This is a genomic window from Micromonospora sp. NPDC002717 (assembly GCF_040295705.1).
In the GTDB taxonomy this organism is placed as follows: Bacteria; Actinomycetota; Actinomycetes; order Mycobacteriales; family Micromonosporaceae; genus Micromonospora.
Window position 1 is genome coordinate 1 of the sequence record NZ_JBEOVW010000011.1, and the last position, 56,590, is coordinate 56,590.

48 protein-coding genes, 2 pseudogenes and 1 riboswitch (1 of these 51 cut by a window edge) are annotated in these 56,590 nt (G+C 74.9%); of the genes and pseudogenes, 18 read left to right on the top strand and 32 right to left on the bottom strand.

Annotated elements, in window-relative coordinates:
- Positions 1–565 precede the first annotated feature (565 nt).
- On the bottom strand, positions 566–1,735 hold the full coding sequence (locus ABT006_RS17955; protein ID WP_350707678.1) for an acyl-CoA dehydrogenase family protein: 1,170 nt from the start codon (positions 1,733–1,735) through the stop codon (positions 566–568).
- A gap of 220 nt (positions 1,736–1,955) precedes the next feature.
- Between ABT006_RS17955 and ABT006_RS17960 the strand changes: the two genes are divergently transcribed.
- From ABT006_RS17960 to ABT006_RS17975, 4 genes are all read left to right on the top strand, one after another.
- The gene (locus tag ABT006_RS17960; RefSeq protein WP_350707680.1) at positions 1,956–4,256 is read left to right on the top strand and encodes a sensor histidine kinase; all 2,301 of its coding nucleotides are present in this window, start codon (positions 1,956–1,958) and stop codon (positions 4,254–4,256) included.
- Positions 4,257–4,312: 56 nt separating this feature from the next.
- The gene (locus tag ABT006_RS17965; RefSeq protein ID WP_350707682.1) at positions 4,313–5,005 is read left to right on the top strand and encodes a response regulator; all 693 of its coding nucleotides are present in this window, start codon (positions 4,313–4,315) and stop codon (positions 5,003–5,005) included.
- 73 nt (positions 5,006–5,078) lie between these two features.
- Positions 5,079–6,008, top strand: a complete 930-nt coding sequence (locus ABT006_RS17970; protein ID WP_350707684.1) for an LLM class F420-dependent oxidoreductase — start codon at positions 5,079–5,081, stop codon at positions 6,006–6,008.
- Positions 6,009–6,517: 509 nt separating this feature from the next.
- A complete protein-coding gene (locus ABT006_RS17975) occupies positions 6,518–7,759 on the top strand; it encodes an FAD-binding protein (protein ID WP_350708012.1) in 1,242 nt (413 codons plus the stop codon).
- A gap of 20 nt (positions 7,760–7,779) precedes the next feature.
- Here the strand turns inward: ABT006_RS17975 and ABT006_RS17980 are convergent, their stop codons facing one another.
- Positions 7,780–8,901: a site-2 protease family protein gene (locus ABT006_RS17980; RefSeq protein WP_350707686.1), complete on the bottom strand. Its 1,122-nt coding sequence runs from the start codon at positions 8,899–8,901 to the stop codon at positions 7,780–7,782.
- 311 nt (positions 8,902–9,212) lie between these two features.
- On the opposite strand from ABT006_RS17980, the gene ABT006_RS17985 reads away from it, so the two are divergent.
- The 3 genes from ABT006_RS17985 to ABT006_RS17995 all read left to right on the top strand — a co-directional run bounded on the left by ABT006_RS17985 (position 9,213) and on the right by ABT006_RS17995 (position 12,471).
- Positions 9,213–10,358 carry a DUF3103 family protein gene (locus ABT006_RS17985; RefSeq protein WP_350707688.1) on the top strand — a complete coding sequence of 382 codons (1,146 nt, stop codon included), beginning with the start codon at positions 9,213–9,215 and terminating at the stop codon, positions 10,356–10,358.
- A gap of 173 nt (positions 10,359–10,531) precedes the next feature.
- Entirely contained in the window at positions 10,532–10,753 is a 222-nt protein-coding gene (locus ABT006_RS17990) for a hypothetical protein (RefSeq protein WP_350707690.1), read from the top strand.
- 65 nt (positions 10,754–10,818) lie between these two features.
- Positions 10,819–12,471: a condensation domain-containing protein gene (locus ABT006_RS17995; protein WP_350707692.1), complete on the top strand. Its 1,653-nt coding sequence runs from the start codon at positions 10,819–10,821 to the stop codon at positions 12,469–12,471.
- 59 nt (positions 12,472–12,530) lie between these two features.
- On the opposite strand, the gene ABT006_RS18000 is transcribed toward ABT006_RS17995, so the two are convergent.
- The 6 genes from ABT006_RS18000 to ABT006_RS18025 all read right to left on the bottom strand — a co-directional run bounded on the left by ABT006_RS18000 (position 12,531) and on the right by ABT006_RS18025 (position 19,452).
- The gene (locus ABT006_RS18000) at positions 12,531–13,442 is read right to left on the bottom strand and encodes a L,D-transpeptidase (protein ID WP_350707693.1); all 912 of its coding nucleotides are present in this window, start codon (positions 13,440–13,442) and stop codon (positions 12,531–12,533) included.
- Positions 13,443–13,530: 88 nt separating this feature from the next.
- Positions 13,531–14,979 carry an alpha-amylase gene (locus ABT006_RS18005; protein WP_350707695.1) on the bottom strand — a complete coding sequence of 483 codons (1,449 nt, stop codon included), beginning with the start codon at positions 14,977–14,979 and terminating at the stop codon, positions 13,531–13,533.
- A gap of 256 nt (positions 14,980–15,235) precedes the next feature.
- Complete coding sequence (gene serS, locus ABT006_RS18010; RefSeq protein ID WP_350707696.1) at positions 15,236–16,522, bottom strand: serine--tRNA ligase; 1,287 nt, start codon at positions 16,520–16,522, stop codon at positions 15,236–15,238.
- A 114-nt stretch (positions 16,523–16,636) separates the two neighbouring features.
- Positions 16,637–17,713: a DNA polymerase III subunit beta family protein gene (locus ABT006_RS18015; RefSeq protein WP_350708014.1), complete on the bottom strand. Its 1,077-nt coding sequence runs from the start codon at positions 17,711–17,713 to the stop codon at positions 16,637–16,639.
- Positions 17,714–17,828: 115 nt separating this feature from the next.
- Complete coding sequence (locus ABT006_RS18020) at positions 17,829–19,010, bottom strand: saccharopine dehydrogenase family protein (protein WP_350707698.1); 1,182 nt, start codon at positions 19,008–19,010, stop codon at positions 17,829–17,831.
- Positions 19,003–19,452, bottom strand: a complete 450-nt coding sequence (locus ABT006_RS18025) for a hypothetical protein (protein ID WP_350708016.1) — start codon at positions 19,450–19,452, stop codon at positions 19,003–19,005. The genes ABT006_RS18020 and ABT006_RS18025 overlap by 8 nt, the downstream gene beginning before the upstream one ends.
- A gap of 153 nt (positions 19,453–19,605) precedes the next feature.
- Here ABT006_RS18025 and ABT006_RS18030 point away from each other — a divergent pair.
- Positions 19,606–22,559, top strand: a pseudogene (locus ABT006_RS18030) (winged helix-turn-helix domain-containing protein).
- Positions 22,560–22,573: 14 nt separating this feature from the next.
- Here ABT006_RS18030 and ABT006_RS18035 read toward each other — a convergent pair.
- The 4 genes from ABT006_RS18035 to ABT006_RS18050 all read right to left on the bottom strand — a co-directional run bounded on the left by ABT006_RS18035 (position 22,574) and on the right by ABT006_RS18050 (position 24,988).
- Complete coding sequence (locus ABT006_RS18035; protein WP_350707699.1) at positions 22,574–23,122, bottom strand: DsbA family protein; 549 nt, start codon at positions 23,120–23,122, stop codon at positions 22,574–22,576.
- 284 nt (positions 23,123–23,406) lie between these two features.
- Positions 23,407–24,093 carry a BON domain-containing protein gene (locus ABT006_RS18040; protein WP_350707701.1) on the bottom strand — a complete coding sequence of 229 codons (687 nt, stop codon included), beginning with the start codon at positions 24,091–24,093 and terminating at the stop codon, positions 23,407–23,409.
- A gap of 182 nt (positions 24,094–24,275) precedes the next feature.
- On the bottom strand, positions 24,276–24,683 hold the full coding sequence (locus ABT006_RS18045) for a hypothetical protein (RefSeq protein WP_350707703.1): 408 nt from the start codon (positions 24,681–24,683) through the stop codon (positions 24,276–24,278).
- A 161-nt stretch (positions 24,684–24,844) separates the two neighbouring features.
- Positions 24,845–24,988: a hypothetical protein gene (locus ABT006_RS18050; RefSeq protein WP_350707704.1), complete on the bottom strand. Its 144-nt coding sequence runs from the start codon at positions 24,986–24,988 to the stop codon at positions 24,845–24,847.
- Between the two features lie 331 nt (positions 24,989–25,319).
- Between ABT006_RS18050 and ABT006_RS18055 the strand changes: the two genes are divergently transcribed.
- The gene (locus tag ABT006_RS18055) at positions 25,320–25,682 is read left to right on the top strand and encodes an STAS domain-containing protein (RefSeq protein ID WP_350707706.1); all 363 of its coding nucleotides are present in this window, start codon (positions 25,320–25,322) and stop codon (positions 25,680–25,682) included.
- 276 nt (positions 25,683–25,958) lie between these two features.
- Positions 25,959–26,426, top strand: a complete 468-nt coding sequence (locus ABT006_RS18060) for an SRPBCC family protein (RefSeq protein ID WP_350707708.1) — start codon at positions 25,959–25,961, stop codon at positions 26,424–26,426.
- Positions 26,427–26,527: 101 nt separating this feature from the next.
- On the opposite strand, the gene ABT006_RS18065 is transcribed toward ABT006_RS18060, so the two are convergent.
- The 4 genes from ABT006_RS18065 to ABT006_RS18080 form a co-directional block, all read right to left on the bottom strand.
- Positions 26,528–27,589 carry a coiled-coil domain-containing protein gene (locus ABT006_RS18065; RefSeq protein ID WP_350708017.1) on the bottom strand — a complete coding sequence of 354 codons (1,062 nt, stop codon included), beginning with the start codon at positions 27,587–27,589 and terminating at the stop codon, positions 26,528–26,530.
- A 13-nt stretch (positions 27,590–27,602) separates the two neighbouring features.
- Positions 27,603–27,734: riboswitch (cyclic di-AMP (ydaO/yuaA leader) on the bottom strand.
- A 153-nt stretch (positions 27,735–27,887) separates the two neighbouring features.
- A complete protein-coding gene (locus ABT006_RS18070; RefSeq protein ID WP_350707710.1) occupies positions 27,888–28,805 on the bottom strand; it encodes a cation diffusion facilitator family transporter in 918 nt (305 codons plus the stop codon).
- 110 nt (positions 28,806–28,915) lie between these two features.
- Positions 28,916–31,033 carry a HelD family protein gene (locus tag ABT006_RS18075; RefSeq protein WP_350707712.1) on the bottom strand — a complete coding sequence of 706 codons (2,118 nt, stop codon included), beginning with the start codon at positions 31,031–31,033 and terminating at the stop codon, positions 28,916–28,918.
- Positions 31,034–31,201: 168 nt separating this feature from the next.
- Complete coding sequence (locus ABT006_RS18080) at positions 31,202–32,137, bottom strand: alpha/beta fold hydrolase (protein WP_350707714.1); 936 nt, start codon at positions 32,135–32,137, stop codon at positions 31,202–31,204.
- A gap of 147 nt (positions 32,138–32,284) precedes the next feature.
- Here ABT006_RS18080 and ABT006_RS18085 point away from each other — a divergent pair, with 147 nt between their 5' ends.
- Positions 32,285–32,929: a carbonic anhydrase gene (locus ABT006_RS18085; protein ID WP_350707715.1), complete on the top strand. Its 645-nt coding sequence runs from the start codon at positions 32,285–32,287 to the stop codon at positions 32,927–32,929.
- Positions 32,930–33,016: 87 nt separating this feature from the next.
- Here the strand turns inward: ABT006_RS18085 and ABT006_RS18090 are convergent, their stop codons facing one another.
- Positions 33,017–33,346: a hypothetical protein gene (locus tag ABT006_RS18090; RefSeq protein ID WP_350707717.1), complete on the bottom strand. Its 330-nt coding sequence runs from the start codon at positions 33,344–33,346 to the stop codon at positions 33,017–33,019.
- Positions 33,347–33,653: 307 nt separating this feature from the next.
- On the opposite strand from ABT006_RS18090, the gene ABT006_RS18095 reads away from it, so the two are divergent.
- A complete protein-coding gene (locus ABT006_RS18095; RefSeq protein WP_350707719.1) occupies positions 33,654–34,145 on the top strand; it encodes a DUF3145 domain-containing protein in 492 nt (163 codons plus the stop codon).
- 75 nt (positions 34,146–34,220) lie between these two features.
- Positions 34,221–35,951, top strand: coding sequence for a glycoside hydrolase family 3 protein (locus tag ABT006_RS18100; protein ID WP_350707721.1), 1,731 nt, complete (start codon positions 34,221–34,223; stop codon positions 35,949–35,951).
- Positions 35,952–35,956: 5 nt separating this feature from the next.
- Here ABT006_RS18100 and ABT006_RS18105 read toward each other — a convergent pair whose 3' ends face one another.
- Both ABT006_RS18105 and ABT006_RS18110 read right to left on the bottom strand, forming a co-directional pair.
- Positions 35,957–36,604, bottom strand: coding sequence for a lipoprotein (locus ABT006_RS18105; RefSeq protein WP_350707723.1), 648 nt, complete (start codon positions 36,602–36,604; stop codon positions 35,957–35,959).
- Between the two features lie 73 nt (positions 36,605–36,677).
- Positions 36,678–37,580 (bottom strand): helix-turn-helix domain-containing protein, encoded by a 903-nt coding sequence (locus ABT006_RS18110; RefSeq protein ID WP_350707725.1) that lies wholly within the window; start codon positions 37,578–37,580, stop codon positions 36,678–36,680.
- An 88-nt stretch (positions 37,581–37,668) separates the two neighbouring features.
- Here ABT006_RS18110 and ABT006_RS18115 point away from each other — a divergent pair, with 88 nt between their 5' ends.
- Positions 37,669–37,887 (top strand): hypothetical protein, encoded by a 219-nt coding sequence (locus ABT006_RS18115; protein WP_350707726.1) that lies wholly within the window; start codon positions 37,669–37,671, stop codon positions 37,885–37,887.
- A 55-nt stretch (positions 37,888–37,942) separates the two neighbouring features.
- Here the strand turns inward: ABT006_RS18115 and ABT006_RS18120 are convergent, their stop codons facing one another.
- The 8 genes from ABT006_RS18120 to ABT006_RS18155 all read right to left on the bottom strand — a co-directional run bounded on the left by ABT006_RS18120 (position 37,943) and on the right by ABT006_RS18155 (position 46,352).
- Complete coding sequence (locus ABT006_RS18120; RefSeq protein ID WP_502890998.1) at positions 37,943–39,382, bottom strand: acyl-CoA carboxylase subunit beta; 1,440 nt, start codon at positions 39,380–39,382, stop codon at positions 37,943–37,945.
- A gap of 10 nt (positions 39,383–39,392) precedes the next feature.
- Positions 39,393–40,619 (bottom strand): beta-ketoacyl-ACP synthase II, encoded by a 1,227-nt coding sequence (gene fabF / locus ABT006_RS18125; RefSeq protein ID WP_350707728.1) that lies wholly within the window; start codon positions 40,617–40,619, stop codon positions 39,393–39,395.
- Positions 40,620–40,621: 2 nt separating this feature from the next.
- Positions 40,622–40,861 carry an acyl carrier protein gene (locus tag ABT006_RS18130; protein WP_007072348.1) on the bottom strand — a complete coding sequence of 80 codons (240 nt, stop codon included), beginning with the start codon at positions 40,859–40,861 and terminating at the stop codon, positions 40,622–40,624.
- Positions 40,862–40,944: 83 nt separating this feature from the next.
- Positions 40,945–41,889 carry a beta-ketoacyl-ACP synthase III gene (locus ABT006_RS18135; protein ID WP_350707730.1) on the bottom strand — a complete coding sequence of 315 codons (945 nt, stop codon included), beginning with the start codon at positions 41,887–41,889 and terminating at the stop codon, positions 40,945–40,947.
- Positions 41,886–43,055, bottom strand: coding sequence for an acyltransferase domain-containing protein (locus tag ABT006_RS18140; protein ID WP_350707732.1), 1,170 nt, complete (start codon positions 43,053–43,055; stop codon positions 41,886–41,888). Before ABT006_RS18140 ends, ABT006_RS18135 begins: the two co-directional genes overlap by 4 nt.
- Before the next feature lie 78 nt (positions 43,056–43,133).
- A complete protein-coding gene (locus ABT006_RS18145) occupies positions 43,134–44,480 on the bottom strand; it encodes a PucR family transcriptional regulator (protein WP_466022216.1) in 1,347 nt (448 codons plus the stop codon).
- Complete coding sequence (locus ABT006_RS18150) at positions 44,477–45,145, bottom strand: response regulator (protein ID WP_350707734.1); 669 nt, start codon at positions 45,143–45,145, stop codon at positions 44,477–44,479. The genes ABT006_RS18145 and ABT006_RS18150 overlap by 4 nt, the downstream gene beginning before the upstream one ends.
- Positions 45,146–45,161: 16 nt before the next feature.
- A complete protein-coding gene (locus ABT006_RS18155; protein ID WP_350707736.1) occupies positions 45,162–46,352 on the bottom strand; it encodes a sensor histidine kinase in 1,191 nt (396 codons plus the stop codon).
- 236 nt (positions 46,353–46,588) lie between these two features.
- Here ABT006_RS18155 and ABT006_RS18160 point away from each other — a divergent pair, with 236 nt between their 5' ends.
- Both ABT006_RS18160 and ABT006_RS18165 read left to right on the top strand, forming a co-directional pair.
- Positions 46,589–47,128 carry a hypothetical protein gene (locus tag ABT006_RS18160; protein WP_350707738.1) on the top strand — a complete coding sequence of 180 codons (540 nt, stop codon included), beginning with the start codon at positions 46,589–46,591 and terminating at the stop codon, positions 47,126–47,128.
- A 95-nt stretch (positions 47,129–47,223) separates the two neighbouring features.
- Complete coding sequence (locus ABT006_RS18165) at positions 47,224–47,565, top strand: hypothetical protein (RefSeq protein WP_350707739.1); 342 nt, start codon at positions 47,224–47,226, stop codon at positions 47,563–47,565.
- A 59-nt stretch (positions 47,566–47,624) separates the two neighbouring features.
- Here ABT006_RS18165 and ABT006_RS18170 read toward each other — a convergent pair whose 3' ends face one another.
- Positions 47,625–48,275 (bottom strand): hypothetical protein, encoded by a 651-nt coding sequence (locus ABT006_RS18170; protein WP_350707741.1) that lies wholly within the window; start codon positions 48,273–48,275, stop codon positions 47,625–47,627.
- 226 nt (positions 48,276–48,501) lie between these two features.
- Between ABT006_RS18170 and ABT006_RS18175 the strand changes: the two genes are divergently transcribed.
- A complete protein-coding gene (locus ABT006_RS18175) occupies positions 48,502–49,131 on the top strand; it encodes a copper resistance CopC family protein (RefSeq protein ID WP_350707743.1) in 630 nt (209 codons plus the stop codon).
- A gap of 73 nt (positions 49,132–49,204) precedes the next feature.
- On the opposite strand, the gene gltX is transcribed toward ABT006_RS18175, so the two are convergent.
- The 3 genes and pseudogenes from gltX to ABT006_RS18190 all read right to left on the bottom strand — a co-directional run bounded on the left by gltX (position 49,205) and on the right by ABT006_RS18190 (position 53,270).
- Complete coding sequence (gene gltX, locus ABT006_RS18180) at positions 49,205–50,614, bottom strand: glutamate--tRNA ligase (protein WP_350707745.1); 1,410 nt, start codon at positions 50,612–50,614, stop codon at positions 49,205–49,207.
- Positions 50,615–50,663: 49 nt separating this feature from the next.
- Positions 50,664–51,942: pseudogene (locus ABT006_RS18185) on the bottom strand (MFS transporter).
- Complete coding sequence (locus ABT006_RS18190) at positions 51,939–53,270, bottom strand: GH1 family beta-glucosidase (RefSeq protein ID WP_350707747.1); 1,332 nt, start codon at positions 53,268–53,270, stop codon at positions 51,939–51,941. Before ABT006_RS18190 ends, ABT006_RS18185 begins: the two are co-directional and overlap by 4 nt.
- Before the next feature lie 187 nt (positions 53,271–53,457).
- Between ABT006_RS18190 and ABT006_RS18195 the strand changes: the two genes are divergently transcribed.
- The gene (locus ABT006_RS18195) at positions 53,458–53,907 is read left to right on the top strand and encodes an SRPBCC family protein (RefSeq protein ID WP_350707749.1); all 450 of its coding nucleotides are present in this window, start codon (positions 53,458–53,460) and stop codon (positions 53,905–53,907) included.
- Positions 53,908–54,044: 137 nt separating this feature from the next.
- On the opposite strand, the gene aceE is transcribed toward ABT006_RS18195, so the two are convergent.
- Positions 54,045–56,590: the 3' portion of a pyruvate dehydrogenase (acetyl-transferring), homodimeric type gene (aceE, locus tag ABT006_RS18200; protein WP_350707751.1), read on the bottom strand. Its footprint extends 193 nt past the window's final position; only the last 2,546 of its 2,739 coding nucleotides appear in the window; its start codon lies off the right edge, out of view; its stop codon occupies positions 54,045–54,047.

Below are 56,590 nucleotides of genomic sequence, written 5' to 3' on the forward strand. Positions count from 1 at the left end.
ACGCCGATCTTCCGATCCCGCGCCGGCGCGGCCGGAGCCGGGTGGGGGGTACGACCCGCCGACCGCGCTCGGCGCGCCGTCGGGCCGCGCGGCCCGACGGCCGCCGGAGTGGTGACGTCGGTGTCGGTGGGGCGGCACCGGCCCTGGCGCCCGGGACGGTGGCTGCCGGAGCGCGGCCTCGCGGTGCGCGGGCCGGTCGGCGCTGCGTTACGCCGGGGGCCGTCGCGGGGCCGGGCTCGGTGGTGGCGGCGTCGGCGGGGACGGTGCTGTCCCCGCCGGACCCGAGGAATGGGATGTGGCCCGCCATCCTTACGCCTCTCACCTGCTACAACAGTGCGACGCCGAGGTGGCCGGCGTCCTGTCCGCTACCCGACCGCCGATCCGTCAGCCAGCCGACTGCGGTCGGCGTGGAGCTGTGCGGTGCGCGTCGTCGCCGACCGGGACGGCGCCGCCGGTGCGCCGCTCGGCGGGTTCGCCGCTCGGCGTCCCAAGCAGTCACGCGGCGTTCTGGGCAGTCGGGCGGCGTCCCGGGCGCTCGGGCGACACGGCCGGCCCCGCCCCGGCGTCAGTAGGCCAGCTCCACCGGCCGGCCGAGCACCCGGGCGCCGTTGTTGCCGAGCCAGCCCTCGGCCGCCGCCGCGTGCTGGCTGAAGGTGTGGATGTCCCGGAACCGCCGCTGGAGCGGGGACGAGTCCCGGGCCGCCCCACCGCCGGCCGCCCGGTAGCAGATGTCGACCGCGGCGGCGGCCCGCTCGGACACCCACGGCAGGGCGGCGGAGATCCGGGGGTGCAGCCCGGGGATCGCCGCCGGGTCCGTGGCGCACGCCGCCCAGAGGTCGTCGGCCAGGTCCCGCAGCAACGCCCGCGCCGCCCGCACGTCGAGGTCGGCGCGGCCGAGCTGGAGGCGGAAGGCGGGCGAGTCGGCCAGCGACTGCCGGGCGTAGAGGCGCTGCCGGCCGCCGTCGAGCAGCGCGACCATGTCGTCCAGCGCGCCCTGCGCGATGCCGACCGCCACCGCGCCGAGGTGCAGGACGAAGTGGACCAGCGGTGCCACGAAGCCCGGCCCCGGCACGCAGGGCGCGCCGGTGAACAGGTCGAAGCTCTCCTCCGCCGGGCAGAACGCGGAGGCCACCTCGACGTCGTGGCTGCCGGTGCCGCGCAGGCCCAGCGCGTGCCACGTGTCGTGCACCGTGAACCGGGAGGCCGGGAAGAGCATCGAACGCACCTCCGGCGGCGCCCCCGCCGGTCCGGGCAGCGGCTCGCCGTCCCCGGTCAGCACGCAGTTGCCGAAGATCCAGTCGGCGTGCCGCGCCCCGCTCGCGTACGCCCACCGGCCGGTGACCTGGAAGCCGCCGTCGGCCAGCTCGGCCCGCCCCTGCGGAGCGAAGCCGCCCGCGACGACCACGTCCGGCCCGTCGGCGTAGAGCTTGTCGAACCGGTCGCGCGGCAGCATCGCCAGCAGGTGCGGCGTCTCCGCGCCGATCATCACCGTCCACCCCGTCGAGCCGTCCGCCCGCGCCAGCGTCTCCAGCACCCGCAGCCCGGTGCGCAGGTCCGCCTCGTACCCGCCGTGGCTGCGGGGGACGAACATCCGGAAGCAGCCGGCCGCCCGGAGCGCGTCGAGCAGGTCGGCGGGGAGCGCCCGTGCCGCCTCGATCTCCCCGGCCCGCCGGGACACCTCCGGGACCAGCGCGTCCACCGCCCCGACCAGCCGGTCCCGGTGCCGCTCCTCCATGGGTTCCTCCTCGCGTCGTGGCTCACCCACCACGGTGGACCCGTCGGCGACCCGGTGGCCAGGGACACCGGCACCGGATGCCCGGGACATCCCGCGCCGCGCGACGTCCACCCGGCCGGGACGAACCGGCCCGCATCGCAGGCGACTGTCGCCGGACCGACATTCGGAGTGGAACGTCGGGGGATCACCAACCGGCCCCGCGACTGCCAGGATTCTCGGCATGTCGGTCCAGCAGCCCCCGCCCGCGGCGACCCACGGCGACCGCCGGCACCCGGTCGCCGCCTGGCTCGTCCTCGTCGGCTGTGCGCTGCTGCTCGTCGCCACCGCCGGCTGCTGGGTGCTCGCCCGCCGGCCCTGGGGGCTGTCCCAGCTCTACTTCCTGGTCGACTTCACCGACTGCGCCGTCTACGGCGCGGTCGCCTGGCTGATCCTGCTGCGCCGGGGCCACCCGGTCGCCTGGCTGCTCGCCGCCACCGGGCTCGGCGGCGGGGTCGCCGCGCTCAGTGCCCAGTACGTCGACCTGCTCGGGGTGCACCCCGGGCTGCCCGACCCGGTGCTGCTCACCTCGGCTCGGCACTGGGCCTGGGCGCCGGGGATGCTCTCGCTGATCGTGGTGCTGCCCTGGCTGGTCCGGGAGGGGCGGCTGCCGCGGCCGGCCCGGGCGGCGGTACTGGCCGGCGCCGTGGTCGTCGCCGGCTACGTGTTGTTCCAGCTCACCTGGCCCGGGCCGGGCGCGGGCGGGTCGGGCGCGCCGCTGCCGATCGCCAGCGCCGGATGGGCGGAGTTCATCGAACGGGTGCAGCCGGCCCTGCTGGTGGCCGTCCCCGCGCTCGGGCTGCTCACCGCCGCCGGGGTCGCCGCCCGCCGTCGCCGGGGCGCGCCCGCCGAGCGCGTCGGGCTGGGCTGGCTGGCCGTCGGCACGCTGCTGCTCGCCCTGAGCTTCGCGCCGGTGGCCCTCCCGGAAGGCTGGGCCCGGCCGGTGCCCGACGAGGCGGCCCCCGTCGCGATGCTCGCCTCGCAGGCGTTCTTCCCGGCCGCCGTGCTGGCGGTGGTGCTCCGGCAGCGGCTGTGGGGCATCGAGATCGCCGTCCGTCGCACCCTGGTCTGGTTCCTCATGACGTTTCTGCTGGTCGCCGCGTACGTGCTGGGGGTGTCGGTGCTGGACGCGCTGCTGCCGGCCACCCCGGCGGTGCCCGGGGCGCTCGTCACGGCGCTGGTCGCGATCGGCGTGCAGCCGGGCCGGATCCGGGTGCAGCGCCGGGTGGACCAGCTGATCCACGGCGCGGCGGCCGAGCCGCTGCGCGTGGTGCGCCGCGTCGGGCACCGCATCAGCGCGACCGGGGACGCGGCCGACGTGCTCACCGAGGTGGCGCGCAGCCTGACCGACCTGTTGCGCCTCGGCGCCTGCGCCATCGAAGTGGACGGGCCCGAGGGCTGCTCCGCGCGGGCCGAGTCGGCCGGGCCGCCCGGCGCGCCGCTGGTGCTGCCGCTGCGCCGGGGGGAGCGCGAGGTGGGCCGGCTCACCGCGTGGGCCCGGGCGGGGGAGCGGCTGGACGGGCGCACCCGGGCCGCGCTGCTCGACCTGGTGCCGCTGGTCTCCTCCGCGGCGAGCCTCGCCGCGACCAGCGGCGCGCTGGCCGCGTCCCGGGCCCGGCTGGCCGAGGCCCGCGACTCCGAGCGGCGCAAGCTGCGCCGGGACCTGCACGACGGCCTCGGGCCGGCGCTGGCCGGGGTGGCGCTCGGCGTGCAGGCCGCCCGGAACCTGCTCGCCGTCGACCCCGACGCGGCCGGCCGGCTGCTGGACCGGCTGCGCGACGAGATGGACCAGAGCGTCGAGCAGGTCCGCGACCTCGCCCGGAACCTGCTGCCGCCGGTGCTGGGCGAGCGGGGCCTGGTGCCGGCCGTGCACGAGCTGGCCCGGCGGTACGACGGCGCGCCGCTCCTGGTCGAGGTCGACGCGGACCCGCTGCCGCTGCCCGAGCCGGTGGCCACCGCTGTGTACGGCATCGTGGCCGAGGCGCTGCGCAACGCGCACCGGCACGCCGCCGCCCGGACCTGCCGCATCGCGCTGATCATGGACGAGGCGGGCCTCACGCTCACCGTCGCCGACGACGGGGCCGGGATCCCGCCGGGGGCACCGCCCGGCGTCGGCATGCTGTCGATGCGCGAGCGGGCCGAGGGGGTGGGCGGGACGTGCGCGGTCGGTCCGGGGCCGGCCGGGGGCACCCTGGTCAGCGTCCGGGTGCCCGCCGACCGGTGCGCCGTGCCCAGCCGCGCCCGGGCGGAGCGGCCCCCGGACCGCGCGCCGTGGCCGCTGGAGGGCGCGGGCACCGCCGGCACGGGCCCGACGAGCCCGCCGCACGTCGCGGTGTCGTCGCGCGGGGCAGGACCAGCAACGCCGCCGCCGCACCCAGGTCGAGCGTCGGTGGTGTCGACGCCCGACGGCGCGGCGTCGCCGGGCCCCGGCGACCGGACGGCCGTCGACCTGGCTGTGGGCCGGACGGTGGGGGTGGCGTCGTGACCGGGACGGATGGTGAGGGTGGCCCGGCTGCGGGCCGGACGGTGGGGGTTGGCCTGGTGACCGGGACGGACGGTGGCGGTGGCGCGGTGACCGGGACGGACGGCGGGGTGATCCGGGTCGCGGTGGTGGACGACCATCCGGTCTTCCGCCTCGGCATGACCGCGCTGCTCGCGAGCACCGCCGGCCTGCGGGTGGTCGGCGAGGCCGCGGACGCCGACGAGGCCCTGCGGGTGGCCGCCACCCTGCGCCCGGACGTCATGGTCATGGACCTGCACCTCGGGGGCCGGTCCGGGGTGGAGGCGACCCGGGAGATCGTCGGGCGGCACCCCGGGATCGGGGTGCTCGTGGTCACCATGCTGGACGACGACGACTCCGTCTTCGCGGCGCTGCGCGCCGGCGCCCGCGGCTACCTGCTCAAGGGGGCCGCGCCGGGGGAGGTGGAACGGGCGGTCCGGGCGGTGGCCAACGGCGAGGTGCTGCTCGGCCCGGCGGTCGCCGCCCGGGCGGTGGGCTTCCTGGCCGGTGCCCGGGCGGCCGGCCCGGTGCCGTTCCCCGAGCTGACCGACCGGGAGCGCGAGGTGCTCGACCTCGTCGCCCAGGGGCTGAGCAACGTGGTGATCGCGCGGCGGTTGACGCTCAGCCCGAAGACCGTCCGCAACCACCTGTCCAACGTGCTCACGAAGCTCCAGGTCGCCGACCGGGGCCAGGCGATCCAGCGCGCCCGGCAGGCCGGCCTCGGTCAGCTCTGAGATGCGTCGAGGGTCCGGCGTGCGGGCGGGGCGAGATCCGGCGGGGACCGGGCCGGCTCCCTATGCTCGGGCCATGGAACTGCGGATCTTCACCGAACCCCAGCAGGGCGCGACCTACGACGACCTGCTCGCCGTGGCCCGCTGCGCGGAGGACGCCGGCTACGGCGCCTTCTTCCGCTCCGACCACTACCTGAAGATGGGCTCGGTGAGCGGCGACCCCGGCCCGACGGACGCGTGGACCACCCTCGCCGGACTGGCCCGGGACACCCGGCGGATCCGGCTGGGCACGCTGATGACCGCCGCCACCTTCCGGCTGCCCGGCCCGCTGGCCATCACGGTGGCGCAGGTCGACCAGATGAGCGGCGGCCGGGTCGAGCTGGGCATCGGCACCGGCTGGTACGCCGAGGAGCACACCGCTTACGGGATCCCCTTCCCGTCGCTCGGGGAGCGCTTCGACCGGCTGGAGGAGCAGCTCGCCGTCATCACCGGGCTCTGGGCGACGCCGCCGGGCAGGACGTTCGACTTCGCCGGCACGTACTACCCGGTCAGCGACTCGCCGGCCCTGCCGAAGCCGGTGCAGGACCCGCGCCCGCCGATCCTGCTCGGCGGCATGGGCCCGAAGCGGACGCCCCGCCTGGCCGCCCGCTACGCCGACGAGTTCAACCTGCCGTTCGCCTCGGTCGAGGACTCGGCCGCCCAGTTCGGGCGGGTCCGGGACGCCTGCGCGGAGGCGGGCCGGGACCCGGCCGAGCTGTGCTGGTCCAACGCGCTGGTGCTCTGCTGCGGCCGGGACGACGCCGAGGTGGCCCGGCGGGCGGCTGCGATCGGCCGGGAGCCCGACGAGCTGCGCGCCAACGGCCTGGCCGGCACCCCCGCCGAGGTCGTCGACAAGATCGGCCGGTACGCGAAGATCGGCAGCGAGCGGCTCTACCTCCAGGTGCTCGACCTGGCCGACCTGGACCACCTGGAGCTGGTCGCGGCCGAGGTGATGCCGCAGCTCTGAGCCGCGCAGCGGCCCGGGTGGCCGTCAGGCACGCGCGGCCGGCGGTCTCCCGGGCGCCCGATCCGGCCCCGCCGGGGCGGTGCCGCGGGTGAGCTGCCCGGCCCGGGGCGCCGGCCCGGGGTGGGGCACCGGGTGCGGCGCGGGCGGGGGCGCGGGCGTCGGTCGGGGCCCGGGCGTCGTACCCCCCGGGTCCGCCCCGGCCGGCGGCGCCCCCGGCGGGGCCGGCCCGGCACCGGTCGGGTCGATCTCGTCCCGCGAGGCGGACACGTCGCCCCGCGGGGCGGGGTCGCGGTAGCTGCTCATCGGCGTAGGGTTCCCCGACGACGGCGGTGGTAACCGTCGCCGACCGGCGGACACCCGTCCACGGTCGGCCCACCCCGACGGTCACGGGCAGGGGGATCGGCGTGGAAATCGACGGCGCCGCGGCGGCCCGGACGGACGGCCCGCCGCGCCCCCGAGGCGGTGCAGACCCGCCCGACGACGCGACCGGCAGCGCGACCGGCCGGGCGGTGCCGGGCGCCAACTGGGCGGGCAACGTCCGCTACGCCGCCCGCCGGCGCCACCGGCCGTCGTCCCTCGACGAGCTGCGCCGGCTGGTGGCGGGCAGCGACCGCGTCCGGGCGGTCGGCACCGGGCACTCCTTCAACCGGCTCGGGGACACCGCCGGCGACCTGGTCTCGCTGGCCGGGATGCCCGCGACCGTCGCGTTGGACCCGGACCGCCGGACCGTCACCGTGCCGGCCGCCATGCGGTACGGGGACCTCGCCGCCCGGCTGCACGAGCGGGGGTACGCTCTGGCCAACCTCGCCTCCCTGCCGCACATCTCGGTGGGCGGGGCGGTCGCCACCGGCACCCACGGCTCGGGCGAGACGGTCGGCAACCTGGCCACGTCCGTCGTCGGGCTGGAGTTGGTGACGGCCGACGGCGACCTGCTGACCGTGGACCGGGCGGCGGACGGGGACACGTTCGCCGGGATGGTCGTCTCGCTCGGCGCGCTCGGCGTGGTCACCCGGCTCACCCTCGACGTGGTGCCCGCGTACGACCTGCGCCAGTATGTCCGCCTCGGCCTGCCCCCGGAGGCGCTGGACGCGGCGTTCGCCTCGGCGTACAGCGTCAGCGTCTTCACCGACTTCCGCGGGCCGCGGCTGCGGGAGGTGTGGCTGAAGCAGCGCGCGGACGCCGCCCCACCCCCGGCGGACTGGCTGGGCACGACGGTGGCCGACACGCCGCGACATCCGGTGCCCGGCATGCCGGCGGAGCACTGCACCCCGCAGCTCGGCGTGCCCGGGCCGTGGCACGAGCGGCTGCCGCACTTCCGGCTCGGGTTCACCCCGAGCAGTGGCGACGAACTCCAGTCGGAGTACCACGTGCCGCGCGACGCGGGGGCGGCCGTGCTGGCCGCGTTGGCGCCGGTCGCGCACCTGATCGCGCCGGTGCTCCAGGTCTGCGAGCTGCGGGCGGTGGCGGCCGACGCGCTCTGGCTCAGCCCGAACCACGGGCGGGACAGCCTCGCCGTGCACTTCACCTGGATCGCCGACCCGGCGGCGGTGTTGCCGGTGGTGGCGGCCGTGGAGGAGCGGCTCGCGCCGTTCGCGCCGCGCCCGCACTGGGGCAAGGTCTTCGGGCTCGCCCCGGCGGCGGTCGCCGCGGCCTGGCCCCGGTACGCCGACTTCCTCGACCTGGTGCGCCGGCTCGACCCGGCCGGCACGTTCCGCACCGACCTGCTGGACCGCTACCTCCCCCGGGACTAGCGGCCGGGGCGGCCGGCCATCTACTCGCGCAGGCTGCCGCGCTGCACCGCCCGGCTGATGTCGCTCGGCGAGACGATCCCGACCAGCCGGCCGTCGGTCACCACCAACGCCCGCCCGTCGGCGCACTCGCTGAGCCGGGGCAGCAGGTCGTTGAGCGGCTCCTCCGGCCGCGCCAGCACCAGCTCGTCGGCGCGGCAGGCCACCTCGGCCAGCGTGGTGGCATCCCGGCGGTCCGCCGGGATGCCGCGGACCCGGTCGAGGGTGACCAGGCCGACGGGCCGGTCGTCCTCGGTCAGCGGCAGCGCCGTGTGCCGGTACGCGAAGAGGTAGTGGTCGACGAAGTCGGCCACGGTCATCTGCCCCGACGCGGTCTGCGGCTGCGGCGTCATCACGTCGGCCACGTGTACCCCCCGCAGCGCGCTGCCCATCCGGGCCTGCCGCTCCTCCATGCCGGCGGCGCCGATCAGGAACCAGCCGATCAGGGCCAGCCACAGCCCGCCGAAGCCGACCCCGGCCAGGAACTGCCACAGCCCCAGGCCGATCAGCAGCGCGCCGAGCACCCAGCCGGCCCGGGCGGCGACGACCGATGCCTTCGTCCGGTCGCCGGTCGCCTTCCAGACCGCCGCGCGCAGCAGCCGCCCGCCGTCCAACGGGGCGGCGGGGAGCACGTTGAAGACCGCCAGCAGCACGTTGATGCCGGCCAGCCACGCCAGCGCGCCGAGCGGCAGCCCGTCGACCCCGGCCAGGGCGAGCACCACCGCGATCGCGCCGAAGAAGAGCCCGATCAGGAGGCTCACCAGCGGGCCGATGCCGGAGATGCGCAGCTCCGCGCCCGGGTTGGGCGCCTCGCCGCGTAGCTCGGCCACCCCGCCGAAGAGCCACAGCGTGATGCTGCCGACCTCCAGCCCGTTGCGCTTGGCGACGATCGCGTGGGAGACCTCGTGGGCGAGCAGGCCGAGGAAGAAGACGACCGCCGCGGCGAGCCCCGCGAGGACGTACGCGATCACGGGCCGGTCCGGGTAGGCCCGGGGGAACTGGTTGGCCGACAGCGCCCAGGCGATCAGCACGAAGATGACCAGGACGCTCCAGTTGACTCCGACCGGCACGCCCGCGATCCGGCCGAGCCGGAAACTCGCCCTCATGCCTGCGGACTACCCCCGGAAAGTGCTCCCATGCGTTGTAGGCGCAGGTCGAAGCTCTGGTGATGATCTGCGCGGGCAGGTCGCGGAGGCGCTGGGCCCTGCATCGAGCGGCGCTGGGAGTGCGGGGCGGACGAGCGTGGCCGCATACGTGTCGTGCGGACAGGTTGGTCGCGGTACGAGGTGGTCCGTTCGCGCTGCGTTCACCAGCGGATCGTTGACGAATTTTCAATCCACGTATATCTATCTCATAGACGTCACGAATCTCTCGATCACCGTCACAGCCGGTGGCCGGGACACGCAGAGGAGCCCTCGTGAACCCACGTACCTTCCGTCGCGCCGCCCTGTCGCTGGGCATCGCGGCCACCACCCTGGCTGCAGCGGTCGCCACCCCTGCGTACGCCCGGCCCGACCATTCCGCACCTGCGCCGGCGACCGTCGCCGCCAGCCCCGTGTTCACCGTGATGGACGGCGTGGCCCGCCAGGTGGCGGACGCCTTCGCCGACCGGTCCACCATGGGTAGGCTGACCACCTCCGCCGCGAACGGCCCGGTTGACCTGCTCGCTGCCAACGTGAGCGGACGGCTTGCTGGCGACCTGCGCTCGGCCAACCAGCGGCTGTTGGCCGCCAAGGGCCTGCCAGCCGGCACCGGCTCGCTGTTGCGGTTGCGGCTGGCCCACCCGGACATGCGCGCGGCACTGGCACGCGGCGAGGCGCCGCTGGTCGCCGCCACCCCGACCGATGACTCGGCGACGAGCGTGACCGCGTACGACCGCTCCGGCGGCACGGTGGTGCTGGACGCCGCCCAGGTGCCGCAGCGGCCGGTGCTGCTCGTCGACGTGGACACCGAGCGGGCGCTTTCCGCCGGTCTGAGGGTGATGCGCGAGGAACTGGGCGCGCGGGGCATCCGCCAGGCGGCTCCGGTGCCGCCCGCGTCCCGTGCCTCGGGCGATGGGGTGACCGCCGCAGCCGGTTACTGGGCCACCAAGGTCGATGCCGTCCGGCTCGCCGACGACAAGGAGCCCTGGATCAAGGGCGGCGCCGAGATCTACAACATCGTGGCCGGGTTCGGGCTGGACGGCAAGGTCAAGGTCGACCTGGTGCAGATGCCGTACCTGGACAACGACGGCACCACGTACTACCCGAACCAGTTGCTGGTGCACTTCTCGTCGTACAAGTACAACCTGGCCGACGTGGTCATGATGGAGGACGACGGGGACACCAACTACTCCGCACTTGTCAAGGCGATTGCCGGCGCGCTGCTGGTGATCGTGGACGGCGGCGCGTACACCCCGCTGGTCAACGCGATTCTGGACGCCATCCCGACCTCCTGGTACACCGATGACCCGGACTTCGTGGACGCCTGGTACACCCTGTCCACCGCCAGCAGCGGCCGGAAGTACGGAGCGGCCGGCAACGGCTGGATGGACGTCACCGGGTACTGGGTGCAGGAACTCTGACCCGCTCTGGTGGCGCTCGGGCGGGTGACCCGGATTACCAGGGTCGCCCGCCGCCGCCGACGGGCCGGTGCTGACCACACGGGCGGAAGGCTCCCACGTCACACCCCTGGGCTTGAGTCGCCATGCCGACATCTGGGCATGGATGCGGGCCGCTCGTCGGGATAGTTGCGAGGGTGGCGAGGCTGACCCTTGAGGGCGATGATCCGTACCTCTGGCTGGAAGATCTTGGTGGTGCGGACGCTGCCGGGTGGGTGCGGGACCGCAACGCGGAGACCGTCGCCGCGCTGACCGGCGGCGAGGCGTTCGCGTCCGCCGGTCGACGCGTGGGCGGGCGGGCCGGCCGGAGAACATGGCGCCGACAGCCCGCAGACGCGGGGGAGCAGCGTCCCCGCTGATCCGGGGCTCGAAGGATAGGGAAACGACCGATTACGCGGCGCGCGGCAGCGCCTAGCGTCGCGGCATGACGCTTCGACTGTTCCCGGCTGCGCCGCGTCGCGGCGGCACCAGGGCGCGCGTCGCGCTCGCGGTCATCTGCTGCCTGGCGCTCGTCGGCTGCTCGTCCACCCCGGGCGGCACCTCAGCCGAGGAGTCGCCGGAGTTGACGGCCCGCTACGGCCAGTCCCCGGCGAAGGATCCGTCCGGGTTCACGTACCAGCCGGACGTGGTCGTGGTCGACGGCGGCGCGGCGGCCGTCCGGTCGGTGAGCGGCGACGGGTTGGTCTGGACGATCGACGGCGGCGTGCGCGGCCTGGGCGACCTCGACGTGGGCGAGGTCATGTTCCTGACCTCGCGGGCGGTCGGCCGGGTCGCGGCGAAGGAGCGGGTCGGCGGCGACGTCGCGGTCACGCTCGTGCCGGTGCAGCCGCAGGAGGTCATCCGCGACGGCCGGATCAAGGTCGACGCCGCGATCGACGTCGCGGACATCGGCACCGACAGCATCGGCATCCAGGAGATCCCGGACCTGCCCGGGACCGTGACGACCCCGGATCGGGCCGACACGGACCTGCACCCGGCCAGCAGCACGCCCGACCCGGGCGCGCGGCAGCCGACGACCGTGTTCGCCACGAGCGGCGGGGCGGGCGTCGTCCGCGAGGCGGCCCTGGTGAGCCGGTCTTCGGCAACCACGTCCGTGACGCCGATGCGTCCACCGGGTCTCGGCGCGGGAGCCCCGGCGCGCCGGCTCGCCGCCGTGACGGTGCCGCAACAGCCGGTCGGGAAGATCGCCGGGTCGGACCAGAAGCTGCCGTCACCGGCCAAGGAGAAGCTGGACGTCACCCTCAACGACTGGGGTGTGACGACCGCGCTCGATGCCAAGGGGCTGACCGTCTCGGTGTACCGCAAGGAAGGCAGTCACCTGAAGTTCGGCGCCGACATCACCCTCGGCTTCAAGACGCTGCGGCTGACCACGGACGTCGCCCTGACCGCCGGCACCATCGCCGCGAACCCGGGCACCGTCCTGCACGGCCTCGAGTCGCTGGAGGTCAAGCTCCAGGCCGGGCTCGGCGGCGGCACGGACAGTAACTCCAAGGTGAAACTCGAGGTGCCGGCCGAGATCTTCAACAAACCGATCATGGTCAACGGCCTCCCGATGGTGCTGGTCGGGAAGGTGAAGCTGGTCCTCGAGACGGCGCTGACCGGGAAGAACTCGACGCTCACCGCGTCCGGCAAGTGGGGGCTGGTGGGAGCGCTCGGGATGCAGTCGGGTACGCCGCTGGTGCCCACGTTCAGCGTCATCACGAGCATGATGGACTCGATCAGCGGCATCACGCTCGGCCCGAGCGGGCTCGTGATCGCGCCGGAGTTCAAGTTCTCGCTGGGCTTCGGGGTGCCCGGGGCCTCCGCCGGCCCGTACGCGAAGTTCCGGTTCGCGGCGGGGGTGACCAACGGCTCGGCGTTCGGTGCTCCGCTGGCCCGGTGCACCCGGGTCGACCTGGTCATCAAGGGCGGCTTCGGCATGGGGATCAACATCGACGGCGAGCTGGGGAAACTCATCGGCGACCGCCTTCCCGGCCGGCCGAAGTTCAAGGCCGACCTGGAGAGCGAGTTCCTGTGGGACATCGTGAAACGCTCGCAGACCATCCCCGACGTGCCGCTGTGTACGGCCGGCGGCTGACGCCACCTGCTCAACAGCCGACGGGCCCACTTTCGCAGCAGTTGCCGGGCTCGACGCCGTCAGGCGGTCGGGGGTGGCACGGGCAGCTCGTCGACCACCACCACCTCGGTGCCGGGGCGCACCTCGGCCAGCAGTTTCCGCTGCCCGCTCTTCGTCAGCCGGATGCAGCCGTTGGTGGTCTTCATGCCCAGCTCGCCGTCGTGGTACCAGCTGTGTATGCCGATGTGCGCCCCGCGCAGGCTGGCCGGCACCGACTCCGGGTCGTCGGGCACCGCGCCGAGGGCGAAGATGTCCACGCCCCCGTACACGTCCTGCGGCGGCGGGGTGCGGCCGAGGATGAAGGTCCGGCCCAGCGGGGTCTCCTGGCCGCGCTGGCCGAGGCTGATCTCCCAGGACTGGACGGCCTGGCCGGCGCGGTACCAGGTCAGCCGGTGCGGCTTGCGCTCGATCACGAGCTGGTCGCGCAGCGGCACGGTGGTGAAGCCGCCGGGCGGCAGCCAGGCGAGGGTGCGGTTGGCCGAGGGGAGCAGCACGGCCGTCCAGCCGGCGCGCCGCTGGGCGATCGGCATGGTCAGCTCGACGCCGTTGATGGTGGGGGCGAGGAAGGCCAGCGGTCGACCGCCGGGGGCGGTGTAGGCGGCGATCTCGCGGGTCGGGTGCAGGCCCTCGGTCAGCGGCGTCGTGTCCAGGGTGTCCGGGTCGGCCGGGAATCCGGTGGGTGCCGGGCCGTAGTCGACCACCGGCAGGTCGTCGGGCGCGGGCGCGGCGACGGGCACCCGCTCCGGCGTCGGGGCCGCGCTGCTCGGCGCGGCGGCGGTCGGCGTGGGCGGCGCGACGACCGGAGGCGCGGGGGGTGTGCGGTCGAGGGTCAGTGCCCAGCCCGTGGCCCCGACGGCCGCCAGCAGCAGGGGTACGCCCACGGCGACGGCCAGCAGGCCCGCCCGCCGCCGGATCAATCGGTCAAAACGCACAAAGTCACTGTAACGGGTGGAGAGCGACGAAGCCCCCGCCCTGGTCGGAAAGCCGACCGGGGACGGGGGCCGTCGGTGGGGTGGCGGGTCAGCTGAGCCGGGCGCCGACGTGGATGGCGACCGCGTCGTGGGCGGGTATGTTCGCGGCGAACCAGCCGTTGCCGTCCACAGTGATCACCGGCCCGCTGCACGTGCCGTTGGCGAAGGTGCCGTGGATGACGTCGCAGTAGCGGCCGGCCGGCAGCCCGGCGTGGTAGGACCGGCCGGTGATCGCGTGGTCCTCGTCGTTGACCGTCAGATAGCCCTTGCCGGCGCGGCTGAAGGCGATGTGGTTGTTGCCGTTGTCGTACCAGTTGGCGACGCCGGCGCCCTCGGTGGCGTTGCGGAAGCCGACCATGTTGGCGATCACCGGCCAGCGGTGCTCGCACTCCCAGCCGGAGTAGCAGGTGGTGTCCAGGGTCCGGCCCGAGCCGTCCGAGGGCGGGCCCTGGTCGCGCTGGCTGAACGTGTAGCTCGACATGACCGTCGGGGAGCCGTACGGCCAGCCGAGCATGAACGCGTTGGCCAGCGCGTAGATGCCCCGGTCGCGGTAGGTCAGCACGCCGCCCACGTCGCGCTGGGTGTCGTGGTTGTCCACGAACACCGCCGCCGAGCCGCTGGGCAGGTGCCCCCAGCCCTCACCGAAGTTGCGAAGGTAGGCGAGCTTCTCGGAACGGAAGACCCGGGCCAGGTCCTTGCCGTAGCGGAACTCGTGCACGTCGCCGTTGCCGGTGTACTCATCCGGCTGGATCGGCTCGCCGGCCCCGTGGATGACCTCCTGCACCAGGTACGCCGGGCGGGACAGCTTGCCCTTGATGGCGGCGATGTCGGCGGCCGGCATGTGCTTGCTGGCGTCCATCCGGAAGCCGTCGACGCCGAGCGAGAGCAGGTCGTTGAGGTAGCCGGCGATCCGCGTCCGGACGTAGTCCGACTCGGTCTTCAGGTCGGCGAGGTTGACCAGCTCGCAGTTCTGCACCTCCCACCGGTCGTTGTAGTTGGCGATGTCGTCGCCGCCGTTGCGACCGCAGTGGTGGAAGTCCTGCGTCTGGTAGATGCCGGGGTAGTCGTAGTGGCCGTACGACGAGCCGGCCCACCCGGTGCCGCCGTTGTCCTGCCCGGACATGTGGTTGACCACCGCGTCCACGATCACCTTCACCCCGGCGGCGTGGCAGGCGTCGACCATCGACTTGAACTGGGCGCGGGTGCCCTTGCGGGACTCGATCCGGTAGCTGACCGGCTGGTAGGCCAGCCACCACTGCGAGCCTCGGACGTGTTCCTGGGGCGGGGAGACCTGGACCCAGCCGTAGCCCTTGGGGCCGAGGGTGGTCCCGCACTCGGTCGCCACCGAGGCCCAGTTCCACTCGAAGAGGTTGGCGATGACCTTCTTGCTGCCGGCCGGGGCCGCGGCGGCCGGGGGCGCCGTCGCGGCGGCGGGGACGATCAGGCCCGCGATCACGCCGAGGGCGACGATCGCCGACAGACGTCGACGTCTCTGCATCGGAGGACTCCTGACGGGGTGCGGGGGCGGGGCGGCGGCGGGCCGGGGGAGGGCCCGATGCTGCCGGAAAGTTGCAGCCCGGTCTGAAAGTTTCCGAAAGATTACAAGCGTGTTCCAGTGACTGTCAACGCATGGACATGCGTCACTGCGGTGAAGTGAAGGACAGCCGCGTCGTCCGTGCGGGCGGCGCCGCGGCTCGCCACAGCCGAGTCGCCCCCGCCGGCGGCAGACGCGAGGCGGGGGCGAGGGCCGAAGGTCAGCGGGCCGGCGTGAGGCGGTCGGTGCCCAACCGGTCGCGGAGCACCTCGGGCACCAGCACCGAGCCGTCGGGCTGCTGGAACTGCTCCAGGATGGCCGGGAACAGGCGGCTGGTGGCCAGCGCCGACCCGTTGAGGGTGTGCACGAAGCGGGTCTGCTTGCCGCCCGGCTCCCGGTAGCGGATGGCCGCCCGGCGGGCCTGGTAGTCGCCGCCCCAGGAGACCGACGAGACCTCCTTGTACTTGCCCGTGCTCGGCATCCACACCTCGATGTCGAGGGTCTTCTTCATCGCGGCGCTGGCGTCGCCGGCCGACAGCAGGGTGCGCTGGTAGTGCAGGCCCAGCGCCTCGACCAGGCTCTCCGCGTGGCCGACCATCGCCTCCAGCGCGGCGTCGGCCTGTTCGGGCAGGGTGAACTGGAAGATCTCCACCTTGTTGAACTGGTGGCCCCGCACCGTGCCGCGCTCGTCCGAGTGCGAGCCGGCCGCCTCGCGCCGGTAGCACGGGGTGTAGGCGAACACCCTCAGCGGCAGCTTCGCGGTGTCCAGGATCTCGTCCTGGAACGCCCCGAGGATCGCGGTCTCCGCCGTGGGCAGCAGGAACTGCCCGCGCGGCGCGGACTGCCGGTCCAGGTGGTAGACGTCGTCGTAGAACTTGGGGAACTGGCCGGCGGCGAAGCCGGCGGTGTCCAGCAGCAGGTGCGGCGGGAGCAGGAACTCGTAGCCGGCCTCGATGTTCCGCTCGATCAACCAGTTGACCAGCGCCCACTCCAGCCGGGCGCCCAGGCCCGTGTACATCCAGAAGCCGGAGCCGCCGAGCTTCACGCCACGCTCGTGGTCGACCAGACCCAGCGCGCGGCTCAGCTCCACGTGGTCGCGGACCTTCTCGATGGCCGGCGGCGCGCCGAAGGTCTTGACGACCCGGTTCGCCTCCTTGCCGCCGCCGACCACGTCGTCGGCCGGGAGGTTGGGCAGCTCGCTCATCCGGTCGCGCAGCCGCGTCTGCACCTCGTCGAGCTGACTCTCCAGCTCGGCGAGCTGCTTGCGCTCGGCCTCCGGGGCGGTCACCTGCGGCTCGGCGCCGGCCCGCTTCGCCTGCGCGTACGCGCGCGCCTCGGCCTTGCGGCGCTGCCGCTCGGCGTCGATCCCACTGATCAGGGCACGGCGTTCCTGGTCGAGCCGCTGGATCTCGTCCAGGGCGCGGGTGACCTCGGCGGGATCCAGTCGCTTCGCCAGCGCGGTCTCCACCGCCTCGCGATCCTTCCGGATCAACTCCATGTCGAGCATGCTGCTCCGTACGCCTCCGTCCGGACGTCAGGTGGACCCACCGATGCTACCGTCGCGGCCCGGTCGCGCCCCGGGCCGGGCCGGACACCGTCCGCCGCCGTCGGCGAGGAGGGGTCAGAGCCGGATCGGCATCAGGATGGAGAAGGCGTCGGCGTCGTCGGGGCGGCGGACGGCCAGCGGCGCGATCGGGCCGTCCAACTCCAGCAGCAACTGCCCCGGGCCGGCGGCGTCGAGGGCCTGGAGCAGGTAGTCGCCGTTGACGCCGACCCGGAACGCGTCCTCCTCCCCGGCCAGCTCGTCCGCCCCGAGCAGCCGCACCCCGCCCCGGCCGTCCGGCCCGAGCACGGTCACGGCGAGCGGGGTGCCGTCGTGCCGCCGGCTGACGACGGGGGCGTCGGCGCTGGTCAGGGCCGACCGCAGGGCGGCGGCGTCGACCGTCAGCCGGTGCGCCGGCCCGTCGCCGGCGGCGGCGTGCAGCAGGCGGGCGTAGTCCGGGAAGTCGTACGGCAGGACGGCGGCGTCGACCGTACGGCCGGCGACGGAGATCGAGATCGTGCCGCCGGCCACGGTCAGGTGTGCCGCGGGGGTGCTCCCCGCGCCCGTGTCGAGCAGGGCCCGCGCCTCGTCGACGAAGGCGACGGGGGCGAGCACCCGCGCCGGCGGCCCGTCGACCCGGCCGGCCACCCGGGCCAGGGCCATCCGGTGCCGGTCGGTCGCCACCAGCCGTACGCCGTCGCCGTCGGCGTCGAACAGCACGCCGGTCAGCACCGGCAGGTCGGGATCGGTGCCGACCGCGAAGCGGACCGCGTCCACGGCGGCGGCCAGGTCGACCCGGGACAGGACGAGGCGGGTGGTCATCGGGCGCTCCTCGGGATCGATCAGCGTACGGATCCGGGAGAGCTCGCGGCGGGCGTCGGCGAGGCCGTCCTCCAGGCGGCGCAGGTGCGCGTCCAGCAGGCGGTGCACCTCGGCGGGCGCGGACCGCAGCGCGGCGGCGATCTCGGCCACCGGCATGCCGACCCTGCGCAGCCCGGCCACCAGCCGGGCGGGCGCCACCTGGTCGGCGGTGTACCAGCGGTAGCCGGTGACCGGGTCGACCAGGGCCGGGGTCAGCACCCCGGCCGAGTCGTAGAACCGCAGGGCGCTCACGGTCAGCCCGCTGGCCCGGGCCAGCTCGCCGATGCTGTGCAGGTCGCTCTCCACGGCGCTGATCCTGTCGTCTCAACCTGGTCGAGGGTCAAGCCACCGACCGCCCGGGCCGCCGGTCGTGTCCGGTCTCGTCGGTCGGTCGGTCGGGGCCCGCGGGTCAGCGGGGCTCGTCGAGCACCCGGAACGTCATCCCGGCCCGCACCAGCCGGTCCAGCAGCGCGTCGCCCATCGCGGTCACCGGCGTGACCTGGCCCGAGTTCGCCGGCAGGTCGTCGGTGGCCAGGCAGAGCGCGGACTCGGCGAGCATCTTCGCCGTCTCGTCGTACCCGGGATCCCCGCCGGCCACCTCGGTCAGCACGCGCCGGCCGCCGCCGGTGCCGACGAACCGGACCCGGAACCAGGATCTCGCCCGCTGCTGCGGCGTCGGCCCCTGCCCGGCGGCGAGCCGGCCGAGCAGCCAGCGCCGGGCCGGCGGCAGCTGCACCAGGCCGACCAGGCCGCCCAGCCCGACCGCGCCCACCAGCACGGTGGGCAGCCGCTTCACGGCGGCGAAGTGCCGGTAGCGGAAGTCCGGGCCGTACTCGGGGCGGGCGGCGGCGGAACGGCGTACCACCTGCGGGTCGATGGTCGGCAGCGGCACCGTCCACATGCCCAGCTCCCTGTCGCGGGCGACCCGCCCGGGCGCCGCGCGCGCCCGCCGCCCCGTCGGACGCGGCTCGACCCGCCGGCGGTCGCGCGCCGCCCGGGACGTCTCGGCCCGCCGGGAGAAGGCGAGCAGCGCCGAGTGGTACGTGCCGGCGGAGAACCGCCCGCCCGCCCGGACGAAGCCGTCGACGGTGATCGGCACGCCGGCCGGCAGGTGCTTGAGCGTGAACCAGACGCCCAGGTCGTGCGGGACCGAGTCGAAGCCGCAGGCGTGCACCAGCCGCGCCCCGGTGCGCACCGCCTCGTCGTGGTGGCGCACGTACATCAGGTCGACGAACTCCGGTTCGCCGGTGATGTCCAGGTAGTCGGTGCCGGCGCGGGCGCAGGCGGCGACGAGCGGCTCCCCGTGGTGGACGTACGGGCCGACGGTGGTGGCCACCACCCGGGCGCTCTCGGCCACCGCCCGCAGCGAGGTGGCATCGGTGACGTCCGCGGTGAGCAGGGGCAGCCCGGCCAGCGCCGGGTCGATCGCGGCCAGCCGGTCCCGGACGGCGGCGAGCTTGCCGGGGTTGCGCCCGGCGAGGGCCCAGCGCAACCCGGGCGGGACGTGGCGGGCGAGGTACTCGGCGGCCAGCCCGCCCGTGAAGCCGGTGGCCCCGAACAGGACGACGTCGTACGCCCGCTGCTCACGCATCCGCCGAGTCTGCCACCCACGACGCCGGGCGGTCGACGGCGGAGCGGTCCGCGCGGAGCACCTCGCCGGTCTCGGCGAGCTGCTTGACCTCCCGCAGCGCCTGGCGGATCAGCAGCCCCGGATCGTCGCCGACGAGGTGGGCGGCGAGTCCGGTGGGGGTCGCGCCGGCCAGCGGCCGCGCGGCCAGTTCGGTGCCCCGGCAGCCGGGCGCCGGGCGCAGCTCCACCTGCACCGCGCCGCCGAGCCGGCGCAGGGGCTCCGGCCAGCGCCCGCCGGGCAGCACCTCACCGGGCGCGCGGTCGACGGTCACCACCTGCCAGCGCGCGGGCCGCGGGTCGGCCCCGGCCGCCCGGGGCCAGGCCCATCCCCGCCGGCATACGGCCAGCGTCAGCAGCGCCGCCGCCCCGGCCGTCGTGGCGAGGGCGAGCCCGGCCCCGGCCATCCCCGCGATGCGTCCCACCGGCCCCTCCGTCCCCGCGCGCCCACCTCGGTGTCCTTCGCCCCACCGGCCCCGTCGCGCGCCGCCGGCGCGGCCGGTCGCCCGCGTGCCACCAGGGTCGCCGCGGCCCGGGTGACGCAGGCTCCCCCCGAAGGGGTGAACCGGGCCCGGCCGGGTAACCGCCCGCCGCATGGCCTGGGGAGTGGACGCGTCCGTGGGGGTGGGGCCGGATGCCGGAGCACGTACGGGACACGGGGGTCGTCGCGGTCGCGGGCGGGCCGGCGGGGGCGCCGCTGCTGGCGTCCCGGCTGAGCCCCGCCGCGCCGCCGGAGCCGCTGCTGTTGCGGCCCCGGCTGCTGCGGGCGCTGGACGCGGGGACGGCCGGCCCGGTCACCCTGGTCTGCGCCCCGGCGGGGTGGGGCAAGACGACGCTGCTCGCCTCCTGGTTCCGGGCCGCGCGGGAGGCCGGGAGCCACCCGGGCCGGACGGGGGAGGGGCCGGTGACGGCCGCGGCCGAGGGCGCCCGGGACACGGCGGCGGCCGGCGCGAGCCCCGGCGACCTCGGCGCGGCGGCGGACGCCCCGGCAGGGCCCGCCCGGCCGTTGCCGGCGTGGGTGTCGGTGGAGGCCGGCGACGACGGGGACCGGCTCTGGTCCTACCTGGCGGCGGCGCTGCGCTCGGCCGCCGATCCCGCCGACGACGCGCCGGGCCCGCCCGTGCCCGACCGATCGCCCCGCCCCGACCAGTTGGAGCTGCTGGCTGCGGCCCTCGCCGCCCGGGAACGGCCGGTGCTGCTGGTCCTGGACGACCTGCACCGGATCACCGACCCGGCGGCGCTGACCGGGCTGGACTTCCTGCTGCGCCACGCCGAGCAGCGGCTGCGGCTGGTGGTCGGCGCGCGTGGCGGGCTGCCGCTGGCCGTGCACCGGCTGCGGCTGGCCGGGGAGCTGACCGAGATCGGCCCGGAGGAGCTGGCCTTCACCGGCGACGAGGTCGCCGACCTGCTGACCGCGCACGGGGTGACGCTGCCGGTGGCCGGGGTGCGCCGGCTGCGGGAGCGGACCGGCGGCTGGCCGGCGGCGCTGCGGTTCGCGTCGCTGGCGCTGCGCGGGCAGCCCGACCCGGCCCGCTGGGCCGAGCAGTTCGGTGGCGACCAGCCGGATGTCGCCGGCTACCTGCGCGAGGAGGTGCTGGCCGGGCTGGCCCCGGAGGCCCGGGACGTGCTGCGGCGTTCCGCCATGGCCGACGCGGTCTGCGCCGGGCTCGTCGACGCGCTGACCGGGCGGGCCGACGGCGAGCAGGCGCTGGCGAGCCTGGCGGGCGACGGCGGGCTGCTCCGGCGCGACGACGGCCGCCCGCCCTGGTACCGCTGCCACCCGCTGCTGGCCGACGTGCTGCGGGCCGAGCTGGGCCGGCTGCCCGCCGACGTGCTGCGCGACCTGCACCTGCGGGCGGCCGGCTGGTACGCCGACAACGGGCGGCCCGTCGACGGGCTGCGGCACGCGCTGGCCGGCGGGGACTGGGACCAGGCCACCGAGCTGTTCGTCACCCGCTGGCCGGAGCTGGTCCCGTACGACCGGGACGAGCCCGGGGGCGCGGCGCCCGCGCCCCCGCCGCCGGAGGCCGTGCGACGCGACCCGGAGCTGGCGCTCGCCTGCGCCGCCGAGCGCGCCGGTGCCGGGGACGCGACCGCGGCCACCGGGCACCTGCGCGCCGGCGTGGACGCCGCCCGGTCGCTGCCGGCACCGCGCCGGGACCGGTTCCGTCGGCTGGTCGCCGCGCTGGAGGTCACCCTGGCCCGGCTGGCCGGCGACCCCGGTGCGGTACGCGCCGCCGCCGGCCGGCTGCTCGCCGGCCGCCCCGCGCCGGACTCGACGGTTCCGATCTCGCCACCGGCGACCGGACTGCCGGTCGAGCCGCGCGGCGACGCCGCCGAGGACGCCGACGTGCGTGCGGTCGCCGGCACCGCGCTCGGGCTGGCCGACCTCGCCGACGGCGACCTGGCCGCCGCCGGGCCCGCCTTCGCCCGGGCGCTGGCGGCGGCCCGGGACGCGGGGCGACCGCGTACCGAGCTGGTGTGCGCCAGCCGGGCGGCGCTCCTGCACGCCGTGCGGGGCGAGCTGCGGACCGCCGAGTCGCTGGCCCGGGACGCCCTGGCCATGCCGCCGTGCCAGGGCTGGTCGTGCCGGGAGGACTGCGCGCACGGGTACCTGGCGCTGGCTCTGGTCGCGCTGCACCGCGACCAACCCGAGGAGGCGGAGGCGCACCTGGCGCTGGCCACGCCGGCCACGGGCGAGCCGACCGTGGCGGCGACGGCGGCGCTGTGCCGGGCGGGCCTGCTGCGGGACGCCGGCGACCTGCCCGGTGCGCACCGGGCGCTGGCCGAGGCCCGGGAGGGGCTGGCCGACCGGCCGCGGGCCGCCGAACTGGCGTCCTGGCTGCTGGCCGCCGAGGCGGACCTGCGCGGGGCCCGGGGCGACCTGGACGCGGCCCGGCGCCTGCTCGCCGACCGGGTACGGGACGGGGCCGACCCGCCGCTCGCGATCGCGCTGGCCCGGGTGGAGCTGCGCGCCGGCGACCCGCGCGCCGCCGGGTACGCGCTGCCAGACTGGGAGGCGCCCGGATCGGCCGACTGGCCGCTGCCCGTACGCCTGGACGCGGCGCTGCTGGACGCGGTGCTGGCGCGGCGGGCGGGCGACGACCGGCGGGCCGGACGGGTGCTGGAGCGGGCCCTCGACCTGGCCGGCCCGGAGGGGTTCCGGCGGGTGTTCACCCGCGCCGAACCCGGGGTCCGGGACCTGCTCGCCGCCCACCTCGACGCGGGCACCGCCCACTGGCCGACCGTCAGCGACCTGGTCCGGGGCGTCGACACGCCGGCCGACCGGGCTTCGGCGGACCAGCGCGCGGCGGCGCTGGACGAGCCGCTGACCGAGCGGGAGCTGACCATCCTGCGCTATCTGCAGAGCATCCTGTCCAACGTGGAGATCGCCGCCGAGTTGTCCCTGTCGGTCAACACGGTCAAGACCCACGTGCGCAACATCTACCGCAAGCTCGATGCCACCCGCCGCCGCGAAGCCGTCCGCCGTGCCCGCGACCTCCACCTGATCTGACCGCGGTGGGTGGGTCAGGGGGTGGCGGCGGCGTCGACTGCGGCCAGGAGGTCCGCGAGGTCGTAGCCGGCGTCGTGGCGGACCCCGTTGACGAACAGGGTCGGGCTGGCCTCGACGCCGCTGCGGATGCCGCCGACGAAGTCCCGCCGTACCCGGTCGCCGTGCGCCTGCCGCTCCACCTCCGCGTTGACCTCGTCGGCGGGCAGGCCGAGCTGCGCGACGCCGAGCGAGAGGTGTACCGGGTCGAGCTGGTCCTGGTGCTCGTAGAGCCAGTCGTGCATCGCCCAGAACCGTCCCCGCCGCCCGGCCGCCTCGCTGGCCTCGGCGGCGTGCTCGGCGTACGGGTGCATGTTGGTGATCGGGAAGTGCCGGTACGCCAGCCGTACCGTCTCGGCCCGCTGCCGCAGCACCTCCCGCAGGTTCTGGTACGCGGCCCCGCAGAACCGGCACTGGAAGTCGCCGTACTCGACGATCGTCACCGGCGCGTCCATCGGTCCGCGGACGTGGTCGTGCTCGGTCACCGGGGTCCGCAGGCGGGCGGTGACCTGCAGTGGCGTGGTCATCCGGTCGTCACCCGCCGATCCGTGCCGAGGCGCTCCGGCGCGAGCGGCCGGCCGTCGTCCGCCCGCCGGAGGCGTGCGGAGCCGGGCCGGGTGGCCGGCGTGCGGGATCCGGGCGTGGCGCGCCCGGCTCGGGTCGACCCCTTCGGATCAGTCATGTCTCCCAGGCTGGCCCGGAGCGGGGTGAGGGCGGCTCACCCCGCCCGGGTGGTTCCACCCGCGTGCCCGTCGGGCCACGTCCGCCGGCCCTCGCCGCCGGAGTCGGAGGCCGACCGGGGCACGGCGGCTCAGGCCAGCACGGGGGCGACCGCGATGTGGTTCTGCACCTCGCGGATGCCCGGGGCACACCAGGCGGTGCGTTCCACCTCCGCCCGCTCCGGCATCGAGTGGACCAGCCCGCCGAGCACCACCGTGTCGCCGTGCACCCGGACGGTGATCCGTTCCGCCTCGGTGGCCCGGTTGCGGGCCAGCGCGTCGACGATCCGGGCGGCCAGGGCGTGCCCGTCTGGCCGGGTTTCGGGGCGGACGGTGATGCCGTTGCTGACCCCGCGTACGCCGGTCAGCCGGGCCACCGCCCGTTCGGCGGCGCGGCGCTGGTACTCCCAGTCCACCTCGCCGTGCAGCGTCACCCAGCCCTGCGCGACCGTCACGTCGAGCTGCTCCAGCGGGACGAAGGCGTCCCACTCCAGTGCGTGCCCCGCCGCCGCGGCGATGTCCGGGTCGGCGCGTTCGGCGCCGGTGCCGATGCGTACCGCCAGGTCGTTGGCGACCGCCCGGACGCGGGCGACCCGGTGCGCCGCCCGTTCGGCGGCCCACTTCTTGGCGTAGCTGTCGACCCGACCGGTCAGCGTGACCACGCCCTCGGAGACGGTCACGCCGATCTCGTGCGGTCGCACCCGGGGTTCCCAGGTCAGCTCGTCGAGGACGGCGGACTGGATGTCCTGGTCGGTACGGGTGATCGTCTCGATGGCCACCTGTCACTCCTCACGGGATAGCTGCCTGTGCACACGGGTCTGCCGGGACCGATCCTGGCGCGGGCGGGGGTGAGCGGCCCTCACCCGACCCGGGTGGCTGTGCCCTGCGGGAGGTACGGCGCGGGCCCCGGCCGACCCTCAGGGTCGACCGGGGCCCGTGGTGTGCCGTGGGCCGGGGTGAGTCAGCCGTCGAGGCCGACGGGGGAGTTGGGACGGTCCACGTCGACGAACTCGATGTCGTCCGCCGCCCGGTCGTCCCGGCTGCCGGCGGCCCGCGCGGCGGTGCCGGCCGCCCAGCCGATCGCCGCGCCGACCAGCGCGGCGCCGATCAGCAGCGTCCAGGGCAGCGCGGGGCGGCGGCCGGCGAGCGCGTCGAAGGCCAGGGTGGCCCGGCGGCGCGCCTCGTCCGCCGCGGAGCCCACCAGGTCGCCGGCCTCGTCGGCGAGGCCGGAACCGCCGCGGCGGGCCGACCGGGCGGTGTCGCGGACGCTGTCACCCGCGGAGCTGACCGCCGAGACCAGGTTCTGCCACGCCTGGTCCGCGATCCGCTCGGGCTTGCTGCGGCGATCCAGCAGATTGGTACCGAACATGGTGGTTACCTCCTCGGGCCGAAGCCGGCGGCCACTTCGGACTTCGACGTCTCACCGGCGCGTCATGGTTCGCTCGTTCCGCCTGTGCCCAACCGGGCGCCTCGGCAAACCCGCGGGGACGCGGGGCGAGCCCGGTCACCGGGCGGTGGCCCTCGCCGTGGTCAGCGGAGCGTGACCACCGCGGTCACGCCGCGCGCGAAGTCGTCGTCATCGTCGTCGTCATCGTCGCCGCCGCCGAAGCCGCAGGCCAGCACGAGGGCCAGCAACGCGCCGACACCGGCCAGCGCGGCGAGTCTCCTGATCATCGATCGTCCTTCCGTCGTGGCGCCCGCTCTCCGGGCCGATCCTAGGTAGGACGGGCAACCCGGGGGCGGAAGCGGGGGCCGGCCACGCCAGGAAGTTCGGGTGCCGGGCGGTGCCGGCGGGAGACGGCTACCCTGGGGCGGCGACGCGTCAGCGGCAGCTGATCGTTGGGTAAACAAGAAGTAAAAAGTCCGGATAAGGGCGACTTGGTGCGCCCTCATCCGCGAATTGCTCATCCCGAGGGGTGGCGACCGAGGCCGTCGGAGGAATACTCTCGGTCGCGGCCCGCGTACTGATGAGGCGCCCGTCGGACGGGCGAGTGGAGGTGCTCGCGTGAGCCTGTCGATCGTGAAGTCGGTTATGCCCGGTGGTGTCATCGAGATCGCCCCCCGGGGCGAGATCGACGTCGACACCGCATACGAGGTGCGCGAGGCGATCGCCGAGGTCCTGGCCAAGGGGCACCCCAGCCGGATCGAGCTCAACATGAGGCTCGTCACCTTCATCGACTCCGTCGGTATCAGCGCGATGGTCGCCGGCTTCCAGACCGCCGAGGTGAGCGGCGTCAAGCTCGTCGTCACCGAGCCGAGCCGGTTCGTGCACCGGCAGCTCTGGGTGACCGGCCTGCTCGGCCTCTTCGGCGCCCCCGAGCCCTACTACGCCGGCGCGCCCGCCCCCGAGGTCCTCCCCGGCGCCTGACCCGCCGGCAGGGTCCCGCCGGTGACCCGTTGGCGTCAGTCGTCGCCGAGGCCCGACAGGTCGATGTCGGACGACTCGGTGACCACGCGGATCGCCGTCACGGAGGCGTAGCCGTCGGCCAGCAGGGCCAGGCCGCTGCCCGGCTGCACCTGTCAACGACCGACGGTAGCCGGCGGGCGGGTCGACGGCCGGCATCCGCGCGCGCGGAGCGGCACACCGTTGCCAGCGCGCCGCCGGTGCGCGACGATCGGGCGACGGCGACGGTGGGGAGACGGCGTGCTCAGACGGGATTCCTTCAGCTACACCGTCCAGGCGCGCTGCTCGCTCGCCGACGCCGCGGGGTTGCTCGCGGACCCGGCCCGGCAGCAGGACCTGCACCCGCTGATCGCCCGGGTCCGCCGGGTGTCACCCCGTCGCGGCGCGCGGGCCAGCTACCTCATCACCGACCGGCTGGCCGTCGGGCCGCTGCGCCTGCCGGTCACCTACCGGGCCGACGTCCTGGTCGACGGGCCGGACGAGATCGTCACCGTGGCCCGGCAGTGGCCGGCCACCACGGTGCGCAACCGGACCCGACTGCGGGCCGAGCCGGACGGCGTGGTCCGGATCGACGTCGAGATCACCCTCGCCGCGCCGGTCCCGCTCTTCGGCTACGCCTTCCGCCAGGCGCGCGCCGCCCACCTCGGGCTGGCGGCCCGGCTCGGCGTCGCCCTCGGTGGGCACCCGCCGGAGTCACCGCCCGGCTGAGCCGGGCACCGACACGGCGAAATCCCCGGCCGTCGGCCGGGGAGGTGGCGGTGGGAGCGGTCGGCCCCGGTGACCCGCCCGCGGGTCACCGGGGCCGAACGTCAGTAGACCGACAGGTGCACGTGGTTGGTGTGGTCGCTGGACGGGTCGCCGTTGGCCCCGCTGTACGACTTCCAGCCGCTGCTGGGCAGCCAGATCTGCCTGTACCAGATCACGTAGAGCACGGCGAGCCGGTCGGCGTTCTTGACGAAGTACGCCGCCAGGTTGTTGCCGTACGTCCTGTCGCCGCCGGTGGCGTCGCCGCCGAACCCGCTCTTCTGTGCCGCGAAGTCGCAGGCCCGGCCCTTGGGGTGCTCGCCGGAGCCGCCGGGGCGGTAGCAGGAGACGTAGCGGGTGAAGCCGGCCGCCTTGGCCTGGTTCAGCGCGTGCAGGGTGCGCGGGGTGATGCAGCCGTTGGCGGGGGTGGGGTCGTTGACGCTGCACGACTCGGACGGCCAGGACCCGTCGGAGTTGCGTGGCGCCGGCTTCGCCGTCGCGGTGGAGCTGCCGCCCGGCCCGCCGCCACTTGCCTGCGACCGGTTGGCGACCGTCAGCGCCCGCTCCGCCTGCTCCTTGCGCTTGGCCATCACCGTGACCTGCTTGCGCTGCTCCCGGATCTCGCCGTCCAGGGCGAGCTTGGTGCGGGTGGCCTGGTCGCGGGTCTCCTGGAGCTCGCGGAGCGCCCGGTCCTCGTTGGCGGCCACCGCGTCGAGAGCGGCGGCCCGGTCCATGAAGCCGTCCGGCGAGCTGCTGTTGAGCAGGGCGGAAACCACCCCCAGCCGGCCGGTCCGGTAGGCCACTCCGGCGATCTCGCCGACCTTGCTGTTCCGCTCGGTCAGCTCGCTCTCGGTCGTCTTGAGCTGCGCGGCGAGCTGCTGCTGCCGCTTGACCGACGTGTCCAGCGCCCGCTTGGCGTCCAGGTAGCCCTTGCTGGCGGCTTCGAGCTGGGCCCGCAGGGCGGGCGTGCCGCCCTCCTGGTCCTGGCCGGGGGCTGCGGCGAGCAGGCCGGCCCGGGAGGCGGCCGCCGCGGGGGCGGTGGTGACCGGGGTGACCGCGGCGCCGAGGGCGAGCGTCGCGGCGATCAGGGCCGCCAACCGGGCGGCGCGTCGTCGTACAGGTGCCATCACTGGCATACACGTGTCCTTCCGTCAGCCGCCGACCGGGTTAGCTGACGGGTTCGGGACGGAAGATCCCTACCGCTGACGCGGATGCACCCCACGAACATGGTTCCCCGGTTCGCCCCGCCGGGCGATTAGGCGGCGGCCACCGCCGGCACCGGTGGGTGCCGCCTGGCGGAGGCCGGAGCCGAGCCTACCGGTGTCGGTGTGACTGGTGCAGCGCAGGTGACTGAGGGTGCCTGTCCGCTTACCGTCAAATCCGACATAAGTCAACAATACTCTCCCAGATTTAAGGCTGTGCTCATTACCACTCAACCGACCCGCAGGCCCCGGGAGACGCCCCCGGCTCGATCTGCAACGTCGCGTGCTCGATCTGGAAGTCCTCGTGCAGGGCCGTCCGGGCCGCGGTGAGCACCGCGCCGACCTCCGCGCCCGGCTCCATCGTCAGGTGCGCCGAGGCCACCTCCATCCCGGAGGTCAGCGTCCAGACGTGCAGGTCGTGCACCTCGGCCACGCCGGGCACGGCGGCCAGCCGGTCGTGCACCCTGGTGACCTCGAGGTGCTCCGGCGCGGCCTGCACCAGGATGCGCAGCGCGGCGCGCCCGAGCCGCCAGGTGCGGGGCAGGATGAACATCCCGATCGCCACCGCGACCAGCGGGTCCGCCCACCACCAGTCGGTGACGGCGATCAGCAGGGCCGCGCCGATCACGCCGAGTGAGCCCAGCAGGTCGCCCAGCACCTCCAGGTACGCGCCCTGCATGTTGATGCTCTCCTTCGCCCCGGACCGCAGCAGGGCGAAGGCGGCCACGTTGGCGAGCAGGCCGAGCACGGCGACCGCGAGCATCGGGCCGGCGAGCACCTCCGGCGGGTCGCCGAACCGGCGTGCGGCCTCGACGACCACGTAGACCGCGACGCCGGAGAGCAGCACGGCGTTGGCCAGGGCGGCCAGCACCTCCAGCCGGTAGAGGCCGAAGGTGCGCTGCGGGTCCGCGCCGGCGCGCCGGGTCGCGGTGATCGCCGCGAGCGCCATGCCGATGCCGAGCACGTCGGTGAACATGTGCCCGGCGTCGCTCAGCAGAGCCAGCGAGCCGGTGCGGAAGGCGGCCACCGCCTCCACCACCATCAGGGCGCCGAGCAGCGCGAACGCCGCCCAGAGGCGGCCCCGGTGGCGGTGCGCGGCATTCGCGACCGACCCGTGGTGGTGGTCATGACCTGCACCCACGCGCCCACCTTCCGTCACCCGTCAGGACCCGGTTCAATCTATGCTCACATCGCAATATGTGCAAGTGATTGCCCGGCGGCGGTCGGGACGACTCAGCCGGTCGGGACGACTCAGCCGGTCGGGTCGACGGTGGTCAGCCGCTGGGTGGCCCGCGACAGCGCGACGTAGAGCGTCCGTACGCCCGAACCCGGGTCGGCCCGGATCTCGCCCGGGGCGACCAGGACCACGCCGTCGTACTCCATGCCCTTGGCCTCCAGGCTGGTCACCACCTGCAGGCGCGGCGCGTCAAGCCCGCCCAGCCACCCGGCCACCTCGTCCCGGCGGGGCACCGGGGTGATCACGCCCACGGTGCCCTCCACCTCGGCCAGCAACGCCGTGGCCGCCGTCGCCACGGCGGTCTCCAGCTCCGCCGGCAGCACCACCAGCTCGACCGGGTCGACGCCGGTGGAGCGCACCGCCCTGGGCAGCGGGAGGTCCGGGTGCAGCCGGCGGATCTCGGCCGCCGCCACCGCGAAGATCTCCGCCGAGTTGCGGTAGTTCGTGGTCAGGGTGAAGTGGTGCCTCTTGCGCCGGCCCAGCGCCTGGTCCCGGGCGCGGGCCAGCTCCTCCGGGTCGCCGGTCCACGCCGTCTGCGCCGGGTCGCCCACCACCGTCCACGAGGCCAGCCGTCCGCGCCGGCCGATCATGCGCCACTGCATCGGCGAGACGTCCTGCGACTCGTCGACCACGACGTGCGCGTACTCCCGGTAGTCCTCCGGGCGCTGCCGCGCCGCCTCGCGGGCCGCGCGCTGCCGGTCGGCGAACGTGCTCAGCTCGCGGACCCCGCCGGCCAGCTGGAACGGGTCCCGCTTCGGCCGGGCCGGCTTCATCGGCTTGCCGAGCAGCGCGTCCAGCTCGTCCAGCAGCGCGATGTCGGCGATCGTCAGCCCGGCGCGGTCCAGGCTCCGGTACGCGTCGGTCAGCAGCCGGATCTCGGCGCCGGAGAGGATCCCGCCGGCGTACCGGCGCAGCCGGTCGGGGCGGGCCAGCCAGCCCAGCACGTGCCGGGGGTGCAGCCGGGGCCACCACGCCTTGAGGAACTCCCGGAACTCCGGCCGCTCGGCGATCTCGTCCTCGAACGCGCGCTGCTCGGGCAGCCGGCCGATGCCCAGCCGACGGGCCTGCGCCCAGAGCGCGGCGAAGACGCCGTCGAAGCCGGCGCGGCGCACCTCGTTGCGGCGGGCGCCCCGGGGCATCGCCCGCTCCCGGATGGCGTCCAGCTCGCGGCGGTCCAGCCGGAGCAGCTCGCCCCGGTAGAGCAGGCGCAGCTCGGCCGGACCGTCCGGGACCGCGTCCCGGGCCGCCCGTTCCAGCACCCGGCGCATCCGCAGCGAGCCCTTGACCGCCGCCACGGCGGGCGGGTCGGTGCGGGTGGCGCTCATGCCCGGGAACAGGGTGCCCAGCGAGTGCAGTGTGGCGGTGTCCTCGCCGAGCGAGGGCAGCACCGATGCGATGTACTCGACGAAGACCGAGGACGGGCCGACCACCAGGATGCCGCCGCCGGCGTACCGGCTGCGGTCGGAGTAGAGCAGGTACGCGGCCCGGTGCAGGGCGACCGCCGTCTTGCCGGTGCCCGGGCCGCCGGAGACGATCGTCACCCCGGAACCGGGGGAGCGGATGGCCTCGTCCTGCTCCCGCTGGATGGTGGCGACGATGTCCCGCATGCCCCGGCCGGTGGCCTTCGACAGCGTGGCGAGCAGCGCGCCGTCGCCGACCACCGCCATGTCGGCGGGCGCGGCGGCGGGATCGAGCAGGTCGTCCTCGATCCGGGTGACCCGCTCACCGGAGGACTGGATCATGCGCCGCCGCACCACGCCCAGCGGCTCCGCCGGGGTGGCCTGGTAGAAGGCGGCGGCGGCCGGGGCCCGCCAGTCGACCACCAGGGTGGTCGCGTCCTCGTCCCGGATGCCGAGCCGCCCGACGTGCAGCACCTGCCGGTCGCGCAGGTCCAGCCGGCCGAAGACCAGCCCCTCGTGCTCGGCGTCCAGCACGTGCCGCCGCTGCGCGGCGTGGAACACCATCGCGTCCCGCTCGACCAGCGCCCCGAAGTTGCCGACCCGGGCGAGTCGGTAGCCCTCCTTCTCGGCGCGGACCGCCGACCGGCGCAGCTCGGCCAGTCGGGCGTACACCCGGTCGAGGTGCCGCTGCTCGACGGCGGTCTCCTGCGCCAGGGTGGTCTGGTCGGTCAACGGTCGCTCCTCCTGACGTCGGCGGCGGGCGGCGCGAACCGCGCGAACCACGCCAGGCCAACCGCAAGAGGGTACGGCCCGCGCGCAACCAGCCGCGCCTGAGGTGCGGGAAAGGAGCCCGCGTCACCCCTCCCGGCCTGCCCGCGTCACCTCTGCCGGCCTGCCGCGTCACCCCTCGCGGGTGGTGGCGGGGGCGGCGGAGCGGGCGTCGTCGAGCACCTGGCGGAGCACGCCGCCCAGCGCCGCGTTGACCTCGGCGGGGCGTTCCATCATCAGCATGTGCCCGGCGCCCGCACAGACGGTCAGTTCCGTCGCCGGCAGCGCGGCGGCGATCGACTCGGCGCACGGCGGCGGGGTGAGCCGGTCCCGGTCGCCGACCAGTGCCGCCGCCGGCAGGTGGGCGAGCCGGGCGAGGGTGTCCAGCCGGTGCTGCGCCCCGATCGAGGCGCGGAACCCGCCGATCGAGCGGAGCGACGCGCGGGCCACCGCCGAGGTGACCAGCCGGATGTCGTGCGGGTCGCAGCGGTCACCGAAGAGCATCCAGCGGATGCTGGGGCGCAGCGCCCGCAGCAGCGCCCGGGGCGGTCGCCAGGACCCGCACCGGGCCAGCACGCCGGCCCCGGTGGTCTCGGCGAGCCGGATCAACCGGGCGATCCGGGGCGACAGGCCGTAGACGGTGTGCGTGTGCCCCTCGGCCGTCGTGGAGACGAAGACCAACCCGGCGGCCCGGGCGGCGAAGTGCTCGGGGTGCCGGTGCGCGTACTCCATGATCGTCATGCCGCCCATCGAGTGGCCGGCGAGCACCACCCGGCCGCTCGGGGCCACCTCGTCCAGCACCGCGGCCAGGTCGTCGCCGAGCTGGGCGAGGGTGGCGGTGGGCAGCGCCATGCAGCTCGACCGGCCGTGCCCACGGGCGTCGTAGGCCACCACCCGTACCGCGCCGTCGAAGCGTTCCCGCAGGTCGGCGAGCTGCCGGTGCCAGGCCCGCCCGTCCAGCGTCCAGCCGTGCAACAGCACCACGGTGACCTCGGCGTCGGCCGGCCCCGACGCCTCGACGTGCAGCCGCACGTCGTCGGGAAGACGCACCTCGACGTGCTCCGGCATCGCCACCTCCCCAGGGCCGCGCTGGTCCGCAACACCGGGGATACCCGGTGGTAACACCGGCTACCCGTCATGACACCACGGCAACCGTGCCGGTGAGAAGATTCGCAACCCGGTCCGGGCGCCGGCCGGGCCGGCCAAGCTGGAGGCATGGGGTCGCCGCAGGCAACGCCGCCCGGGCCCGCGCCGGACGGGCGTGCGGCCGGCGGTACGCCCCGGGCCGCCCTGGCGGAACTGCTCGCCGGCAACCGCCGGTTCGTCAGCGGCCAGCCGATCCACGGCCACGACGTCACCGCCGCCGCCGCGGCGGCCTCCGGGGACCAGCAGCCGTACGCGGTGCTCCTCGGCTGCATCGACTCGCGGGTGCCGCTGGAGGCGATCTTCGACCAGACGTTCGGCTCGATCTGCGTGATCCGCACCGGCGGGCACGTGCTCGACCGGGCGGTGCTCGGCTCCATCGAGTACGTGGTCGGGGAGTTGGGCGTACCGCTGGTGGTGGTGCTCGGGCACGAGCGGTGCGGCGCGGTCGCCTCCGCCGTGGACGCGCTGCGCGGCGGGCGGTCACCGGGCGGCGCGCTGGCGCACCTCGTCGAACAGATCGCCCCGGCGGTGACGGAGGTGGGCGTCGACGACCCGCGGGCGCACCCGCTGGCGGTCCGCCGGCACGTGCTGCGGACGGTGGCCGCGCTGCGCGCCGACGACCTGCTCGCCGTCCCCGTCGCCGCCGGCCGGCTGGCCGTGGTCGGCGCCCTCTACGACCTGGCCACCGGCGAGGTCGCCCTGCTCGAGGTGTAGCGCCCTTCCTCCACACCTGTCCACAGACGCGGAACCGCCCGCCGGGATGATCCCGACGGGCGGTCCAGGTGTCGCGTGGGGGAGGGCTCAGCCCTCGAAGACGCCGGCCTCGACGAGGCGCTTCTCGGTGGCGTCCCAGCCGTCACCCGGGTGGGTGGCGTTGAGGTTGTTGATCTCGGCCCGGATCTTTGCGGCGTGGCCGGCGGCGGCCAGCGTCCGGATCTCCTCGACGAAGGCCTCGGAGTCGGTGCGCAGGTGCGCGGTCTTGCCGTTGGTCAGGTTACGCACGTAGGCGTGCTTGCCGCCGTTGAGCGGGATGAGGTACTTGAACTCGCCCAGCACGCTGAGGGCGCCACCCTGGCCAGCCTGGCCGGCCCGGACTGACGCGCGCGCGGTCTTAGAGGTGTTGCTCGCCACGGAGGTACTCCTTGCAAGACGTACGGGAGGACGGAACGTCCGGGGGCTGTGCGGACGGCACCTGGTGAGTGGGCCCGCGGAAGATGTGCGCGGCACAGGCCGCCGATGGAACTGTACACGACCACGATCCCTGGCTGGTCATCGCGTCTGGAGGGGTCAACCGCGGTCACCCGTCCGACTATTCCGACCGGCGAATTTTCCGATTCCCTGGCGCACCATCCGTCACACCAGTCATCATGTGTTCCAGAAGCCACTCGGGTGATCGAGGTCGTAGGGGAAGACGCACCTCGCTCTCCGGGAGGTCACCGTGCCAACGCGTGGCGTCGTATACGTCCACTCGACCCCGCTCGCCGTGTGCTCACACGTCGAGTGGGCGATCGCGCGCGTCCTCGCCGCGCCGGTCAACCTGCAGTGGACGGCTCAGCCCGTCGACCCCGGCGCCCGCCGGGCCGAGTGCGGGTGGACCGGTCGTCCGGGGACGGGCGCCGAGCTGGCTGCTGCCCTCCGGCAGTGGCCCATGATCCGTTTCGAGGTCACCGAGGAGCCGAGCGCCGGCGCCGACGGCGAGCGCTTCATGTACGTCCCGGGGCGCGGCCTGTTCCGCGCGACCGTGGGCGCGGCCGGCGACATCCAGCTCGGCGAGGACCGGCTGCGCAGCCTGATGGCGGGTGCGCGGGCGCCGGAGGCCCTCGCGCACGCGCTCGACAAGGCGCTCGGCACCGCCTGGGACGCCGAGCTGGAGCCCTACCGCTACGCCGGCGACGGCGCCCCGGTGACCCTGCTCACCCGCGTCGGCTGACGTCCCACGTCCGGCGTGCCCCGGCCGGCGGCGGCGGGAAGGTCAAGTTGCCCCGATAAGGGGTGAACTGGTGGGATGGGCCGCGTGTCGACTACCCCGCGACGTGCCGGCGTCGCGCTCGCCGCCCTGACCGCGCTGCTCCTCTCCGGATGCTCGGGGCCGGCGGACCGCCGTCCCGAGCCCGCGTCGACGAGCGCCGCGGCCACCCCGACACCCGGCGCGAGCCTGCCCGCCGGCGACCCGGCCGCCCGCGCCGCCGCCCTGGTCGGCACGCTCGCCGACGAGGACCTGGTCGGCCAGGTGTTGATGCCCTACGCCTACGGCGACTCGGCGACCCGGGTCTCGCCCGGATCGAAGGCCGGCAACCAGGCGCTCGCCGGGGTGGACACCCCGGCCGAGATGATCGCCAGGTACCGGCTCGGCGGGCTGATCCTGGTCGGCTTCAGCGCCGACGACCCGACCAAGGGCAACCAGGAGACCACCAACGTCGACAACCCGGAGCAGGTCCGCGAACTCACCACCGGCCTGCGCGAGGCCGCCGGTCGGCTGCCCGCCGGCCAGGCGCCGTTCCTGATCGGCACCGACCAGGAGTACGGCGTGGTCACCCGGATCACCGACGGGGTGACCCTGCTGCCCAGCGCCCTCGCCGCGGGCGCGGCCGGGAAGCCGGAGCTGACCGAGGCCGCCTGGCGGGCGGCCGGCAGCGAACTCGCCGCGATGGGCATCAACCTCGACTTCGCCCCGGTCGCCGACGTGCTCGCCACCCGCAGCACCGTGATCGGCTCCCGGTCGTACGGGGCGGACCCGAAGGCGACCGCGGAGCAGGTGGCCGGCGCGGTCCGCGGGTTGCAGGCCGAGGGCGTCGCCGCCACCGTCAAGCACTTCCCGGGCCACGGGCACAGCGCCGCCGACTCGCACAAGGACCTGCCGGTGCTCGACCAGTCCCGCAAGGCGCTGGAGACCGGCGCCTGGCCGCCCTTCTCCGCCGGCATCGACGCCGGCGCGATGGCCGTCATGTCCGCCCACCTCGACGCCCGGTCGGTGGACCCGGGCACCGCGGCGACCTTCTCGCGCAAGCTGCTCACCGACGTGCTGCGCGGCCAGCTCGGCTTCGAGGGCGTGGTGATCACCGACGGGATGAACATGCCGCCGGCGAAGCGCTGGTCACCGGGGGAGGCCGCGGTGCGCGCGCTGCAGGCGGGCAACGACCTGATCCTGATGACGCCGCACGTCGGCCAGGCGTACGACGGGCTGCTCGCCGCGCTCCGCGACGGCTCGCTGCCCCGGGCCCGCCTCGTCGACGCCGCGACCCGGGTGCTGACCATGAAGTTCAAGCTCGCCGACCGGCCCACGCCCGAGCTGTCCACGCTGGGCGGCCCGGCGCACCGGAAGGCGGCGGAGGACTTGGCGGCGGCGGCCGTGACGGTGTTCCGGGGTGCCTGCGGCGGCGGGGTCCGGGGCCCGGTGACCGTCACCTCCTCCGGCGGGCGCGACCACACCCGGGCGGCGCTGACCGAGGCGCTCACCGCGGCCGGGGTGAAGGTGGTGCCCAGCGGCGGCACGGTGGTGCACCTGGTCGGGTACGGCGACGGCGCCGGCGACCTGCGCGCCGACGCCGCCGTCACGGTCGCCATGGACACCCCGTACGTGCTGGCGAAGGCGAAGTCACCGACCCTGCTGGCAACGTACTCGTCCAGCCGGGCGTCGATGACCGCCCTCGCCCGGGTGCTGGCCGGCAAGGCGCGGCCGGAGGGCCGGTCCCCGGTGCCGGTGCCCGGCCTGCCCGCCACCACCTGCGCCGGCTGACCGCCTCAGTCGCGGTTGATCCGGGCCGACTGCTTCACCAGCTGGTACGCCGGCAGCAGGTCCTCCGGGTCCGGGGCGTCCAGGCTCAACACGATCGGGCCGTAGAGGGAGGACAACGCGATGGCCCGGTCCGTGTCGCCGTCCGCCGTGTAACTCGCCTCCACGGCGTCGAGCGTGCCGGCCCGCACCCGCCGGTACTGCGCGTCCGAAGCCTCCGGCGAGTACGCCCCGACGAAGTGCTTCAGGTGCTCCTCGGCACCGCCGGCGACCCCGTCGACCCGCCAGACCCGGAGGAACCCGAGTTCGCCGGTCGGCCGGGCGTCGAGTTCGCACAGCATCCTGGCCTTGCCGACGGTCGGCTCGCCGAACTCCGCCGAGCCCTTCACCGCCTCGACCTTCCACCCGGCCGGCAGCGAGAAGGTGATCGGCAGCTCGCAGGGCGTGCCCTTCTGGCCGACGGTGGTGCCGGCGGCCGCGGCGGCCACCTCGTCGTGCCAGGGCGGGCCGGGGGTCACCGGCGAGGCGGTGGTGCTCGGCGAGGTTGACGCCGAGGGCGAGTCGCCGGCCGCCGGGGTCTCCTTCGCGTCGGCGCAGGCGCCGGTCAGCACGATGGTCAGCGCCGCGAGCACGGTGGCGCGGGTACGTCGTTCCATGGGTCCATTCCCCGTTGACGATGAGAGCCGGCCCATCAAAGCGGGGCGGACGGACGGCGTCAAGCCGGTTGACCTAGTGGGCCGCGCGCAGCGCGGCGACCAGCCACTCCACGGCTGGCACCGCGGGCGGGAAGGGTTCCCGCCGGTTGAGCACGCCGATCAACTGCCAGTACCGCTCCACCCGCCGGTCGGTGAAGGCGGCGATCCCGTCGGCCATCGCCCGGCGCTGGTCCGGGGTGAGCGTCGGGTCCACCATCTCGTCGAGCACCGCCCGGGCCTCGGGCGACGCCGGGTCGATCCCGGCGGCCAGCGCCGCACGCGCCGGCTCGACCGACGGCATCGGCTCCGGTGGCGGCGCCGTCGCGTCGGCCGACCCGGCCACCGCCATCTCGCGTACCCGACGGCGGAAGTCCGGGTCGGCCACCAGTTCGGCCAGCTCCAGCCAGGCGTCCACCTCCTCGTCGGTGGGCTCGTCCGGCAGGTCCGCCGGCAGCGCCCGCATGGCCTGGGCCAGACCGGCACCCAGGCCGACGTCGACGCCGTCGAAGACCTCGGCCACGAAGTCGTCGATGATCCGCTGCCGCTCCCGGGCGGAGAGGCGGGCCAGGTCGTTCATGAGTCTCAACTCCTCGGTCGTACTGCCACGTCGGGTGACCGACCGCAGCACCGCCCGGCGCAGCCGCAGCGTCCGGATCTCCGCGTCCAGTGCCCGGACGTGCGCCTGCGCCACGTCCCGGACGGTGGACTGGCGGTCCACGATCCGGCGCACGTCGTCCAGGCCGATGCCCAGCTCGCGCAGGGAGCGCAGCAGCTCCGGCCGGGCCACGGCGGCCGCGTCGTAGAGCCGGTAGCCGCCCGGCGACCGGCCGGTCGGGGGCAGCAGGTCCAGGTCGGACCAGAAGCGGATGGTCCGGACCGAGAGGCCGGTCCGGCGGGCGAGCTGCCCGATGGTGAACAGGTCGGTGCGGTCGTCCACGTCGAAGAGCCTCCTGTCTCCAGCCGCTGGAGAGTCAACCCGGAAACCGGCTCGCGGTCGCCCGCCGCGCCTGGCACCCTCTGCGCACATGGGAACGGCACAGGGTTTCGCGTACGCCGAGCGGTCGGACGGCACCGTGGTGATCACCCACCACGGGCGGGTGGCGGGCACGTTGCGCGGCGGCCGGGCGGCGGAGTTCCTCGCCGAGGTCGAGGACGACCCGCAGCTCGCGATGGCCCGGTGGACCGGCAACTACCGCCGGGGCAACGAGCGGACCGCCCGCCAGCACCCCCGCAACCGGGGCTGAACGACGCGAGGGGCCCACGCTCGGGTGAGCGCGGGCCCCTCGACGGTACGTGCGACTACAGCGGGATGTTGCCGTGCGCGCCCCGGGCCGCCGGGGCGGCGGCGAGGGCCTCGGCGATGCGGCGACGGGTCTCGGCGGGGGTGATGACGTCGTCGACCACGCCGATCTCCAGGGCGCGGTTGACGCCGCCCGCGACCCGGGTCTGTTCCTCGATCAGCTGCGCGCGCAGCGTCTCGCGTTCCTCGGCGGGGGCGGCGGCGAGCTTCTTGCGGTGCAGGATGTTGACCGCGGCGCTGGCCCCCATGACGGCGACCTCGGCGTGGGGCCAGGCGAACACGGCGGTCGCCCCGAGCGAGCGGGAGTTCATCGCGATGTACGCCCCGCCGTAGGCCTTGCGGGTCACCAGGGTCACCCGCGGCACGACGGCCTCGGCGAAGGCGTGCAGCAGCTTCGCGCCGCGGCGCACCACGCCGTCCCACTCCTGGCCGAGGCCGGGCAGGTAGCCGGGCACGTCGACCAGCACGATCAGCGGCACGCCGAGGGAGTCGCACATCCGCACGAACCGGGCCGCCTTCTCGGCGCTGGAGGCGTCGAGGCAGCCGCCCAGGCGCAGCGGGTTGTTGGCGATCACCCCGACGGTGCGGCCGGCGAACCGGCCCAGGGTGGTCACCACGTTCGGCGCCCACTTGGCGTGCAGCTCCACCCCGGGAGCGTCCAGCAGCGCCTTGACCACCGGCTTGACGTCGTAGGCCCGGTTCGTCTCCACCGGCATCTTCGCCGCCAGGTCGTGCCCCTGGTCGCCCTCCGCCGCCACGTCGTCGGGCGACAGCCGACCCTGGCGTCCCAGCAGCGCGGCGAGCTTGCGCGCCTCGGCCAGCGCCGACTCGTCGTCCTTGCACGTCACGTGGACCACCCCGGAGCGGCGGCCGTGCGGCTCCGGCCCGCCCAGCCGCTCCATGTCGACCTGCTCACCGGTGACGCTGCGTACCACCTCCGGACCGGTCACGAAGATCCGTCCGGCCCCGCTCATGACCACGATGTCGGTCAGCGCCGGCCCGTACGCCGCGCCGCCGGCCGCGGGACCCAGCACCACCGAGATCTGCGGCACCCGCCCCGACGCGCGCACCATCGCGGCGAACACCTGACCCACCGCGTCCAGCGCCACCACGCCCTCGGCCAGCCGGGCCCCACCGGAGTGCCACAACCCCAGCACTGGCACCCGCTCCCGCACCGCGGTGTCGATGGCGTCCACGACGTGCCGGCACCCCTCGGTGCCCATCGCGCCGCCCATCCGCGTGGCGTCGGTCGCGTACGCGATCGCCGGCGTGCCGTCGATCTCGCCCCGCGCCCACAGGACGCCGGAGGTGTCCCGGGGCGCCATCAACCGCAACGAACCGGCGTCGAACAGCGCCCGCAGCCGCAACTCCGGATCTCGGTGGTCCACGGCGGGTGAAGTGTCCGCACCAACGGCGGTGGTGGTCACGTGAGCCTCCAAGGCTGTGGTCTCAGGCCCGCGTGAAGACGAGAGCCACGTTGTGCCCGCCGAAGCCGAACGAGTTGTTCAGCGCGGCGGGGATGTCCATGTGGCGCGCCTTGTTCGCGGCCACCTCCAGGGTGAGGCCGTCGTCCGGGTCGTCGAGGTTGATCGTCGGGGGGACGACACTGTCGCGGATCGCCAGGATGGTGGCGATCGACTCCAGCGCGCCCGCCGCACCCAGCAGGTGACCGGACATCGACTTGGTGGAGGACAGCACCGGGTGGTCGCCGAGCGCCTCGTGCAGCGCCTTGATCTCCGCCACGTCACCGACCGGGGTCGACGTGGCGTGCGCGTTGACGTGCGTGATGTCGGACCTGGCGACGTCCGCGTCGGCGATCGCCTTGGCGATGGCCCGGATCGCGCCCTCCCCCTCCGGGTGCGGCTGCACGATGTCGTAGCCGTCGGAGGTGATGCCGGCCCCGGCCAGGCGCGCGTACACCCGGGCCCCCCGGGCGGCGGCGTGGTCCGCGCGCTCCAGCACCAGGATGCCCGCGCCCTCGCCGAGCACGAAGCCGTCGCGGCCCTTGTCCCACGGCCGGGAGGCCCGCTCCGGCTCGTCGTTGCGGGTCGACATGGCCCGCATCGAGCTGAAGCCGGCGATCGGCAGCTGGTGGATGACCGCCTCGGTGCCGCCGGCCACCACCACGTCGGCGCGGCCGGCACGGATCATGTCCAGGCCGAGCGCGATCGCCTCCGCGCCGGTCGCGCAGGCGCTGGCCACCGAGTGCACCCCCGCCTTCGCGCCCAGCTCCAGCCCCACCCAGGCGGCGGGGCCGTTCGGCATCAGCATCGGGATGGTGTGCGGGGAGACCCGCCGCGGCCCGGACGCCTCCAGGACGTCGTCCTGGGCGAGCAGGGTCAGGGCGCCGCCGATGCCCGAGCCGACGCTGACGCCCAGCCGCTCCCGGTCCAGCCCGGAGTCGGCCAGGCCGGCGTCCGCCCAGGCCTGCTGTGCCGCGATGATCGCGATCGCCTCGGAACGGTCCAGCCGGCGCAGCTTGACCCGGTCGAGCAGGCCGGCCGGATCCACCGCGAGCTGGGCGGCGATCCGGACCGGCAGCTGCTCGGCCCACTCCTGGGTGAGGGCACTCACCCCGGAGCGGCCGGCGAGCATGGCGTCCCAGGTCGACGCGACGTCCCCGCCCAGCGGAGTGGTCGCGCCGAGCCCGGTGACGACGACGTCGGTGTGCGCCATGATCAGGACTGCGCCTCGATGTAGCTGACGGCGTCCCCGACGGTCTTCAGGTTCTGCACCTCGTTGTCCGGGATCTTGACGCCGAACTTCTCCTCGGCCGCCACCACGACCTCCACCATGGAGAGCGAGTCGACGTCCAGGTCGTCGGTGAAGGACTTCCCCTCGGCCACGTCGTCCGGGTTCACCCCGGCAACCTCTTCGAGGATCTCGGCGAGGCCGGCGGTGATCTCGTCACGGGTCATTGCGGTTTGGTTCCTCTCATCGGTTTCACTCGACGGCCGACGACGCCGGCCGTCACTCCCCGGCGCTGGCGCGCCGGAGGGCTTCAGGGGCAGCGGACGACCTGACCGGCGTAGGTCAGGCCGCCGCCGAAGCCGAAGAGCAGCACCGGGGCGCCCGAGGGCACCTCCCGCCGCTCGACCAGCTTGGACAGGGCCAGCGGCACGCTCGCCGCCGAGGTGTTGCCGGACTCGACGATGTCCTTGGCGATGATCGCGTTCGGGATGCCGAGCCGCTTCACGATGCCGTCGATGATCCGGGCGTTGGCCTGGTGCGGCACGAAGGCGGCCAGCTCCGAGGGGTCCACCCCGGCGCGCTCGCACGCCTGCCGGGCCAGCGGCGCCAGCTCGGTGGTGGCCCAGCGGAAGACCGACTGCCCCTCCTGCTGGATGTACGGGCGCCAGCCCTCGATGCGTACCGCGTCGCTCTTCTCCGGGGCCGAGCCCCAGACCACCGGGCCGATGCCGGCGGGCTCGTCCTCGGCGGTGGCCGTCACCACGGCGGCGCCCGCGCCGTCGGCGAAGATGATGCAGGTGGAGCGATCCGTCCAGTCGACGATGTCGGAGAGCTTCTCCGCGCCGATCACCAGGGCGTTGCGCGAGGCGCCGGCCCGGATGGCGTGGTCCACCGTGCCCAGCGCGTAGGCGAAACCGGAGCAGGCCGTGTTGATGTCGTACGCCCCGGGCGCGGTGATGCCGAGCTTGGCGGCGACCCGGCAGGCGACGTTCGGGCTGCGGTCGACGGCGCTGCAGGTGGCCACGACGACCAGGTCGATGTCGGCGGCGGTGAGGCCGGCGTTGGCCAGCGCCTTGCCGGCGGCGGCGGCGGCCATGTCGGTGACCGACTCGCCGTCGGCGATCCGCCGGGTGACGATGCCGACCCGGTCGCGGATCCACTCGTCGCTGGTCTCCACCAGCTGCGCGATCTCGTCGTTGGTGACCACCCGGGAGGGCTGGTAGTGCCCCATGGCGAGGATCCGGCTGCCGGTCATGCGTGACCTCCGATGCGAACGAGCGGCTGGCCCGGCGCGACCGGGTCGTCGTGGTGGGCGAGCCACTCGGTGAGCACCCCGCTGTCGTGGGCGGCCACCTCGACCGGGCCCTGCCGGGTGGCGATGTGGCCGACGACCTGCCCGGCGTCGAGCGTGTCGCCCTCGGCGAGGCCCGCCGCCGGCTCGAAGGTGCCGGCCGACGGGGCCACCACCACGCGGAACTGCATGGTCGGCTCGTGGCTCGGCGCCATCCCGTGCCGGGCGATCAGGTCCCGCGCGGCGGGCAGGTCGTCCGGGGTGTTCAGGGTGACGATCTCCGGGAGGCCGCTCTCCTTGAGCTCCCGCTTGACCAGGCCCGCGAGGGTGCCCGCCGGGGGCAGCTCGATCACGCCGGTCACCCCGAGGTCGGCCAGCGTGCGCATGCAGAGGTCCCAGCGCACCGGCGCGGTGACCTGCCGGACCAGGCGCTGCACCATGTCGCGCCCGTGGTCGACCGCGGCGCCGTCGATGTTGGACAGCAGGATCCGGGTCGGGTCGGCGGGGGTGATCCCGGCGGCGACGGCGGCGAGCGCCGCCTCGGCGGGGGCCATGTACGGGGTGTGGAAGGCGCCGGCCACCTTGAGGCGGATCACCCGGGCCTTGGTCGGCGGCTCGGCGGCGAGCTTCTCCAGGCCCGCGACCGCGCCGGCGGCGACGAACTGGCCGGCGCCGTTGCGGTTGGCCGGGTGCAGCCCGTGCGCGGCGATCGTGGCGAGCACCTCGTCGGGGTCCCCGCCCAGCACGGCGGCCATCCCGGTCGGCTCCAGCGCGCAGGCGGCGGCCATCTCCCGGCCGCGTACGCCGGCGAGGGTGATCGCCGCCTCCGCGGGCAACACCCCGGCGAGCGTCGCCGCGCCCAGCTCGCCCACGCTGTGGCCGGCGGTGACGGTGACGTCGTACATCGGCAGGTGTTCGGCGGCGAGCAGCGCCGCCGCGACCAGCAGCGGCTGGGTGCGGGCGGTGTCCTTGATCTCGTCGGCGTCGGCCGCGGTGCCGAGGTGCACCAGGTCGACCCCGGCCAGCGCCGACCACCACCGCAGACGGGCCTCGGCACCGGGCAGGTCGAGCCAGGGGGTCAGGAAGCCGGGTTTCTGGGAACCCTGGCCGGGAGAGAGTACGGCGAGCACGTCTATGACTCTCCCGGATACGCGCGGGTAGCGCTGTGCCGCCCTCGACCAAACCGCACTAGAACCTTTGGAGGGTTCCTACAAAGATCGGCGGTGATCATCACCCGACTGTGACGATTTCCTGACGGCTGGGGTCATTGTCTGGGTTGGGACCACCGGGACCACCGGGTCGAGCCGGCCGACGGTGAGCGCCACCTGGAGGGCGAACGCGTCCCGCGCGGCGAGCGGCGAGAAGCCGGTCACGTCGGCGATCCGCCGCAGCCGGTAGCGCACCGTGTTCGGGTGCACGAAGAGGGCGCGGGCGGCGCTCTCCAGCGTGCCGCCGGCCGCGAAGAACGCGTCGAGGGTCTCCAGCAACTCGCCGCCCGCCCGCACGAGCGCGGCGTAGACGTCGTGCCGCAGCCGCCGGCGCGCCTCCGCGTCACCGGCCAGGGCGCGCTCCGGCAGCAGGTCGCCCGCCGGCACCGGCCGGGGCGCGGTCGGCCAGGCGGGGGCGGCCCGGAAGCCGGCCAGCGCGGCGCGGGCCGACTCGGTCGCCTCGTCCAGGCTCGGTACGGCCGGGCCGACCACCACCGGCCCGTCGCCGAACGCGCCGAGCAGCTTGACGGTGGCGGCGACGGGATCGGCGGCGCCCCCGAGCACGATGACCAGCCGGTCGCCGTGCACCCCGCCGATCACCTCCGCGCCGATGCGTCGGGCCTGCCGGTGCACGGTGTGCAGCACGGCGGAGACCTCGCCGCCGGGGGAGCGGCCGACCGCCACCGCCACCGGCGGGGCGTCCGCCCAGCCGAGCGCCGCCGCGCGGCTGGCCAGCACGTCCGGCGAGTCGCCCCGCAGCAGCGCGTCCACCAGCAACGCCTGCAACCGGGCGTCCCAGGAGCCGCGGGACTCGGCGGCCCGGGCGTACGCGCGGGCGGCGGCGAAGGCGATCTCCCGGGAGAACCGCAGCACCGCCTCGCGCAACTGCTGCTCCTCGCCCGGCGCGGCCAGGTGCGAGACCTGCTCCTCGACGACGTCGATCATCACCTTGATCAGCGCCACCGTCTGCTGGAGGCTGATCGAGCGGGCCAGCGCCTGCGGCGCGGTGGCGAAGACCTCGTCGGAGACCTCCTGGGTGCTGTCCGCCGTGCCGCCGCCGTCGCGCAGCCACTGCACCAGCGACCGGGCGCCGGCCTGGGCCACCAGCATCACCCAGGAACGGTGGTCGGCGGGCAGGTCGCGGAACCAGGGCAGGGCCTCGTCCATCCGGGCCACGCTGGCGGTGGCCAGCGCCCCCGCCGCCCGCTCGATCCGGCGCAGCGTGGCCGACAGCTCCGTACCGCCCGGCTCGCTCACCGCTCCAGCCTGACACGTCCCGACCTGGACCTTCACGCCGGGCGGCCCGCGCTCGGCGGTGGCCCCGGGCGGGCCGGCGGGTCGGGTCAGGCGGGCGGGGGAGCGGGCAGCCCCAGCTCCTGGGCCAGGATGGCGGCCTGCACCCGGCTGCGCAGGTCCAGCTTGGCGAGGATCCGGCTGACATGGGTCTTGGTGGTGCTCTCCGCCATCGCCAGCCGGTCGGCGATCTGCTGGTTGGACAGCCCGAGCCCGAGGCAGGCCAGCACGTCCCGCTCCCGGGGGGTCAGCGTGTCCACCGCCGCCCGGGTCGCCCCGGAGGCGGCCGGGGCGGTCGCCGCGAACGCGGTGATCAGCCGGCGGGTCACCGCCGGGGCGATGAACCCCTCGCCCCGGGCGACCGTCCGCACCGCCGCCACCAGCCCTTCGGCGTCGATGTCCTTGAGCACGAAGCCCGCCGCGCCGGCCCGCAGCGCGCCGAAGACGTACTCGTCGAGGTCGAAGGTGGTGAGCACGAGCACGTCGGCGAGCCGGTCGGCGACGATCTCCCGGGTGGCCGAGATGCCGTCCAGCCGGGGCATCCGCACGTCCATGACCGCCACGTCGGGCCGCAGCTCGCGGCACAGCCGGACGGCCTCCGCGCCGTCGTCGGCCTCGCCCACCACGGCGACGCCGGGCGCGCCGGCCAGGATCAGCGCCAGCCCGGCCCGCACCGCCGGCTGGTCGTCGGCGAGCAGCACCCGGATCACCTCGGCCATGACACGCCCCGTCCCCTCACGCCGCCTCGCCCGTCGGCAGCTCCACCCGTACCCGCCAGCGGCCCTGCGCCGGGCCGGCGGCGAACCGCCCGTTGAGCAGCACCGCCCGCTCCCGCATCCCGATCAGGCCGGCGCCCGCGCCGCTCGGCGCGCCACCGCCGGCGCCCACCGGGTTGTCCACGCCCACCACCACCCCCGCCGGCTCGTACGCGACCAGCACGTCGGCCTCGCCGGCGCCGTGCTTGAGCGCGTTGGTCAGCGACTCCTGCACGATCCGGTACGCGGCCAGGTCCACCCCGACCGGCAGCGGGCGGGGCTCGCCGCGCCGGGTCACCCGCACCGTCAGCCCGGCGGCGCGGGCCCGGTCGACCAGCCCGTCGACCTCGCTCAGCCGCGCCCGGGTCGTCTCGTCCGTCGCGTCGACGGCCGGCCCGATCCCCGCCGGCTCCCGGAGCAGGCCGATCATCTGCCGCATCTCCGCCAGGCCCTGCACGCTGTTCTCCCGGATCACCCGCAGCGCCGACTGGACCTGCGCCCGGTCGAGCCCGGGCACGGAGAGCGCGGCCGTGGCGTGGATCGCCACGGCGCTCAGGTGGTTGGCGATCACGTCGTGCAGCTCCCGGGCCATCCGGGCCCGTTCCGCGCCGACCGCCTGCCGCCGGTCCAGCTCCACCAACCGCGCGGTCTGCTCGGCCCGGGCCCGCTCGGCCACCGCCTGGTCCCGGTACTGCCGCACGCTGATCCCGGTGACCACCGGCAGCACCCCGGCCAGCACCAACGGCATCCCGAAGGCCACACCCCGCCAGTCACCGGTCAGCAGCACCCCCGCCGCCGTGCCGAGCACGCTCAGCCCGACCATGACCCGCAGCAGCCAGCGCCAGGTCAGCGCCGAACCGAACACGCACGCGTCGTAGAGGACCTGGGTGTAGACGAGGACGGTGGCCAGCGAGCCGCCCATCGCGAGGTCGACCACCACCGCCACCGTGCCGAGGGCCAGGCTGGTGCGGGTGGCGACCCGGCGCAGGCCCACCGCCACGCAGGCCGCCGCCAGCGGCAGCAGGAACAGCGGCTCCGGCAGGCCCGGCTGCCAGGACAGCTGCGGCTGCGTGCCCAGGGCGTACATGACCGCGCCGCCGGCCAGGGACGCGGCGGCGAGCATCAGGTCCCGGCCGGCGGTGCCGGGCCCGAGCCAGGTCGGCGCTCGCATGGCCCCGATCCCACCACACCGCCCGCCGCCCGGGCTCCGACCGCCGGAGGACCCCGCCCCGCCCCACCCCCACCGAAAGATGTACGCCACCACGCCCGCCCCGCTCCCGCCGGTCCCGCGTCCGTCGGCGGTGGGGTGGGTCCGTCGAAGGAGGGAGGGAGATCTCGTCTTCGGCGGTGAGGGTTGCGTGTCCGGGGCGGGGCAGGGTGGTGGGGCACGAACGGGGAGGGGCAAAAATGCTGCTGGGAGTCATCGTCGCCTGCGAGATCGGGTTCTGGGTGGTGCTCGCCGCCGGGCTGGTCGCGCGGTATCCGCTGCGCCGGCCGCGGCTGGGCGCCGCGCTGCTGGTCTGCGTACCGCTGGTGGACCTGGTGCTGCTCGCGGCGAGCGCGCTGGACCTGCGGCGCGGCGCCACCGCGGACGTCACCCACGGCCTGGCCGCCGCGTACCTCGGCTTCTCGGTGGCTTTCGGGCACTCGATGGTCCGCTGGGCCGACCAGCGCTTCGCGTACCGCTTCGCCGGCGGCCCGCCGCCGGTCAAGCCGCCGCGGCACGGGTGGGCACGGACCCGGCACGAGTGGCGGGAGTGGGGCAAGGGCCTGCTCGGGTGGGCGATCGCCTGCGCGCTGCTCGGCGCGGCGATCGTCTGGGTCGACGACGCCGAGCGGACCCGGGAGCTGACGAACTGGATCGGCAGGCTCTCCCTCGCCATCGTCATCTGGCTGGTCGCCTTCCCGGTCTGGGAGACGATCTTCCCGCGCCGGGCGCGGCGCTGACCCGGGTCCGGCTGCACGGCCCGTCGGTGCCGGCCAGTACGGTGACAGGGCACGTCGGGCGACCCCGGCGGGCGTGGCGAGCGTGAGGAGACCGGATGGCGCACGGGGAGGCCGAGCACGGCTGCGCCCAGGGTGAGCCCTGCCGGACGGGCCACCACGACCAGCAGGCGGCCGCCAAGCATCACCGCCGGCTGCCCGGCGGGTTCCCGGCCCATGCGCCGGAGCCCCCTGGTCGTGCGGCGGAGCGCGCCGACGAGGACGCCCCGGTGCCCCGGCAGCGTGCCGCCGAGGCGGCCCTGCCCGGCGAGGTCGAGCCGGCGGCGGCGCAGGGCTGCCGCAGCGACCTGCCCGGTTGGGCCGGCGCGCACCGGCACGGCCCGGTCCGCCCCCGGCACCGTGTCGTCCGCCGGGAGCGACCGCCACGCCGCTGGTGCTGACCCCACGGGGGCGCGTGGCACGAACGTCCCCGCTGGCGCGGGCCAACGACGTGCGGCCGTCAGCGGGTGCGGCGGCGGACCAGCAGCGCGATCCCGGCGAGACCGGACGTGATCACCAGCACCACCGCCACGTTGAGCAGCAGCAGTCGCTGCAGCTCGCCGAGGGCCTCGTCGATGTCCTTCGCCGGGTTGAGCGCGTCCTCCGGGATGACCCGCTCGCCGCCGCCGACGCCGCCGCTCACCGTGTCGAACTGCCGCTCCAGCGGCACACCGGCGGTGCGGAGCGTCTCCGACATGCTGAGCCGGCCGAGGAACCACCCCGCGGTGGTCTTGCGGGAGTCGGGCTGCTTGGCGGGCCGGTAGACCCGCGGCCCGCCGACCGCCTTCGGGTAGAGGTCGTACGTCTGCTTCGGAACGTCGCCGGCGAACACCACGACCGTGTACTTCGGACCGAGGTCGGCCGCCTTCGGGCCACGGGCCTGCCCGGTGCGGCCGAGGAAGTTGACCTGGTCGACGACCGCCACGACGTGTGCCGGGTGGGCGTCGGCGTGCAGCCGCAGCGGCTCGGCCAGGCCCTCGCCGGTGATCTCCACGCCGGCGGGCGGCGGCTTCGGCGCCGCCTTCGCCGCCCCGGCGAGACCGAGCGACAGGACCGTCGCCGCGAGCCCGCCTGCCACCACAGCGACCAGTCGCCGCATCGTCCGGACCATCGCCGCCTCCTCGCCCCGCTCGATGGATGGCTTGCTGCAGGTCACGCGTTGCCTGGCCGACGGAGTGACCGAACCCGCACACATCGGGTGCCCACTCTCAAGACTCCGCAGAACGTCGATCGGTTGCAGCTCGTGGAACAGTAATTGGAACTATCTGCGATCTGGGCCCGACTAATGAGCGGCAGCCGTTGATCAGCGGGCGGATCGTACCCTTACGGAGGGGTTCATGGGGGGCAGGGTCCCACGCGCGGTACGCACCTGGCCAGTGGTGGTCGGCGTGGCGCTCGGTGTGTCGCTGGCGCTGCCGGCCGCGCCGGCTGCCGCGCACAACTCGCTGACCGGCAGCGATCCGCGCAACGGCGCCCGGGTGGCCGAGGCGCCGACCCGGATCGAACTCCGGTTCCTGGCGAAGCCCGACCCGGGCACGACGAAGATCACAGTCACCGGGCCGGACAACGTGGCCGCGTCGGGCGGCCCGCCGACCTTCTCCGGCTCCCGGGTCAGCATCCCGTTCACGCCCGGCAGGGCGGGGCTGTACGTCGTCGGCTACCGGTTGGCGTCCAGCGACGGGCACCCGGTCTCCGGCGAGGTGCGGTTCACCCTCACCACCGGCACCCCCGCCGAACCGCCCCCGTCGACCGGTCCGACCCCGCCGGCGTCGGCCGTACCGTCGCCGACCGGCTCCGCGGCGCCGACCTCGGCCGCGCCCGTCCCGACGGGCGGCGGCACGACGGCGGCTGCGGTGCCGACGGCCGGGCGCAGCGAGGACGCGGCGGGGCGGGGCTGGCTGTGGGCGCTCGGCGGCGCCGTGGCGCTGGCCGCCCTCGCGGCGGGCCTGTTGCTCCGCCGCCGCTGACCGTCACCGGCCCGACGGCCCGGCGCCCGGGCCGGTCGGACCGGCCCGGGCGCTGACGGTACGTCTGTCGAGGTCAGACGAGGCGGACCCGGGCGGCCCGCAGCCGGCTCAGGGTGCGCTCGCGGCCGAGCACCTCCAGCGACTCGAACAGCGGCAGCCCGACCGTGCGGCCGGTGACCGCGACGCGCACCGGCGCCTGGGCCTTGCCGAGCTTGAGGCCGCGCTCGGCGCCGACCGCCTCCAGCGTCGACTTCAGCGTCTCCGCGTCCCAGGACTCCAGCCCCTCGAAGGCCGCCGTGGCCGCGTCCAGCAGCTCCGCCGAGCCCTCCTTCATCGCCTTGGCCCAGGCGGCCTCGTCGACCAGCGGCGCGGCGAGGAAGAGGAAGTCGACGTTCGGCACGATCTCGCTGAGCACCGCGATCCGGGTCTGCGCCAGCGGGGCCACGGCCGCGAAGGCGTCCGCGTCGAACTCCTCCGGCTGCCACGGCGGCGGGGCGATCGTGCCGGTGCCGGTCAGCCACGGCCGGCAGGCCTCGACGAACTCCTCGACCGGCAGCGCCCGGATGTACTCGCCGTTGAACGCGCGCAGCTTCTTCTCGTCGAAGAACGCCGGCGAGGGGTTGACCTCCGCCAGCCGGAACTCCTCCTCGATCACCGACCACGGGACGATCTCCCGGTCGCCGGAGGGCGCCCAGCCGAGCAGCATCAGGTAGTTGCGCATCGCCGCGGCGAGGTAGCCCTCGTCCCGGTACGCCTCCAGGGCCACCTTGTCCCGCCGCTTGGAGAGCTTCTGCCGCTTCTCGTTGACCACCACCGGCACGTGCGCCCAGACCGGCGGCTTGACGCCGAGGGCGTCCCAGAGCAGCTGCTGCTTCGGCGTGTTGGGCAGGTGCTCCTCGGCCCGGATCACGTGGGTGATCCCCATGGTCATGTCGTCGACCACGTTGGCCAGCAGGAACACCGGCGAGCCGTCGCCCCGGGCGATGACGAAGTCCTCGATCAGCTTGTTCTCGAACGTCGGCTCGCCGCGGATCAGGTCGACCACCACGGTCGCGCCCTCATCGGGCGTGCGGAAGCGCAGGGCACGGCCCTCGCCGGGCGGCAGGCCACGGTCGCGGCAGAAGCCGTCGTAGCCCTGGTACTGCGAGCCGGTGCGGGCCTGCACGGCCTCCCGGGTGCAGTCGCAGTAGTAGGCCCGGCCGGACTCGTACAGCCGGGCGGCGGCGGCCCGGTGCTCGCCGGCGTACTGGGACTGGAAGTATGGGCCCTCGTAGCTGCCGCGCTCGATGCCGATCCAGTCCAGCGCCGAGAGGATGCCCTCGGTCCACTCCGGCTTGTTGCGCGCCGCGTCGGTGTCCTCGATGCGGAGCACGAACACCCCGCCCTGCTGCTTGGCGTAGATCCAGTTCTGCAGCGCGGAGCGGGCGCCGCCGACGTGGAACATACCGGTCGGGGAAGGGGCGAAGCGTACACGTACCGTCACGCCCCCCAGCCTACGGCGGCGCGCGACCGGATTCGGCCAGGGGTACGCCTCAGGGCACCGAGCGGATCTTCAGCACCAGCACGCTGCCCAGCACGGTGACCGCGGCGGTGACCGCGTAGAGCGCCGGATAGCCGCCGAGGTGCACCACGAGCGGGGCGGAGATCGCCGGCCCGAGCACCTGCGGGGCCGAGTTGGCGATGTTGATGACCCCGAGGTCCTTGGCCCGGTCCGCCGCGGCCGGTAGCACCTGGGTGATGAGCGCGGCGTCGACCGACAGGTAGACCCCGTAGCCGGCGCCCAGCAGCAGCGCGGCGGCCACCGCCACCGGCCAGACCGGCGCCACAGCGAGCAGCAGCGCGGCGACGGCCATGATTCCGCCGGCGGTGATCACGAAGACCTTGCGCCGGCCGGAGCGGTCCGACAGCCGGCCGGCCACCACGGCGGTGGCCGCCAGGCCGGCCGTGTAGAGCAGGATCAGCACCAGCAGGCCGCCCTCGGGGTCGGCGTGGCGCACCTCGTCGGTGAGGAAGTAGAGCAGGTAGAGCGTGCCGAGCGCGTTGCCGAGCTGGACCAGGAACCGGGTGATCCAGGCCCAGCCGAAGTCGGGGTGGCGACGGGGCGACACCCACATCGCGGCGAGCAGGGCGCGCGGTCGCAGCGCCGGGCGGTGCGCCCGGGGCAGCGGGTCGTCGGCGGTGAGCAGCGCGAACGGCAGGGACAGCAGCAGCACCGCGGCGGCCACCGCCAGGTAGCCGGCGGCGGTGCCGGTGACCAGTGCGGTGACCAGCACCACCCCGAGCACCAGCCCCAAGGCCTGGGGGATGCCCACCCAGCCGGAGACACCGCCCCCGCTGGGCGACGGGCACCCGGTCCGGCACGGCGGCGGTCAGGCTGGCCAGCATCGCGTTGAAGCAGACCTGGGCGGCGACCCAGCCGAGCGCGACCCCGGCGACGGTGCGTTGCTGGGCCAGCAGCACCAGGGCCGCCGCGCCGAGCACCGCGCCGCCGGCGGTCCAGACGTGCCGGCGGCCGAACTCCCGCCCGGCCAGCCGCGGGCAGGTCCGGTCCGACAGCGCCCCGGCGAGGGGGTTGGCGAGCACCGCGGCGAGCGCGCCGAACCCGGTGACCACCGCGAGCATGGCCTCCTTGTCCGCCGGCGCGATCCGTTCCACCTGCTGCGGCAGCAGCACCTGGATCGGGGTGAAGAACGCCATCCAGACCCCGAGGTTCGCGGCGAAGACCAGCGCGACCCAGCTCCGCCGGACCGGCACGGTCGGTTCGGCGAGCGCCGCCGGCAGCGACCCGGGCGTCGGGTCGACGGTGGTCACGGCCGGCTGATCAGGTCGCGGAACCAGGCGTACGAGGACTTGGGCGTACGGGCCTGCGTGTCGAAGTCGACGTGCACCAGGCCGAAGCGCTTGGTGAAACCCTCCGCCCACTCCCAGTTGTCCAGCAGGGACCAGACGAAGTAGCCGGTCACGTCCACGCCGTCGGCCATCGCGGCGCGCACCGCGCGCAGGTGCCCGTCGAGGTACGCGATCCGTTCCGGATCGTGCACCCGGCCGTCGGCGTCGGGCACGTCGTCGTACGCGCAGCCGCTCTCGGTGACCTGGATCGGCGGCAGGTCGTCGCCGTACGTGCGGTGCAGCCAGCCGAGCAGCTCACGCAGCCCGTCGGGGGCGACCGGCCAGTCGAACGCGGTGCGCGGGTACCCGTCCAGCGGCACCAGCTCGAACGGCAGCGGCGAGCCCTCGTCCGGGGCGCGTACGCCGGTCGGGTTGTAGTAGTTGACCCCGAGCACGTCGATCGGGGCGGCGACGACGGCCAGGTCACCGTCGCGCACCACGGTCTCGTCGAAGCCGAGCCCGACCGGGTAGCCCCGGCCGAGGAGCGGGTCGGTGAAGAGGCGGTTGTGCAGCGCCTCGTACGCCGCGCCCGCCGCCCGGTCGGCGTCGCTGTCGCCGGCCGGCCGCACGGGCGAGTAGTTGTTGGCGATGGCGACCGGGCTCGTGGTGCGTGCCCGCAGCGCCGCGACGGCGAGGCCGTGGCCGAGGAGCTGGTGGTGGGCGACCGGGAACGCGTCGAAGAGCAGCGTCCGCCCGGGGGCGTGCTCGCCCGTGCCGTGGCCGAGGCTCATGTGGATGAACGGCTCGTTGAGGGTGATCCAGAGCTTCACCCGGTCGCCGAGGCGGGCGGCGGTGGCGTCGGCGTACTCGGCGAACCGGTGGGCGGTGTCCCGGGCGAGCCAGCCGCCGGCGTCCTCCAGGGGCTGGGGCAGGTCCCAGTGGAAGAGGGTGGCGACCGGGTCGATGTCGTGGGCCAGCAGGTCGTCGACCAGGCGGTCGTAGAAGTCCAGCCCGGCGGCGTTGACCGGACCGTCGCCGGTGGGCCGCACCCGGGGCCAGGCGACGGAGAAGCGGTACGCCGAGACGCCCAGCCCGGCCAGCAGCGCGACGTCCTCCGCGTGCCGGTGGTAGTGGTCGCAGGCCACGTCGCCGGTGCTGCCGTCGGCGATGCGGCCGGGGTCGTGGGCGAAGGTGTCCCAGATGGACGGGCCGCGCCCGTCCTCGCCGACGCCGCCCTCGATCTGGTAGGCGGAGGTGGACACTCCCCAGCGGAATCCGGCGGGGAACTCGGGCATCGCTGCGGTCGACATGCGCCCTCCCGTCGTACGTGAATCGTGTTCGCGACTCTAGGGGTCGGCCGGGCGATGCGCCATAGGCCGTACGACGCCGTGGCGCAATGGATTTCGGCGTGTCTTTTTCCGAACCCGTCCAGGTACGTCCAAATTTGCGCATAGAGTGCCGATATCGTGGGATGTCCTCACTGGAGGAAAGACGGAAATGATCCTCGTGGAACGCAGTGCGCACGTGATGGCGCCAGTGGAAGCGGTCTGGAACGTCGTGCAGCGGGCCGAGCAGTTGCCGGCCTGGCTGGCGGGGGTCCGTGCGGCCGAGGTGCTCTCGGGAGAGGGCTTCGGGCGGCGACAACTGGTCCAGGCCGGCCGTGGCGCGGCGCATGAGGCCGAGGTGATCGCCTACCAGGAGCCGACCCTGATCGGCTGGCGCGAACGCGCCAAGGGCGCCGGTGCCCGGGCGGAGGCGCGCACCGAGATCTACGTCCAGCTCACCGCCGACGACGAGGAGGAGGGCGGGACGATCGTGCGGCTCATCGTCGTCCGGTGGCCCGCCGGTCCGGTCAAGGCGGCCCTGCTCCGCCTCGGCCTGCGCAGGGTCGGCGCCGACCTGGAGGACTCGCTCGCCCGGCTGACCGACCTGGCCGCCGTCGGCTGACCGGGCCGGTCCTGGCGTCGCCCGCGCGACGATGGTGGCCCGGTGTCCCCGCCAGGGACTCCGGGCCACCACCGTTCGTCCCCCAGGCACGACGAAGGGCCCGGCGCGGATGCGCCGGGCCCTTCGTCGCGGACGACCTAGCTGTCGCCGCCGGTCTCGCCGACCGGGGCGGCGTTGACGTCCTCGATGGCGTACTTCTTGGCCGCCTCGGCGGGGACGTTCGCCGGCACCGCGCCGCGCAGGGCGAGCTGCCGCAGCGTCGCCACCGCCACGGACTCGGCGTCGACGTGGAAGTGCCGGCGCAGGGCGTGCCGGGTGTCGGACATGCCGAACCCGTCCGTGCCGAGCGAGGTGTAGTCCCCGGGCACCCAGCGGGCGATCAGGTCCGGCACCGCGCGCATCCAGTCGCTGACCGCGACCTTCGGCCCGTCGGCGTCGGCCAGCTTCCGCGCCACGTACGGCACCCGCTGCTCCGCGCCCGGGTTGAGCAGGTTGTGCTCCTCGCACTCCACCGCGTCGCGGCGCAGCTCCGTCCAGGAGGTCACCGACCAGACGTCGGCGGCCACGCCCCAGTCCTGGGCGAGCAGCTGCTGCGCCTTGAGCGCCCACTGCATGCCCGTGCCGGAGGCCAGGATGTTCGCCTTCGGGCCGTCCACCTGCGGGGCCGGCGCGTAGCGGTAGATGCCCTTGAGGATCCCCTCGACGTCCACGCCCGCCGGTTCCGCCGGCTGCAGGATCGGCTCGTTGTAGACCGTCAGGTAGTAGAAGACGTTCTCCTGGGCGTCGCCGTACATCCGGTGCAGGCCGTTCTCCAGGATGTGCGCGATCTCGAACGCGAACGCCGGATCGTACGCGACCACCGCCGGGTTGGTGGCGGCGATCAGGAGCGAGTGGCCGTCCTCGTGCTGGAGCCCCTCACCGTTGAGCGTGGTGCGGCCGGCGGTGGCGCCGAGCAGGAAGCCCCGGGCCATCTGGTCGGCGGCGGCCCACAGCCCGTCGGCGGTGCGCTGGAACCCGAACATCGAATAGAAGATGTACATCGGGATCATCGGCTCGTCGTGCGTCGCGTACGACGAACCCGCCGCGGTGAACGAGGCGACCGAGCCGGCCTCGTTGATGCCCTCGTGCAGGATCTGCCCGCCGGTGGCCTCCTTGTACGACAGGAACAGCTCCCGGTCGACGGAGGTGTAGCGCTGGCCGTGCGGCGAGTAGATCTTCTGCGTGGGGAAGAGCGAGTCCATGCCGAAGGTGCGGGCCTCGTCCGGGATGATCGGCACCCAGCGCTTGCCGAACTCCTTGTCCTTCATCACGTCCTTGAGCAGGCGGACGAAGGCCATGGTGGTGGCCACCTTCTGCTTGCCCGAGCCGCGCTTGACGTCGGCGAAGCGCTCCGGGCCCGGGATGGCCAGCCGCTTGCTGCCCGGCCGCCGCGACGGCAGGTAGCCGCCGAGCTGCTGGCGCCGCTCCTTGAGGTAGGCGATCTCGTCGGACTTCTCGCCGGGGTGGTAGTACGGCGGGAGGTAGGGGTTGTCCTCCAGCGCCTTGTCCGGGATGTCCAGGTAGAGCCGGTCGCGGAAGGTCTTCAGGTCCTCCAGCGTCAGCTTCTTCATCTGGTGCGTGGCGTTGCGGGCCTCGAAGTGCGAGCCCAGCGTCCAGCCCTTGATCGTCTTGGCCAGGATCACGGTCGGCTGGCCGGTGTGCTCCATCGCCGCCTTGTAGGCCGCGTAGAGCTTGCGGTAGTCGTGCCCGCCCCGCTTGAGGTTCCAGATCTCGTCGTCGCTGAGGTCCTCGACCATCTTGCGGGTCCGCTGGTCGCGGCCGAAGAAGTGCTCCCGGACGTACGCCCCGGACTCCGCCTTGTAGGTCTGGTAGTCGCCGTCGGGCGTGGTGTTCATCAGGTTGACCAGCGCGCCGTCGGTGTCCGCCGCCAGCAGCGGGTCCCACTCGCGGCCCCAGACCACCTTGATGACGTTCCAGCCGGCGCCCCGGAAGAACGCCTCCAGCTCCTGCATGACCTTGCCGTTGCCCCGCACCGGACCGTCGAGCCGCTGGAGGTTGCAGTTGATCACGAAGGTGAGGTTGTCCAGCTCCTCGCGGGCGGCCACGCCGATCGCGCCGAGCGTCTCCGGCTCGTCCATCTCGCCGTCGCCCAGGTACGCCCATACGTGCTGGTCCGAGGTGTCCTTGATGCCCCGGTGGTGCAGGTAGCGGTTGAACCGCGCCTGGTAGATCGCGTTCAGGCCGCCCAGGCCCATGGAGACCGTGGGGAACTCCCAGAAGTCCGGCATCAGCCGCGGGTGCGGGTACGACGGCAGGCCGCCACCCGGGTGGGACAGCTCCTGGCGGAAGCCGTCGAGCTGGTGCTCGGTCAGCCGCCCCTCGAGGAACGCCCGCGCGTACATGCCGGGGGAGGCGTGGCCCTGGTAGAAGATGTGGTCGCCGCCGCCCGGGTGGTTCTTGCCCCGGAAGAAGTGGTTGAAGCCCACCTCGTAGAGGGAGGCGGAGCTGGCGAAGGTGGAGATGTGCCCACCGACGCCGATCTCGGGGCGCTGCGCCCGGTGCACGAGCATGGCCGCGTTCCACCGGACGTACGCCCGGATCCGCCGCTCCACGTGCTCGTCACCCGGGAACCACGGCTCGCGCTCCGGCGGGATGGTGTTGATGTAGTCGGTGGTGGTCAGCG

Bases quoted from the DNA above. Each gene is read 5' to 3' on its own strand.
- fabF (WP_350707728.1), bottom strand. From the start codon at position 40,619: ATGGCGCACACCGACGTCGTCGTCACCGGGCTCGGCGCGACCACTCCG.
- ABT006_RS18155 (WP_350707736.1), bottom strand. From the start codon at position 46,352: ATGCGAGCGCCGACCTGGCTCGGGCCCGGCACCGCCGGCCGGGACCTG.
- ABT006_RS17980 (WP_350707686.1), bottom strand. From the start codon at position 8,901: ATGAGGGCGAGTTTCCGGCTCGGCCGGATCGCGGGCGTGCCGGTCGGA.
- ABT006_RS18105 (WP_350707723.1), bottom strand. From the start codon at position 36,604: ATGGAACGACGTACCCGCGCCACCGTGCTCGCGGCGCTGACCATCGTG.
- ABT006_RS17970 (WP_350707684.1), top strand. From the start codon at position 5,079: ATGGAACTGCGGATCTTCACCGAACCCCAGCAGGGCGCGACCTACGAC.
- ABT006_RS17955 (WP_350707678.1), bottom strand. From the start codon at position 1,735: ATGGAGGAGCGGCACCGGGACCGGCTGGTCGGGGCGGTGGACGCGCTG.
- ABT006_RS18050 (WP_350707704.1), bottom strand. From the start codon at position 24,988: ATGATCAGGAGACTCGCCGCGCTGGCCGGTGTCGGCGCGTTGCTGGCC.
- ABT006_RS18135 (WP_350707730.1), bottom strand. From the start codon at position 41,889: ATGACCGGCAGCCGGATCCTCGCCATGGGGCACTACCAGCCCTCCCGG.
- ABT006_RS17960 (WP_350707680.1), top strand. From the start codon at position 1,956: ATGTCGGTCCAGCAGCCCCCGCCCGCGGCGACCCACGGCGACCGCCGG.
- ABT006_RS18170 (WP_350707741.1), bottom strand. From the start codon at position 48,275: ATGGTCCGGACGATGCGGCGACTGGTCGCTGTGGTGGCAGGCGGGCTC.
- ABT006_RS18195 (WP_350707749.1), top strand. From the start codon at position 53,458: ATGATCCTCGTGGAACGCAGTGCGCACGTGATGGCGCCAGTGGAAGCG.
- ABT006_RS18045 (WP_350707703.1), bottom strand. From the start codon at position 24,683: ATGTTCGGTACCAATCTGCTGGATCGCCGCAGCAAGCCCGAGCGGATC.
- ABT006_RS18190 (WP_350707747.1), bottom strand. From the start codon at position 53,270: ATGTCGACCGCAGCGATGCCCGAGTTCCCCGCCGGATTCCGCTGGGGA.
- ABT006_RS18130 (WP_007072348.1), bottom strand. From the start codon at position 40,861: ATGACCCGTGACGAGATCACCGCCGGCCTCGCCGAGATCCTCGAAGAG.
- ABT006_RS18020 (WP_350707698.1), bottom strand. From the start codon at position 19,010: ATGCGTGAGCAGCGGGCGTACGACGTCGTCCTGTTCGGGGCCACCGGC.
- ABT006_RS18175 (WP_350707743.1), top strand. From the start codon at position 48,502: ATGGGGGGCAGGGTCCCACGCGCGGTACGCACCTGGCCAGTGGTGGTC.
- ABT006_RS18100 (WP_350707721.1), top strand. From the start codon at position 34,221: ATGGGCCGCGTGTCGACTACCCCGCGACGTGCCGGCGTCGCGCTCGCC.
- ABT006_RS18085 (WP_350707715.1), top strand. From the start codon at position 32,285: ATGGGGTCGCCGCAGGCAACGCCGCCCGGGCCCGCGCCGGACGGGCGT.
- ABT006_RS18005 (WP_350707695.1), bottom strand. From the start codon at position 14,979: ATGCAGAGACGTCGACGTCTGTCGGCGATCGTCGCCCTCGGCGTGATC.
- ABT006_RS18150 (WP_350707734.1), bottom strand. From the start codon at position 45,145: ATGGCCGAGGTGATCCGGGTGCTGCTCGCCGACGACCAGCCGGCGGTG.
- ABT006_RS18065 (WP_350708017.1), bottom strand. From the start codon at position 27,589: ATGGCACCTGTACGACGACGCGCCGCCCGGTTGGCGGCCCTGATCGCC.
- ABT006_RS18035 (WP_350707699.1), bottom strand. From the start codon at position 23,122: ATGACCACGCCACTGCAGGTCACCGCCCGCCTGCGGACCCCGGTGACC.
- ABT006_RS18025 (WP_350708016.1), bottom strand. From the start codon at position 19,452: ATGGCCGGGGCCGGGCTCGCCCTCGCCACGACGGCCGGGGCGGCGGCG.
- ABT006_RS17995 (WP_350707692.1), top strand. From the start codon at position 10,819: ATGACGCTTCGACTGTTCCCGGCTGCGCCGCGTCGCGGCGGCACCAGG.
- ABT006_RS18160 (WP_350707738.1), top strand. From the start codon at position 46,589: ATGCTGCTGGGAGTCATCGTCGCCTGCGAGATCGGGTTCTGGGTGGTG.
- serS (WP_350707696.1), bottom strand. From the start codon at position 16,522: ATGCTCGACATGGAGTTGATCCGGAAGGATCGCGAGGCGGTGGAGACC.
- ABT006_RS18080 (WP_350707714.1), bottom strand. From the start codon at position 32,137: ATGCCGGAGCACGTCGAGGTGCGTCTTCCCGACGACGTGCGGCTGCAC.
- ABT006_RS18165 (WP_350707739.1), top strand. From the start codon at position 47,224: ATGGCGCACGGGGAGGCCGAGCACGGCTGCGCCCAGGGTGAGCCCTGC.
- ABT006_RS18115 (WP_350707726.1), top strand. From the start codon at position 37,669: ATGGGAACGGCACAGGGTTTCGCGTACGCCGAGCGGTCGGACGGCACC.